Source organism: Pseudomonas sp. FG29 (assembly GCF_057809355.1).
In genome coordinates, this window is the sequence record NZ_JBMDJU010000032.1 from 1 (window position 1) to 41,777 (window position 41,777).

Consider the following 41,777-nt stretch of genomic DNA (forward strand, 5'->3'; position numbering starts at 1 on the left):
GGCCTATCCCAGGTTTATCTCACGGACTCCCCTGGGTTTATCTCGTTCCCTCTCACGATGGCAACGCAGGTAGTTTTTAGAAGTGGCCTTGTGCGGGGCGCGTTCTATGTGGCTGACAATAACAAGGAGAAGCCCATGTCCCTCAACGCACAATTGCAACCCGCCGCAGCAGCCAGCCTCGAACGCTGGCACCAGCTCATCGCCGCCAAGGATCTCAGCGCCTTGCCCGAGTTGCTGCATCCGCAGGCGGTGTTCCGCTCACCCATGGCATACAGCCCGTACCCGGGTGCGCAGGCGGTCAATCTGATCCTCAATACCGTGCTTCAGGTATTCGAGGATTTTGCCTATCACCGCGAGCTGGCCACGGCTGATGGCCTCAATGTGGTGCTGGAGTTCTCCGCCCGCGTGGGCGAGCGTGAGCTGAAGGGCATCGACATGATCCGTTTCGATGAGGCAGGGCGCATCGTCGAGTTCGAGGTGATGGTGCGGCCGATGAGTGGGCTGCAGGCCCTGGGCGCGGAGATGGCGCAACGCCTGGCGCCGTTTCTGAAGGCGGCCAAGGGTTGACGGACGTCCCTGGCCGCCACTCTGCATAGCGGATTCATCACAGTTTTGCGCCGCCGTCGGTCAATCTCCGCCAGCGCGCCGAGTTCGTGCTAACCGAGTCACATTGCCGCGGTTGCGTTTTCCCCTAGACTTGCCCCATCACTCAAGGACGACGTCTGCGCCAGAGCCCATGCTGCCCTGGCGCATGGCGCCGTGCGCGCATATTTCCCGGTTGGGTCAGAGGGGCATCGATGAGCATGCAGAACAAGCCGCAGATGGTGGAAGCCGTGATGTTCTTCAGCGATCGCGGCATCTGCAAGCAGATGCTCTACCCGGAGTTCGAGGCCTTGCTCGATGGCGTGGTGAACATGCCCGAGTTCGCCGACGAGCAGATGCGTGTGGTCTATGCGGTCATCAACCCGCGCCTGATGGTCAAGGCGGCGGTGTTCTTCTATCTCGACTTCGACGAGGACGGCCGTCCGGATCGCGGCTGGAACCTGCCACTGCAGCACTTGGCCGACCGCTCTGGGCGCGGACCTGACATGGGCGCCGGGCCGATTCGCCTGGCGTGCCGCAGTCAGTGCCCGGTGTCCTGGCATCAGATGCATCTGTGGGATCCCAGCCTGGCACCGGGGCAGAACGACCTGGTGCTGCTGCGCGATGCGGTCAAGCGCAATCAGCTTGGCCTGCTGGTCGAGGAGGATGCGCCCGCAGTGGCCCCCGAGCGTTTGCAGGTCGCCTCCGAAGACAAGTGGTACGCGGCCGATCCGGCCAAGGAAGTGGCCGAGCAACTGGCCAAGAAGATGGATCAGGAGCACCGCGCCAAGACCGCGCAACTGATCAAGCAGCAGCGCTTACGCATCGCCAGCCTGGCCCAGCAGCACGAAGAGGAACTGGCCAAGTTCAAGCTGGCCGCCGAGGAGCAGACCGCACGGCTGCGGGCGCAACTGCAGGGCATGCAGCAGGCACTGCGGCAGCAGGAGGAACTCAACGCCAGCCTCAAGGCGCAACTGGCGGCGCAGGCCGATAGCTATCAGCGCAGTCGGGAGGAACTGGCCCAGCAACTGCAGGCGGTGCAGCGCCATGGGCGTACCGAGAGCGATATCCTGCGGGCCCAGTTCGAGGCCGAGCTGCAGGCCAAGGTGGCGGCGGCGGTGGCCGATTACCGCGAGCAGGTGTCGGTGCGCGATGTCGAGCTGGCCTATTGCAGCGAACTCGAGGCGCAGTTGCAGGCGCAAATCACGCGCCTGCAAGCCGAGCGTGACAGCCTCGCCGGCCAGAGCGGGGATCAGGTGCTGGAGCGTTTGGCCCGGCTGGGCGTGGTGTTCGTGGTTTATCATCCGGGCGCAGGGCACCTGACCATCGCCCTGCAGGATGTCGCCCGCTACCAGGACAACCCCATGGCCTACGCTGCCGCCAAATGCTTCGTTTCCGAAGACCAATATCGTCGCTGGCTCGATCACTATCAGCAGCCCAGTTGCGATGCCGCGCTGGCCAGCGGTGAGCGCTGTGCGATCCCCATCGACCGGGTGGATACGCCCAGTCGCTTCGTGGTCGGCGAATCCAATTGCTGCTCCCGGCACAGGGCCAGCAGCCGACTGCGTACCGTCAGCTGATCTTGGTGCTCTCGCTACCTGACTGGCAGCCCCACGCGCCGCTGCAACGCATCCGTCTCGATTGGCTCGACGCCGCTGGCATCGAGTTGGCCTGTCTGCGCCTGGATCTGATCGATCCGCTGATCAGCGGCAACAAGTGGTTCAAGCTCGAACTGCAGTTGCGCGAGGCCAGCGCCGCTGGCGCGCTGGGCGTGATCAGCCTGGGTGGCGCGCATTCCAATCATTTGCATGCCCTGGCGGCGGCGGGCCGGCGTTTCGGTTTTGCCACAGTCGGTCTGCTGCGTGGTGATGCGCAGGCCACGCCGACCGTGCGCGACCTGCAGGCCTTCGGCATGCGCCTGCACTGGCTGAGCCACGGCGATTACCGCAAGCGCCATGACGCCGATTTCTGGGTGCCGTGGCTGGCGCGTTATCCGCGCTATCAGGCGATCAACGAGGGTGGGCTGGGGCTCGCCGGCGCCGAGGGGTGCCGGCAATTGGTGGCGATGGCCGAGGCCCAGCTCGCCGATCTCGGGTGGACGGATTTCCAGGGTTGGTGGCTGGCTGCCGGTACCGGTACCACGCTGGCCGGCTTGGTGCTGGCCGAGCAGGGGCGGCGACAGGTGCATGGCGCGCTGGCCGTGCCGGCCTCCTACGGCGTGCCCGAACAGGTTCGTACTCTGCTGCAGGCAGCCGGGCAGGATGACCTGGGCTACCGTTTACTGAAGGCGGCGCGTGGCGGCTTTGCGCGGGTGGACGAGGAGCTCGTGGCCTTTATCGTCGCGACCGAGCGCGCTGGCGGCCTGCCATTGGAGCCGCTCTATACCGGCAAGGCACTGCTGGCATTGCGGCAGCAGGTGCAGGCCGGTTACTTTGCTCGCGGCAGCCGCCTGATCTTCGTCCATACCGGTGGTTTGCAAGGGCGACGGGCATCGCTTGCCCCGCGCGCTGACTACACTGAAATCCAGAGCCTGGATGCCATCATATGACCGACCCGCTCACCCCTGAACAACTGCGCAGCCTGACGCCGCTCAACGTACTCTCCGAGCTGCAGTGGCGTGAATTGCGCGGCCAGCTCGTGCCGCAGCCCCTGCTGGCCGGGCAGTTGCTGTTTCGGCGGGGCGATCAGGCGCGCATGACTTATTACCTGCTGGCCGGCGAGCTGTCGCTGCAGGGCGATAGTCTGCCGCAGCATCTGGTGGCGGGCAGTGCCGCCAGTTGCCACCCCATTTCGCCCAGCCTGCCACGTCTGCATGAGGCCATGGCCATCACCGATGCCAGCGTGCTGGCGATCGACAGTGTCGTGCTCAACCGCATGCTGACCTGGCGCCTGAGCTATCAGGATCTGCTGCTGGCGCTGGAGCAGGGCGGTGAAGAGGTCGAATGGCTCGAACAACTGCTGGAAAATCCGCTGTTCGCCAAGGTGCCGCCGGCCAATATCCAGGCCATGCTGGCCCGCCTGCAGCGCCTGGAGCTACCCGCCGGCAGTCAGGTACTGGCCGAGGGTGAGGCGGGGGATTGCTGCTTTTTCCTGCGCAGTGGTCGTGCCGAGGTGATGCGTGGCGCCGGCAGCGATAGCCAGGTGCTGGCCGAGCTGGAAGTGGGTGCCTGCTTCGGTGAAGAAGCGCTGCTGTCGGACCGTCCGCGCAACGCAACGGTGACCATGATCGAAGAGGGCAGCGTGCTGCGCCTCGATCGCCAGGACTTCTTCGCCCTGCTCAAGGCGCCGGTGGTGGCCGAAGTGTCACTGGGTGAAGCCTCGCGGCTGCTCAGCCAGGGCGGGCAGTGGCTGGATGTGCGCCTGCAGGAAGAATACGAGCGGGCGCATGCCCTGGAGTCGTTGCACATGCCGTTGCAACTGCTGCGCCTGAAAGCCCGTTTGCTGGATCGCTCGCGTACCTACCTGTGCTACTGCGACAGCGGCAAACGCAGCGCCAGTGCGGTGTTCCTGCTGACGCAGCTCGGCTATAGCGTCTATGCCCTGCGTGACGGGCTCGATGCCCTGCCAGCGGTACAGCGCGATGCGCTGCTGTGCGAGAGTGGCGCGGGCTATCTGGCGCGTTCGGGTGGGCGTACCGAGCGCAGCCGCTGAACTGGCTCAGGCCTCTGGCCACTGGTCGCTGACCAGAAACACCCGCTCCACCTCCTGCCAGGCGCCTGCCTGATCCTCTTCCAGGCGCACCAGCAGGTGCGCGCCGGCCTGTGCCGCTAGCGTGTCCAGCCATGGCTGAAAAGTCTCGCCTGACCAGCGCTCGCTGGCGTTCACCCGTGCAGGCGCCAGCCAGGCCAGCCTGGGTAGCGGTTGCCAGCAGGCATCAGGATGAGGCGCCGTGAAGGTGGCCCAATCGCGCCGATGCAGCCACTGGCCGCGCAGGTGCGCGGGATTGGCGCCGTTCGGTGGTGTGCAGCCTTGCGGCCAGGGTTGGAACAGGTAGCCGCCCAGCCAGAAGGCCGCTGTCGTTGCGTTCATCTGCACATCGTGCAAAACGCTGCGCGCCTCGCGCCGTGAGGACAGCGGAAGCTGGTGCTGGGCCAGGTGAGTGAGCTTGAGATCGAGGCGGTCGTGGCTACCGGGGCCGAGCCAGCGCGCTGCATCGCCACCGTTGCCATCGCTGGGGCCGAGGTAGAACTTCACCGCCAGCTCCAGGTGGTGCTCGCCTTCGTCGTCGCGCAGCAGCAGATCCAGCTCGCCCAGCGTCTGCCCGTTCTGGCGAATCGGCAGGTTGTAGGCAACGACGTCCACGTCAGGCGCGGCGCGCAGGGCGAATTGCCAGAGCCGCTCGTAATACAGGCCGAGGCGATGGGCCGGCTTGTGCGCCAGCCAGGCCAGCAACTCGTCGGGCGCGCGATCCTGCTCATGCAGCCAGTCGAGCAGGCGTTCGGGCTCACGGTGCCAGCGGCTGGCCTGCAGCGGATGGCGTTGCGGTCTGGCAGTCTGGCTCAGCAAGGGCGGCGACAGCAGCGTCCAGACCAGATCGCGCACGGCAGGCGTGTGCAGCGCTTGCAACAAGGAGGTGGCTATCATGGGCCCGAGCATAGCGCGGTTTGCTGCGGCCCAGAGCTTTGGCCGATAATCCCTGTTCGTTTCTTATCTGTCTGGCGGGAGTCCCATGGAGCAATTTCGCAATGTCGGCATCATCGGGCGCCTGGGTAGCACGCGGGTGCTGGAAACCGTGCGGCGGCTCAAGCGCTTTCTGATCGACCGCCATCTGCATGTGATCCTCGAAGACACCATCGCCGACCTGCTGCCCGGCCACGGCCTGCAGACCTCGTCGCGCAAGATGCTCGGCGAGGTCTGCGACCTGGTCATCGTCGTCGGCGGCGATGGCAGCATGCTCGGCGCAGCGCGCGCCCTGGCGCGGCACAAGGTGCCGGTGCTGGGGATCAACCGTGGCAGCCTGGGCTTTCTCACCGACATCCGCCCTGACGAGCTTGAACTCAAGGTGGCGCAGGTGCTCGAAGGGCAATACCTGACCGAAAATCGCTTCCTGCTCGAGGCCGAAGTGCGCCGTCAGGGCGAGGCCATCGGCCAGGGCGACGCGCTCAATGATGTAGTCCTGCACCCCGGCAAGTCGACGCGGATGATCGAGTTCGAGCTGTACATCGATGGCCAGTTCGTCTGCAGCCAGAAGGCCGACGGCCTGATCGTCGCCACGCCCACCGGCTCGACCGCCTATGCGCTGTCCGCTGGCGGGCCGATCATGCACCCCAAGCTCGACGCCATCGTGGTGGTGCCGATGTACCCGCACACCCTGTCCAGCCGGCCCATCGTGGTCGACGGCAACAGCGAGCTGAAGGTGGTGGTGTCGGCGGACATGACCATTTACCCGCAGGTGTCCTGCGATGGTCAGAACCATTTCACCTGCGCGCCGGGCGACACTCTGCACGTGGCCAAGAAGGCGCAGAAGTTGCGCCTGATCCATCCGCTGGATCACAACTACTACGAGGTCTGCCGCACCAAGCTGGGTTGGGGCAGCCGCCTGGGAGGGCAGGACTGAATGTCCCTCGACCCCCATCGTGGCTATGACCTGATCGGTGATATCCACGGTTGTGCGCGCACCCTCGAACGCCTGCTCGAACGCCTGGGTTACAGCCGGCAGAGCGGTGTGTGGCGCCATCCGACGCGCATGGTGATCTTCCTCGGTGACCTGGTCGACCGCGGCCCCGGCATTCGCGAAGCCCTGCACCTAGTGCACGATATGGTCAGCGCCGGCCAGGCGCTGTGCATCATGGGCAACCACGAATTCAACGCCTTGGGTTGGAGCACGCCGGCGCCGCCGGGTAGTGGCCGCCAGTACGTGCGTGATCACAGCCCACGGCATCAGCGCCTGATGCGCGAGACATTGGCGCAGTTCGAGGCCCATCCGCAGGAATGGCGCGAATTCCTGCGCTGGTTCTACGAGATGCCGTTGTTCCTCGACGCCGGGCGCTTCCGCGTCGTACATGCCTGCTGGGATGCCGAACTGATCGCGCCATTGCAGGCGCAATTCCCCGATGGCTGCATCGACGAGCATTTCCTCCAGGCCTCCGCCGTGCCCGGCAGCTTTGCCAACATGGCGCTGGATCGCCTGCTGCGCGGCACCGACATGCGCCTGCCGCACGGCCTGACCCTGACCAGTGGTGACGGTTTCACCCGTTCCTATTTCCGCACCAAGTTCTGGGAAGAAGACCCGCAGACCTATGGCGATATCGTCTTCCAGCCCGATGCCCTGCCGGAACTTGCCGCGCAGACGCCGCTCACCGAACTGCAGAAGGACGAGTTGCTGCGCTATGGCGCGCACGAACCGCTGCTGTTCGTCGGCCACTACTGGCGACGTGGCAAACCCGCGCCGATTCGGCCCAACCTGGCCTGCCTGGATTACAGCGCAGTGGTGGGCGGCCGGCTGGTGGCTTACCGCCTGGATCAGGAAACGCGTCTGGATGCGGCTAAATTCGTCTGGGTCGACGTCGACCCGCAGGAGGCGCCGCGATGACGGCTATCGTTGTACTACGGGCACCGCTGGATACCGATCTGAGCGGATTCGTCGCGCTGCTGCAACGTTTGCGCGTGCCGCACCGGGTGGCGGAAGAGGGTGGTGAGCAGGTGTTGTGGGTACCTGGCGAAGAACTCGCCGTGCAGGTGCGCGAACTGTATGCCCGTCACCCGCAGGGCGATGCCGGCGCCGAGTTGCCGGCAAGCGTTGCGCCTGTGCGGGAGAGCTTCTTCAGCCAGCTGCGCCGCAGTCCGGTCACGGCGCTGGTGCTTTTGGCGACCTTTATCGTCTTCGCTGTGACCCTGGCAGGCGAGAATTTTTCCGCGATCCGCTGGCTGAGCTTCGTCGACTTTCGTATCGACGGTGAAAGCCTCTACCTCAATTACCTGGATGCGACCCTGAGCAGCGGCCAGTGGTGGCGGCTGATCACGCCGATGCTGATCCATTTCGGCTGGCTGCACCTGGCGATGAACAGCCTGTGGTACTGGGAGCTGGGGCGGCGTATCGAGTTTCGCCAGGGCGCCGTCGGTTTGCTCGGGCTGACCCTGCTGTTCGGCCTGGCGTCGAACTTCGCCCAATACTGGTGGGCCGGCCCGTCGTTGTTCGGTGGTTTGTCCGGCGTGCTTTACGGCCTGCTCGGGCATTGCTGGATCTACCAGCGTCTGGCGCCTAACGCTGCGTATCGTTTGCCGCCCGGCGTGCTGGTGATGATGCTGATCTGGCTGGTGGTCTGCATGACCGGCATCTTCGAAACGCTGGGTGTGGGTGCCATTGCCAACGGCGCGCATGTCGGTGGCCTGCTCACCGGCTGCCTGACCGGGCTGCTTGGCGGTATGCTGGCCCGACGTAGCGCTTGATCCGACTTTAGACCTGTAGGGCGGGTACAACCCGCCTCTTCAGTGTTTCGGCGGGTTTCACCCGCCCTACGATTTATCTGGAGACCTGTATGTCGTCCTTTCTCGATGCGATTGAAAACATCACCCCGGAAATCTACGAGAGCCTCAAGCTGGCCGTGGAAATCGGCAAATGGCCAGACGGCCGCAAGCTGACTCAGGAGCAGAAGGAGCTGAGCCTGCAGGCGATGATCGCCTGGGAAATGCAGAACCTGCCCGAGGAAGAGCGCACCGGCTACATGGGTGAGCAAGCGTGCAAGTCCAAGTCCGAGCCGGTACCGAACCTGCTGTTCAGCTCTTCGGATACCCTGCACTGATGGCTGAGTTGGGACGTGGCTCGCTGAGCAAGATGAAGGCGCATCTGGATGCGCCGGTGCAGTACGCCTTTCGCCTGGGCGATGAGGAGGTGCCGGTCAATCCGCTGGTGGGCAAGCACCTGCGCCTGGAATACCTCGGCGCCATCCATTGCAGCCATTGCGGGCGCAAGACCAAGACCAGTTTCAGCCAGGGCTACTGCTACCCCTGCATGCAGAAGCTGGCGCAGTGCGACGTCTGCATCATGAGTCCGGAGAAGTGTCACTACGACGCCGGCACCTGCCGCGAGCCGAGCTGGGGCGAGCAGTTCTGCATGACCGACCACATCGTCTACCTGGCCAACTCCAGTGGCGTGAAGGTTGGCATCACCCGCGCCACTCAGGTGCCGACGCGCTGGATCGACCAGGGCGCGACCCAGGCATTGCCCATTTTGCGCGTGGCCACCCGGCAGCAGTCCGGCTTCGTCGAAGATCTGTTGCGTAGCCAGGTGGCGGACAAGACCAACTGGCGCGCGCTGCTCAAGGGCGACGCCGCGCCGGTCGATCTGCTGGCGATTCGTGAGCAACTGTTCGACAGCTGTGGCGCGGGCATCAGCGAGCTGCAGCAGCGCTTCGGCCTGCAGGCCATTCAGCCGCTGTCCGCTGCCGAGGTGCTGGAAATTCGCTATCCCATCGAGGCCTACCCGGCCAAGATCAGCAGCTTCAACCTGGACAAGTTGCCCCTGGCCGAAGGTACCCTGCTCGGTATCAAGGGCCAGTACCTGATGTTCGACACCGGCGTGATCAATATCCGCAAGTACACCGCCTATCAGTTGGCCATCCACGAGATCGCCGCCTGACACCCGATTGCCACCGGCGCCCGAGGCGCCGCAGACGAGAGGCCAAGAGCCATGCGCACCGAACAATCCAAGACTATCTACCTGAAGGACTATCAGGTTCCCGATTACCTGATCGACGAGACCCACCTGACCTTCGAGCTGTTCGAGGATCACAGCCTGGTGCATGCGCAGCTCGTAATGCGGCGCAACCCGGAGGCGGGCGCCGGCTTGCCCAAGCTCGTACTGGATGGCCAGCAGCTTGAACTGTTGCACCTCAAGCTCGACGACCGTGAGCTGAGCGCGGGCGATTACACCCTGACCGACAGCCATCTGACCCTGCAGCCGACGCAAGACAGCTTTGTAGTCGACAGCACGGTACGCATCCACCCGGAAAGCAACACCGCACTGGAGGGGCTGTACAAGTCCAGCGGCATGTTCTGCACCCAGTGCGAGGCCGAGGGTTTCCGCAAGATCACTTTCTACCTCGACCGCCCGGACGTGATGAGCACGTTCACCACCACGGTCAGCGCCGAGCAGCATGCCTACCCGGTGCTCTTGTCCAACGGCAACCCGATTGCCAGCGGCAGCGAGGAGGGCGGTCGTCATTGGGCGACCTGGGAAGACCCGTTCAAGAAGCCGGCCTACCTGTTCGCCCTGGTCGCCGGTGATCTCTGGTGCGTGGAAGACAGCTTCACCACCATGAGCAACCGTGAAGTGGCGCTGCGCATCTATGTCGAGCCGGAAAACATCGACAAGGTGCAGCACGCCATGGACAGCCTCAAGCGCTCGATGAAGTGGGACGAGGAGGTTTACGGCCGCGAATACGACCTGGACATCTTCATGATCGTTGCGGTCAACGACTTCAACATGGGCGCCATGGAGAACAAGGGCCTCAACATCTTCAACTCCAGCTGCGTGCTGGCCAAGGCCGAGACCGCCACCGATGCCGCGCATCAGCGCGTTGAAGCGGTGGTGGCGCACGAGTACTTCCACAACTGGTCGGGCAACCGCGTGACCTGCCGCGACTGGTTCCAGCTGTCGCTCAAGGAAGGCTTCACCGTGTTCCGCGACAGCGAGTTCTCTGCCGACACCCACTCGCGCACGGTCAAACGCATCGAGGACGTGGCCTACCTGCGCACCCACCAGTTCGCCGAGGACGCCGGCCCCATGGCTCACCCGGTGCGCCCGGATGCGTACATGGAAATCTCCAACTTCTACACCCTGACCATCTACGAGAAGGGTGCCGAAGTGCTGCGCATGATTCACACCCTGCTCGGGCCGGAGCTGTTCCGCAAGGGCTCGGATCTGTACTTCGAGCGCCACGACGGCCAGGCCGTGACCTGCGATGACTTCGTCAAGGCCATGGAGGATGCCAGTGGCATCGACCTGACCCAGTTCAAGCGCTGGTACACCCAGGCCGGCACGCCGCGCCTGGCAGTCAGCGAAGACTATGATGCCGCCGCACAGACCTACAGCCTGACCTTCCGCCAGAGTTGCCCGGCGACGCCGGGGCAGAGCGAGAAGCTGCCGTTCGTGATTCCCGTGGCACTCGGCCTGCTCGATGCCAAGGGCAACGAGCTGCCGCTGCGCCTGCCGGGTGAAAGCGCCGCACAGGGCACCAGCCGCGTACTGTCGGTAACCGAAGCCGAGCAGACCTTCATCTTCGAAGGCATCGCCGAGCAACCGCTGCCGTCCCTGCTGCGCGGCTTCAGCGCGCCGGTCAAGCTGAGCTTCCCCTACAGCCGCGACCAACTGATGTTCCTTATGCAGCACGACAGCGACGGTTTCAACCGCTGGGAGGCCGGCCAGCAGTTGTCCGTGCAGGTATTGCAGGAACTGATCGGCCAGTACCAGCGTGGTGAGGAGATGATGCTCGATCAGCGCCTGGTCGCCGCGCTGCGCACCTTGCTGGAAGACGATTCGCTGGATCAGGCGATGGTCGCCGAGATGCTCTCGCTGCCGGGCGAAGCCTATCTCACCGAGATCAGCGAAGTGGCCGATGTCGAGGCCATCCACGCCGCGCGTGAGTTCGCCCGCCTGCAACTGGCGGATGCGCTCTATGCACCGCTGCTCGCGCGTTACCAGGCCAACCGCGAAATCTCCAAAACCACGCCATATGTGGCCGAGGCTGCGCACTTCGCCCGTCGCAGTTTGCAGAACATCGCACTGTCCTACCTGATGCTCAGCGAGAAGCCTGAAGTGCTGGCGGCCTGCGTCGAGCAGTTCGATAGCGCTGACAACATGACCGAACGCCTGACCGCGCTGGCGGTGCTGGTCAACTCACCGTTCGAGGTCGAGCGCAGCCAGGCGCTGGCGAGCTTCGCCGAGTTCTTCAAGGACAACGCGCTGGTCATGGATCAGTGGTTCAGCGTGCAGGCGTCCAGCACCCTGCCGGGCGGCCTGGCCCGCGTACAGGCGCTGATGCAGCATGAAGCCTTTACCCTGAAGAACCCGAACAAGGTGCGCGCGCTGATCGGCGCCTTCGCCAACCAGAACCTGATCAACTTCCATCAGGCCGATGGGTCGGGCTATCGCTTCCTGGCTGATCAGGTGATCACCCTCAACGCCCTCAACCCGCAGATTGCCTCGCGCCTGCTGGCGCCGCTGACCCGCTGGCGCAAGTACGCGCCAGCTCGCCAGGCACTGATGAAGGTCGAGCTGGAGCGCATTCTCGCCTCCGGTGAGCTGTCCAGCGATGTCTACGAAGTGGTGAGCAAGAGCCTCGCCTGATTCGTTAGCCGCTACCCCGCGCTGCAATTCGAGAAAGTGTTACCGGTCTCTGACTGGTAACACTTTTTTGTTACCTAATCGAATAAGCTTACGAGCGAAATACGTCCTGCTCGCTTAAGGTTGGGGGCTGGCGCTTGACCCGCGCAGTTTCTCGTGACTGCGAATCGCGCTAAAGCATGATGAGGAGGGGGAAGGCTGTCGGATCGTCGGACAATAATCGGCGTCTCGACAGAAAAAACTGGCTGATTGGTCAGTGAATGATCAGTCACACCTGTCATTGATACGGACAGGCTCTGGCATGCGTCCTGGCGCTAATACGAACGTTTGATTTGGCATCATGGTTGCAGCGTCAGCGACGCTTGGTTCGAGTGGCCTTCGAGGGCTGACGGACAAATAACAATGAATCGGATCGATCAAGCCGCCGCAGTGCGGTCCAAAGCGCCCACTGATCATGGGCCCACAAAAAGAACTACCCGCGGAGTAATGTCTCGATGGAAATCACCACCCGTAAACCCATTTTGCGTTTCGCGCCGGCCAAGGCCGGCTTCGCTTTCGCTGGTGTGCTGCCGCTGCTGGTGGCCGTTCAGGCGCAGGCTGTGGAATTCAGCTTCGCCGACAACGAAGTGACCGGCTCCATCGATACCACGGTTTCCTACGGCCAGCTGTGGCGCGTCCAGGGCCAGGACAAGACCAACGACGACATCAACACCAATGACGGTAACCGTAACTTCGATACCGGCCTGGTTTCCGAAGTGTTCAAGGTGACTTCCGATCTGGAAATGTCCTACCAGAACTACGGCATGTTCGTTCGTGGCACGGCGTTCTATGACACCCAGATCATGGACAAGCGCAACGACTATTACGACGCCAACTCCCCGGCCCAGCCGAGCCAGAGTTACCCGCGCGATAGCAGCTTCACCTATGAAACCCGCCACAAGGCAGGTCGTGACGCGCAGATTCTCGATGCCTATGTTTACGGCAACTGGGATGTCGCCGAGATGCCGGTCACCGGTCGCCTGGGTCGTCAGGTGTTCAACTGGGGTGAAGGCCTGTTCTATCGCGGCGGCATCAACACCACCAACCCGGTGGACGCTGCCAAGTTCCGCCTGCCGGGCTCGGAAGTGAAGGAAGTGCTGGTGCCGGTTGAGGCGCTGAGCTTCAACATCGGCCTGACCGACAACCTGTCGATGGAGACTTTCTATCAGTTCAACTGGAAAGAATCGGCTATCGATCCGGTGGGCACCTACTTCTCCGAGACCGATCTGTTTGCGGATGGCGGCAATACTGCCTATTCCACTCAGCCTCGACTGACCCCCTTGGCGGGCTTGTACTCCGGCCTTAGCAACGCTGGGGCAGGTGGACTACAGGGTGGGCGAACCGTTGATGCAAATGGCAACATCAAAGTTGCGAGTGTCGGCCCCGACATCAACGCAAAGAATGATGGCCAGTTTGGTGTCGCTTTCCGTTATATCGCGGAAGAGCTCAACTCCACTGAGTTCGGCTTCTACTTCGTCAATTATCACGCTAAAGAGCCGACCATCTACGCGGATTTGGGCGCTTATGAGGGGCTGGATCTTGCGGCTATCGGCGCTGCTGCAGGCGCTCAGTTGGATCCTTTAGTTCGTCAGGGTGTAGTTGCTGGCGTACAGCAGAATATAAACCCGGCATTTACTGCTGGGATGCTGGACAGCATCATCAGTGCAGGTGCGGATGGTACTACGCTGGGTAGCATACCAACCGAGCAGGCGATTCTTGGGCAGTATCAGACTCAGTTGGGTAGCGCTGCGACCAATGCTGCAGGCGGCCTCGCAACCATCGACGTAGCCAACCAAGTCAACGCTCGCCGCGAGTACGCCGAAGACGTCCGTATGTATGGTATGAGCTTCAACACCACCGTGGGCAATGCCTCGGTATTCGGTGAGCTGGCCTATCGCCCCAATCTGCCGATCGGCATCGCAGCTACCAACGACCTGCTGGGTGATCTGTTGACCCAGGCTCCGCAGCTGGCAAACGGCCAGGTCGTCAATATCGGTGGTCAGCAGGTGCAGCTGGGCGACCAGATCCATAACTACAAGCGTGTAGAGGCCTTCAATACCTCGCTGGGTACCATCTACAACTTTGGCCCGACCATGAGCTTCGACTCGTTGTTCGGTATTGCCGAACTGGCCTCCGAGCACCTGCGCGGCGACAGCCTGCAGTACAGCTCGCCGACCGGTAACCGCTACTTCGCTGGTCGTGGTAATGGCTCCTACATCTCTGGCTACGATCGCGACGATCAGGTCAACAAGAACGCCTACGGCTACACCCTGATGATGTCGGGTACCTGGAATGACGTTTACGCAGGGGTCAACCTGTCGCCGTTCGCCGTGTTCAAGCACGACTTCGAAGGTAACTCGCATCAGACCGGCAACTTCGTCGAAGGCCGCAAGGCCTACACCCTGGGTCTGCGTGCCAGCTACCTGAGCAGCCTGGAAGCCGAGATTCAGTACACCGAGTTCTATGGCGCCGGCCAGAACAACGCGATGCGTGACCGCGACAACATCGGCGTCAACGTCAAGTACTCCTTCTAAGCCTTATAAACAGAAAAGGGCCGGGCGCCAGGTGCGCCCGGCTGCAATCCCTCACGGAGAAATACCATGCTGATCAAGCGCAGGCTCATGGCTGTAGCCGTTGCCCTGGCATTTTCTGCCGGTAGCGCAATGGCTGCCGTTTCCTCTCAGGATGCGGCCAAGCTCGGCACTACCCTGACTCCTTTCGGTGCCGAAAAAGCCGGCAATGCCGCTGGCACCATCCCGGAATGGACTGGCGGTATCACCCAGGCCCCGGCTGGCTATCAAGGTTCGGGTCATCACCACGTCGACCCGTTCCCGCAAGACAAGCCGCTGTTCACCATCACCGCGGCCAACCTGAGCCAGTACGAGGCCAATCTGACTCCGGGCCAGATCGCCCTGTTCAAGGCCTATCCGGACACCTACCAGATGCCGGTCTACCAGACCCGTCGCTCCGGTTCCGCGCCGCAGTGGGTCTATGACAACACCATCAAGAACGCGACCACGGCCAAGCTGGTCGATGGTGGCAACGGCTTCACCGATGCCTATGGCGGCATCCCGTTCCCGATCCCGCAGAGCGGTGTCGAGGCGCTCTGGAACCACATCGCCCGCTACCGGGGTACCTACGTGGTGCGTCGTGCTTCGGAAGTCGCGGTACAGCGCAATGGTGCCTACACCCTGGTGACCTCGCAGCAGGAAGCGCTGTTCAAGTACTACGTGCAGAACGGCTCGTTCGCTGGCCTGAACAACATCATGTTCTACTACCTGTCCTTCACCACCAGCCCGGCACGTCTGGCCGGTGGTGCGGTGCTGGTGCACGAGACCCTGGATCAGGTCAAGGAGCCGCGTCAGGCCTGGGGTTACAACGCCGGTCAGCGCCGCGTACGTCGCGCCCCGAACCTGGCCTATGACACCCCGATCGCTGCCGCCGACGGCCTGCGTACCGCCGACGACACCGACATGTTCAACGGCGCGCCGGATCGTTATGACTGGAAGCTGGTGGGCAAGAAGGAAATCTACATCCCGTACAACAACTACAAGGTCACCAGCCCCGAGGTTAAGTACAAGGATCTGCTGCAGGTTGGCCATATCAACCCGGCATACACCCGCAACGAACTGCACCGCGTCTGGGTCGTCGAGGGCACGCTGAAATCCGGCGCCCGCCACATCTACTCCAAGCGCACCCTGTTCCTCGACGAGGACAGCTGGCAAGCCGCTGTGGTCGATCAGTACGACGGCCGTGGCGAGCTGTGGCGCGTATCCATCGCCTACCTGAAGAACTACTACGACCTGCCGACCACCTGGACGGCGCTCGACGTGTTCCACGATCTGCAGGCGCGTCGTTACCACGTGCAGAACCTCGACAACGAGGAGAACAGCACCATCGACTTCAGCCAGCCGATTCCGGACGACGGTTACTTCAAACCGGCCGCCCTGCGTCGCCGTGGTACACGCTGATTGCGATGTAGTTGAAGGAAAAGGCCGCTACAGTAGTAGCGGCCTTTTCGTATCAGCCTGACGAATAGCGCTCAATCACGCGGGTTTGCCTTAACAAAACATAACGTCGCACCGATTGTCAGGGCTTTCCGAAGCTCGCTAGGATGGGCTGTCTGTCAACTGACAGTACCGCCTATAACAAAAAGGGGGAAATCTATGAGTGAGCCCGTCATGCGGCGCACCCCATGCAGCCGTGCGTCCAATCAGGAACGCCAGCTGACGCTCCGTTTTCATTCGCCGCTGACCCGAGCGCTCTCGCTGTGCGGTGTGATGTCCTTGCTGGCCCTTGGTGCCATGCCGTTGCACGCAGAAACCTCCGCTGCACCTTCCGTATTCGCCATCGAGTCGCCCAAGGCGCTGCACAGCCTGCTGCTCGATGTGGTCAACACCGGCAAACGGCTCGTCGCTGTTGGCGACCGTGGCCATATCCTCTATTCGGATGATCTGGGGCAGAACTGGGTTCAGGCCAAGGTGCCGACCCGGCAGATGCTCACCGCCCTGTACTTCGTCGATGATCAGCACGGCTGGGCCGTCGGTCACGATGCGCAGATTCTTGCGACCACCGATGGTGGTCAAACCTGGACCAAGCAATTCGAGGATCTGGAGCGCGAAGCGCCATTACTCGACGTCTGGTTCAAGGATCTGCAGACCGGCTTCGCGGTCGGCGCCTATGGTGCGCTTTTGCAAACCCTCGATGGCGGCAAGAGCTGGGAAGACATCAGTGATCGCCTGGACAACGAGGACGCTTACCATCTCAACGCCATCGCGGCGGTCAAGGATAGTGGGTTGTTCGTGGTCGGCGAGATGGGCGTGATGTTCCGCTCGGCTGACTGGGGCGAGACCTGGGAGCGTATCGAGGAGCCACCCTACGAGGGATCGCTGTTCGGTGTCATGGGCACTGATCAGCCGGCTACCTTGCTCGCTTACGGCCTGCGTGGTCACCTGTTCCGCTCCACCGATTTCGGTGATAGCTGGCAGCAGATTCCCCTGCAAAGAGCCGGTAACGGCCCGCTGGAGTTCGGCCTGTCCGGCGGTGCGCGCCTGGCCGATGGCTCGCTGGTGATCGTCGGCAATGGCGGCAGCGTGCTGCGCAGCGACGATGGTGGACGCAGCTTCAGTCTGTTCAATCGTCCGGATCGTCAGTCCCTGGCCGCCGTGGCAGCCGGTGACAAGGGTCAGTTGGTGCTGGTGGGGCAGGGCGGTGTACGCCTGGCTACCGCAGCGGGTGCCGATCTGGCCGCACAATAACAAGGGGTAGCGTTCGATGTCCGACCATCAAATGAACAAGGCGACCTTTCTGGAGCGCCTGATCTTCAACAATCGGCCGGCGGTTATCCTGCTCTGCTTGTTGACCACCATCTTCCTGTTCTACCAGGCAATGCAGATCCGTCCCTCGACCAGTTTCGAGAAGATGATTCCGCTGTCGCACCCCTTCATCCAGAACATGATGGAGCACCGTAACGACCTGGCAAACCTGGGCAACACCGTGCGTATTTCGGTGGAGGCCAAGAACGGCGACATCTTCTCCAAGGAATACATGGAGACGCTGCGCCAGATCCACGACGAGGTCTTCTACATCAATGGTGTGGATCGCTCCAACCTGAAGTCGCTGTGGAGCCCCAGCGTGCGCTGGACCGAAGTGACCGAGGAAGGCTTCGCCGGTGGCGAGGTGATCCCGCAGACCTATGACGGCAGTGCCGAGAGCCTGGACGAGCTGCGCAGCAATGTGCTCAAGTCCGGCCAGATCGGTCGCCTGGTCGCCAACAACTTCAAGTCCAGCATCGTCGACGTGCCCCTGCTGGAGTCCTATCCGGATCCGAACGACCAGGGCAAGCTGATCAAGCTCGACTACCAGCAATTTTCCCATGAGCTGGAAGAGAAGATCCGCGACAAGTACCAGACGCTCAACCCGAACGTGCAGGTGCATATCGTCGGTTTCGCCAAGAAGGTCGGTGATCTGATCGATGGCCTGATCATGGTCGTGGGCTTCTTCGGCATCGTCCTGCTGATCACGCTCGCTCTGCTGTACTGGTTCAGCTGGTGCATCCGCAGCACCATCGGCGTTCTGGTGACCACCCTGATCGCCGTGGTCTGGCAACTGGGGCTAATTCACCTGATCGGCTTCGGTATCGACCCGTATTCCATGCTGGTGCCGTTCCTGATCTTCGCCATCGGCGTGTCCCATGGCGTGCAGAAGATCAACGGGATCGCCTTGCAGTCCAGTGGCGCGGAAAATTCGCTGATGGCTGCACGGCTGACGTTCCGGCAACTGTTCCTGCCGGGCATGATCGCCATCCTGGCCGATGCGGTGGGCTTCATCGCACTGCTGGTCATCGATATCGGCGTGATCCACGAGCTGGCCATTGGCGCCTCCATCGGTGTTCTGGTCATCGTCTTCACCAACCTGATCCTGCTGCCGGTGGCGATTTCCTACCTCGGTATCAGCAAGAGGGCCGTCGCCCGCAGCAAGCGTGAAGAAACACTGGAAAAACCCATGTGGCGCCTGCTGTCGAATGCCGCTCATCCAACCGTGGCGCCGTTCATGGTGGTCATCGCGCTGGTGGCGGGGGTCGGTTGCTTCCTTTACCAGAAGGCGAATCTGCAGGTTGGCGACCTTGATCAGGGGGCGCCGGAGTTGCGGCCGGATTCGCGCTACAACCTGGACAACGACTTCATCATCCAGAACTACTCGACCAGTTCCGACGTGCTGGTGGTGATGGTCAAGACCAACCGCGAAGGCTGCTCGCGTTACGATTCGCTGTCGGCGATGGATGAGCTGATGTGGAAGATGGAGAACACGCCCGGCGTGCAATCCGCCATTTCCATGGTCACGGTGTCCAAACAGCTGATCAAGGGCATGAACGAGGGCAACCTGAAGTGGGAAACCCTGTCGCGTAACCAGGACGTGCTGAACAACTCCATCGCCCGTGCCGATGGTCTGTACAACGCCGATTGCTCGCTGGCACCGGTGCTGCTGTTCCTCGAAGACCACAAGGCGCAGACCCTCAAGCGCGCAGTGGCGGCAGTACAGGCGTTCGCCGATGAGCACAATCGCGATGGCCTGGAGTTCCTCCTGGCGGCGGGCAACGCCGGTATCGAGGCAGCGACCAACGAGGTGATCTCCACCTCCGAGTTGCTGATGCTGTCGCTGGTCTATCTGTGGGTGGCTGTGATGTGCCTGATCACGTTCCGCTCGATCCCGGCGATGATCTGCATCGTGCTGCCGCTGATCCTCACCTCGATCCTCGGCAACGCCCTGATGGCCTGGCTCGGCATCGGCATGAAGGTCGCGACCCTGCCGGTGATCGCACTCGGCGTGGGTATCGGTGTGGACTACGGCATCTACATCTACAGCCGCCTGGAGAGCTTCCTGCGTGCCGGGCTGCCGTTGCAGGAGGCCTACTACCAGACGCTGAAATCGACCGGCAAGGCGGTGCTGTTCACCGGTCTGTGCCTGGCCATCGGCGTGGCGACCTGGATGTTCTCGGCGATCAAGTTCCAGGCCGATATGGGTCTGATGCTGACCTTCATGTTCATCGTCAACATGTTCGGCGCCATGCTCCTGCTGCCGGCGCTGGCGCGCTTCCTGATCAAGCCCGAGAAACTGGCGGGCAAGAAGGGCGGTTCGCTGCTGGCTCACTGATCATCCCGCGCCACTGGCGCGGATGGCTCAGCAAAACGCCGTGCCTATGGGCACGGCGTTTTTCATTGCGGCCTTTGAGATTCAGACGGCTACGGCTTTGCCGGACGCGCTTGGGATGCCCTGGCGCAAACGAAAAGGGCGCAGCATGCCGCTGCGCCCTCGCCGTGAACGGCTAGCGCGAATCAGCGCAGCATCTGATCGACCATGCGCTTCTCGTCTTCCAGTTCGCGCTGGCGAGCATCGATGCGCGACGCGAGCTGGAAGTTGTTGACGGCGCGACGCTTGGCGAAGTCCAGTTGCTCCAGCGCCTGCTTGTAGTCACCCACCAATGCGAAGTACTCAGCGCGTGCCTGGTGCAGGCCGATGGTGTTGCCGCTCAGGCCACGTACCTCGGCGACCTGGTACCAAACGTCCGGATCCTTGTCGCGGGACTTCAGCAGCTCATCCAGGGCGCGCTCGGCATCCTGGATGCGACGTTGCTTGAGTAGTAGGTCGATGCGCGATTGCTGCAGCGAATAACTGCCGGGGTAGAGGGGCAGCAGATGACCCAGGCGGCGCTGGGCGTCGTCCAGATGGTTCTGCGCCATGTCCAGCTCGAGCTGCGCCAGGTTGTAGGTCAGGTCGTCGGGCGTGCCTTTGAGCAGCGGCTGCAGGCTTTGCTGGGCCTCGCTCAACTGACCATTCTTCATTTGTGCGAGTGCCAGCCCGTAGCGTGCCGCATCAAGCTTGGGGTTCTCGTCGAGCATCGCGCGAAAGCGCTTGGCCGCCACGCCGGGTGTTTCCTCGTAGGTGAGTTGCACGCGCGCGCGCATCAACTGATAGCGCAGGCTGTCTTCCACGCCTTTGGCCGGATACTGCTCGGCGCGGTTGCGGGTGTCGGCGATACGCGATTCGGACACCGGGTGGGTGAGCAGGAACTCCGGCGGCTTGGCGTCGTAGCGGTATTGGCGCATCAGGCGTTCGAACATGCTCGGCATGGCGCGCGGGTCGTAGCCGGCTCGCTCCAGGTTGACCAGGCCGATGCGATCCGCCTCCTGCTCGTTCTGGCGGGAGAAGCGCCGCTGCTCCTGAATGGCTGCCGCCTGGGCGGAGAAGATCGTGGCCATGCCGGCATCGCCAGCGCCGGCCGCAGCGGCGACGATGCCGGCGAGCATCGCGGCCATCAGCGGTAGCTGCATGCGCTGCTGGGCTTCGACCCCACGCGCGAAGTGGCGCTGCGACAAGTGCGCCAGTTCGTGCGCCAGAACCGAGGCGTATTCGGCTTCGGTCTGGGCATAGAGGAACAGGCCGCCGTTGACGCCGATGATCCCGCCAGGGGCGGCGAATGCGTTGAGCTGGTTGCTGTTGAGCAGAATGAATTCCAGGCGCCGATCCTGCACCTGGCTGGTTTCGGCCAGGCGATAGACGCTGTTTTCGACGAATTCCTTGAGTTGTGGGTCATCGAGCTGGGGAACCTGGCCGCGCAGCAGGGCCAGCCAGGCACGGCCGAGCAGGTGTTCCTGCTGCGGCGAAACGATGGATGAGCTGGCGTCGCCGAGCGAGGGCAGGTCATCGGCACCGGCGTGGGCGGCGAACAGGCAGGCGAGCGTCAACAGGGTAGGGCGCAGAAAAGTCATGCAACTGAGGCTCTTGTCTGACGAAAGGGCTTACTGTAGCTGGCCGGGTGCCGTGCTGGCCAGGGATCGGAAGCGTTCGGTATCCTAGGGTCTGTCGCCGTTTCGACGCGAGCCGCGTTGCTGCGCCAAATTGCGCCAGGCGAGGCGCGGGATGCAGGTAATGGTCGTTCCCTTGCCAAATCCCGCAACGACGCATGGCGCAATTTGCCGCGCAACCCGAAGGGACGGGCCCGTTTTTGCGTGGTGCGTCGTTACTCGACGGCTCATTTGGGCTACCAAACTTCGCGTCTCGCGCCTAGCTCCACGCAAAAACGGGCTCCGTCGCGGCCGTGCGCGAAACGGCAACAGACCCTAGCCCCTTTATTGGAGTAGACGATGACAGACACAACGGCGTTCGATGCCGAACTCGATGCCTCTGGGCTCAATTGCCCCTTGCCCCTGCTCAAGGCCAAGCTTGAACTCAATCGTCTGGCCAGTGGCGCCGTGCTCAAGGTCATCGCCACCGATGCGGGTTCACAGCGCGACTTTCGCGCCTTCGCGACGCTGGCCGGGCATGAGCTGCTGCATGAGGAGACACAAGAAGGTGTCTATCGTTACTGGTTGCGCAAGGCCTGACGGCCAAGGTTCGCGCCGAAGCGCGAGCGATTTTTAAAGGATTTCTGATGGTCAAGGTTCTGCAGGATTGGGTTTACCGCTATTTTTCCGATGAGCAGGCGGTGGTGCTGGCGGTGCTGCTGGTACTGGGCTTCGCTGTGGTGCTGACGTTTGGCGGCATGCTGGCGCCGGTGTTGACGGGCTTGGTGCTGGCGTTTTTGCTGCAGGGGCTGGTCAATGCGCTGGAGCGCCTGAAAATGCCCCAAACGCTGGCCGTCTGGCTGGTGTTTACCTTGTTCATGAGCGGCCTGCTGGTCTTCATGCTGGTGTTGATGCCGCTGCTGTGGAAACAGCTCAGTACCCTTTTCAACGAGTTGCCGCGTATGGCGACCGAGTGGCAGGCCGTGTTCATGCTGTTGCCGGAGCGCTACCCGAACCTGATCACCGATGCCCAGGTGGTGCAGCTGATCGACAGCATGCGCGGCGAAGTCGGCAAGTTCGGCCAGTGGGCCCTGTCGTTTTCCCTCTCCAGCCTGCCGATACTGGTCAGCCTGATGATCTACCTGGTGCTGGTGCCGATCCTGGTGTTCTTCTTCCTCAAGGATCGTGAGCTGATCGGTCGCTGGTTCCGCGGTTATCTGCCACGCGAGCGCACCTTGATCAGCCAGGTTGCGCAGGAGATGAACCAGCAGATCGCCAACTACATTCGTGGCAAGTTCATCGAAATCATCATCTGTGGTGTGGTCACCTACATCGCCTTCGCCTACATGGGGCTCAACTATGCCGCGCTGCTGGCGCTGCTGGTGGGCCTGTCGGTGGTGGTGCCCTACATCGGCGCGGTGGTCGTCACGGTGCCGGTCGCGTTGATCGGCCTGTTCCAGTGGGGCTGGAGCGACCAGTTCATTTATCTGATGGTGATCTACGGCATCATCCAGGCGCTCGACGGCAACGTGCTGGTGCCGTTGCTGTTCTCCGAGGCGGTCAACCTGCACCCGGTGGCGATCATCTGCGCGGTGCTGCTGTTCGGCGGCTTGTGGGGCTTTTGGGGCGTATTCTTCGCCATTCCTCTGGCGACCCTGTTCAAGGCCGTGATCAACGCCTGGCCAAGGAGTGAGCCGGTCTCTGGCCAGTGAAGGTCGGGGTGGCAGGAGCAGCTTCAGCCGCGAAAATGCGATAGCCGCGTAAATACCCCAGAAACAAAAACGCCGCGATCCTCACGGGTATCGCGGCGTTTTTCATTTGCTGGGGCTCAGGCCTGATTCAGCGCCTCGGCAGCCGCGAGCACCTTGTCGACGTGCCCGGCGACCTTGACGTTGCGCCACTCTTCGCGCAGCACGCCGTCCTTGTCGATGAGGAAGGTGCTGCGCACGATGCCCATGTATTCCTTGCCGTAGTTCTTCTTCAGCTGATACACGCCGAACAGGTCGCACAGCTGGTGCTCTTCGTCACTGATCAGTTCGAAGGGGAAGGCCTGCTTGCACTTGAAGCTCTCGTGCTTTTTCAGGCTGTCCATGGATACGCCGAAGATCAGCGTATTGGCGGCTTTGAACTGTTCGAAGCGGGCGCTGAAGTCCATGCCCTCGGTGGTGCAGCCTGGGGTTGCGTCCTTGGGATAGAAGTACAGCACCACTTGCCGGCCTTTCAGTTCGGACAGCTTGATCTGCTGGCCACTGGTGGCGGCGGCCTGGAAATCGGCAACGGCTTTGTCGAGCGCTACGGACATAAAAACTCCTTCACTTAGAGGTTTTCGACGATCTCGCGAGCTAGAGCCGTGCAAGGCAGAAACAGGTGAGGCCGCGGAGTTTACGAGCTGTAAATGAGCAGGCCGAGCCTGTTTCTAACGCAGCAGGGCCGACGCGCAGCAGATCGTCACGGATTCTGGGGGCGCCAGGGTTCGATCAGTGCATCCAGATTGAGAGCATCGGCGAAATCGAGGAACTGATCACGCAGCCAACTTATCTGCGTGCCGGCTGGCAGCGTCACGGTCAGTGTGGCGTTGAGCATGGTGCCGCCGGTCTGCGGTGCCTGGTAGGTGTCGCAGGTCAGGCTTTCCAGCTCGACGCGATGGTCGAGGAAGAACTGACACAGCTCGTTGAGGATGTCCGGGCGATAGACCGCGCTGACATAAGCCACGTAAGGCAGCGCCTGCGGACGCGTTTCCGCCGCGCCACTGCGAATCATATTCACCGAGAAATCGTGCTTCTTGGCCAGTGCCGGCATGCCGGACTCCAGACGGGCCAGGGCATCCCAGCTACCGGATACCTGCAGCACCAGTGCGCTGTATTCGCCATGGCGGCTGAGGCGGGTACTGATGACCGCGCAGCGATTCTCGTGGGCGGTGCGGCTGAGCAGGTTGGTCAGGCCCATGGCGTCGGAGCCAAGTGCGCTGATGAGCAGGAACTGTTCGCGAACGGGGGGGGTGGACATGCAGCCTTCCTAAAGCGATGAAGGGCCCGGGCACCAAGGCGACGAACCAAAGGCAGAAGGGTAGCGAAAAGCGCCGCCTAGGGGAATGCCGAGTGCGCCGAGCGGGCTCGGCAAACGGACAGGCCGAGGCCGTGTTACTTGCTTGTGCCGGACAAGAGGCGCCAGTACCATTACGGCTCAATTTTTCCGGCAGGAGCGGTTGCATGATTGCGGGCAGTATGGTGGCACTGGTCACGCCCATGGATGCGCAGGGGGATCTGGACTGGGACGCCCTGAGCAAACTGGTGGATTTCCACCTGCAGGAGGGCACCAATGCCATCGTCGCGGTCGGCACCACGGGTGAGTCCGCCACGCTGGACGTGGGTGAACACATCGACGTGATCAAACGCGTGGTCAAACAGGTTGCCGGGCGCATTCCGGTGATCGCCGGCACCGGTGGCAATTCCACCCGTGAATCGGTCGAGCTGACCCGCGCAGCCCAGGAAGTCGGCGCCGATGCCTGCCTGCTGGTGACGCCGTACTACAACAAGCCAACCCAGGAAGGCCTGTACCAGCACTTCCGCCACATCGCCGAAGCCGTGGCCATTCCGCAGATCCTCTACAACGTGCCGGGCCGCACCGTGTGCGACATGCTGCCGGAGACCGTCGAGCGTCTGGCCAAGATCGATAACATCATCGGCATCAAGGAAGCCACCGGCGACCTGCAGCGTGCCCAGGACGTACTCGATCGCGTAGGCAAGGACTTCCTCGTCTACTCCGGTGATGACGCCACTGCAGTCGAGCTGATGCTGCTCGGCGGCAAGGGCAATATCTCGGTGACCGCCAACGTCGCCCCGCGCGCCATGAGCGACCTCTGCGCCGCCGCCATGCGTGGCGAAGCCGCCATCGCACGTGCCATCAATGATCGTCTGATGCCGCTGCACAAAGCCCTGTTCCTCGAATCCAACCCGATTCCGGTCAAATGGGCGCTGCACGAAATGGGCATGATGGGCGATGGCATCCGCCTGCCGCTGACCTGGCTCAGCCCGCGTTGTCACGAACCGCTGCGCCAGGCCATGCGCCAGTGCGGTGTACTGGCTTAACCTAAGGATTCTACGCATGAAGCGACTGGCCGGATTCTCCGCCCTTGCTCTGATCATCTCCAGCACCAGCGGTTGTGGCTGGCTCTGGGGTGAAAATGGCTATTTCCGTGATCGTGGCAGCGACTACCTGGAGGCGCGCCAAACCGCGCCCATGAAGCTGCCTGCCGACGTCAATGCCAAGCGCCTTGACCCGCTGCTGCCGGTTCCGGCGCAGGTGCCTAGCGACACTCAGACCTCTGGCGAGTTCGAGGTGCCGCGCCCAATGGCCCTGCAGGTGCGCGCCGATGAGCGCGAGTTCAGCCTGCAGCGCAGTGGTGATTCGCGCTGGGTCGTGGCTCAGCGTGTACCGGCCGAAGTCTGGCCGCTGGTGCGTCAGTTCTTTGAGGACAACGGCTTCCGTATCGCCGAAGAGCGCCCGCAGGTCGGCGAGTTCACCACCACTTGGCAGCGCTTCGACGATCTTTCCGCAAACATGGCACGTCGCCTGAGCAGTCGCGTGACCGGCGTCGATGCAGATGCCGAGACCCGTGTGCGCGTCCGTATCGAGCCGGGTGTGCAGCGCAACACCAGTGAAGTGTTCGTCAGCAGCGTGCAGCGTCCTGCAGGCAGCAGCGCCGACATCGCCTTCACTGCTGGCGGCAATGCCAGCCTCGAAGGGGCTCTGCTCGACGAAATGCTCGTCAGCATGGCGCGCAGCGTGGAGCAGGGCGGTTCGGTTTCCCTGCTTGCTGCTCGCGACTACGATGCGCCGAGCCGTGTCAGCCTGAGCGCAGACGGCAACGGCAACCCGGTACTCAACCTGGGCGCCGATTTCGACCGCGCCTGGTCGGGCGTCGGGCGAGCGCTGGAGCTGGCCGACATTCGTGTCGACGACCTCAACCGTAGCCTGGGTGTGTACTACATCAACCTGGCCGAGCGTGCCCAGAAGCGTGACGAGAAGCCTGGCTTCTTCGGCCGCCTGTTTGGCAGCGAGCCGAGCAAGGAAGAGATCGAGTCCCGTGCCGAGCGTTATCAGGTACGCCTGACCACCGTCGGCGACAGCGTTCAGGTGACCGTGGACAAAGACCTCAACACCGTGGCGCCGTCCGACACTGCGCGCCGCATCCTGAGCCTGCTTCAGGACAACCTCGGCTAACAGGCCCAGCCCAGCCGATCACCGATAGGCGAAACCCGCACAGGGTTTCGCCTGTTTTGTTTCTCAGAAACGGAAATGCCGACATGAGCACACCTACCACCCTGAGCCTGAAGAAGATCTACTCGGGCAAGGTTCGCGACCTCTACGAAATCGACGACAAGCGCATGCTGATGGTGGCGACCGATCGTCTGTCGGCATTCGACGTGATCCTCGAGCAGCCGATCCCGGAGAAGGGCAAGATCCTCACCGCCATCTCCAACTTCTGGTTCGACAAGCTGGCCGGCGTGGTGCCCAATCATTTCACCGGCGACAAGGTCGAAGATGTGGTTTCGGCAGCCGAGCTGCCGCTGGTCGAAGGCCGTGCAGTCGTTGCCAAGCGCCTCAAGCCGGTCGCCGTAGAAGCCATCGTGCGAGGCTACATCGTTGGCTCCGGCTGGAAGGAATACCAAAAGAGCGGCACCGTCTGCGGCATCGCCCTGCCGGCAGGCCTGAAGGAAGCGGCCAAGCTGCCGCAACCGATCTTCACCCCCTCGACCAAGGCCGCCGTCGGCGACCACGACGAGAACATCAGCTTCGAGCAGTGCGAAGCCATCATCGGCGCCGAACTGGCCGCCAAGGTGCGTGACACCGCCATCGCCCTGTACAGCGCAGCGGTTGAATACGCAGCCACGCGCGGCATCATCATCGCCGACACCAAGTTCGAATTCGGCCTGGACGAAGACGGCACCCTGACCCTGATGGACGAAGTGCTGACTCCGGACTCCAGCCGCTTCTGGCCGGCCGACAGCTACGCCGAAGGCAGCAACCCACCGAGCTTCGACAAGCAGTTCGTGCGCGACTGGCTGGAATCCACCGGCTGGAACAAACAGCCGCCGGCCCCGGCCGTACCGGCAGATGTCGCGCAGAAAACCGCCGACAAATACCGCGAAGCCCTGACGCGCCTCACCGCCTGAAAGCGCTGAAGCGAGCCAAGGAAAGGTCGAACAATCCTCGGCCTTTCACAAGCGACTGATAGAACAAGAATTTTTTTCAAAATAAGCTTCGCCAAAGCGCATTGAGCTGTTATCATGCGCGCCGCTTGGGAAGATGCCGGAGTGGTCGAACGGGACGGATTCGAAATCCGTTGTGTCAGCAATGGCACCTAGGGTTCAAATCCCTATCTTCCCGCCATACAGAAAAGCCCCGAATCGTATTCGATCCGGGGCTTTTGTTTTTGGGGTTTATGAAAGCACTCATTTCCCCTGGCTTAAGCTCAGCCCCGCCAGCCGTTACACAATCCGGAAAATTTAGGCTTGGCACATGGACATACGATGAAATACTCTCCGGTTACCGGGCTAACGAAGTGGCCAACAGGCAGGATGCCGACCCCATGCACTTCGTTAGCTCGGTACTAATTTCCCTGGTCCGCCTGCCGGTATGCCAGATATGCAAAAGCCCTCTTCGCGAGGGCTTTTGTGTGTCTGGCGGATGGCTTTGGTTCAGCGGGCGACGCTGACGCCTTCGAGGCTGGCGAAGGAGGTGTCCTTGGCGGTGAGCAGGAAGTCGCGCATGAAAGGCGCGTCGAGCATGTCGGTGCGAATAGCGGCATAGAGCGTGGCGTACAGGCCCTTTTCCCCGAGCCGCTTGGCGCTGACATAACCACGCGAGCTGTATTCGTGCAGCGCCCAGTTGGGTAGGCCACATACGCCGCGGCCGCTGGCCACCAGTTGCATCATCATCACCGTGAGTTCCGAGGTGCGTACCTGGGCGGGCTCGATGTCGGCGGGCTCCAGAAAGCGGGTGAAGATGTCCAGGCGGTCGCGTTCGACGGGGTAGGTGATCAGCGTTTCGGTGGCCAGATCTTGCGGCTGGATAAAGGCCTTGTGCGCCAGGCGGTGCTGGTTGGCCACGGCAAGCATGGCTTCGTAGGTAAACAGTGGCACGTAGGTGATGCCGGCCAGTTCGATGGGGTCGGAGGTCACCACCAGGTCGAGGTCGCCGCGTGCCAGGGCGGGCAGCGGGGCGAAGGAGAAGCCGGAGGCCAGATCCAGCTCGACTTCCGGCCAGGCGTCGCGGAACTGGTCGATGGTCGGCATCAGCCACTGGAAGCAGCTATGGCACTCGATGGCCATGTGCAGTCGGCCGGCAGTACCGCCGGCCAGGCGCGCGAGGTCGCGTTCGGTGCCGCGCAGCAACGGCAGCACGGCGTCGGCCAGTTGTAGCAGGCGCAGGCCGGCGCTGGTGAAGCGTACCGGCTTGGTCTTGCGCACGAAGAGCTGCAGGCCCAGGCGCTCTTCCAGTTCCTTGAACTGGTGGGAGAGGGCGGACTGGGTGAGATGCAGGCGGTCGGCGGCTTCGACCAGGCTGTCGGTTTCGCGCAGGGCGTGCAGGGTCTTCAGGTGGCGTAGCTCAAGCATGTCGGTCTCGTTCAGGTTTGATTCATCCGCTTTGCTTGTTTGGATGAAAGCTGTTCATACAGCCTACATGAGTAAATTTGTATATCAAGACGAAAATCTTGAGTTTGTCTCAATCAAAAGCCCTGCGGAGAATGGCGCCATCTCGATTCATTTTGGAGCGCCAAGCCATGTCCCTGTCCCATTCCCTCGGTTTTCCCCGTATCGGTCGCGACCGCGAACTGAAGAAAGCCCTTGAGGCCCATTGGCAAGGCGAACTGGATGAAGCCGGGCTGCGCGCTGTTGGTGAGCGCCTGCGTGCCGAGCATTGGCAGATGCAGAAAGAGGCCGGTATCGACCTGCTGCCGGTCGGCGATTTTGCCTGGTATGACCAGGTGTTGACTCATTCACTGACCTTTGGCGTGCTCCCCGAGCGTTTTCGCCCGGCCTCGGGCAAGCCGACCCTGGAGACGCTGTTCGCCATGGCGCGTGGCGCCGGCAGAAGTACGAATGCCTGCTGTGGCGGGGCGCATGATCAGCCCCAGGTCGCGCAGGAGCTGACCAAGTGGTTCGATACCAACTATCACTATCTGGTGCCGGAGTTCTCGGCTGATCAGCAGTTCGCCCTGAGCTGGGAGCAACTGTTCGAGGAGGTGGAGCAGGCGCACGCCCTGGGCCACCGGGTGAAACCGGTGCTGATCGGCCCGCTGACTTATCTGTGGCTGGGCAAGGCCAAGGGCAGCGACTTCGACAAGCTGGAGCTGCTCGAGCGCCTGTTGCCGGTGTATGGCGAGATATTCCGGCGCCTGGCGGAGCAAGGCGTGGAGTGGGTGCAGATCGACGAGCCGATTCTGGTGCTGGACTTGCCGCAGGACTGGAAGAACGCCTTCGAGCGTGCCTACAACCTGATCCAGCGTGAGCCGTGCAAGAAGCTGATCGCCACCTATTTTGGCGGGCTGCAGGACAACCTCGGCCTGGCCGCTAACCTGCCGGTCGATGGTCTGCATATCGATCTGGTGCGCGCGCCCGAGCAGTACCCGACCATCCTCGACCGTCTGCCTGCCTATAAAGTGTTGTCGTTGGGTGTGGTCAACGGCCGCAACGTCTGGCGCTGCGATCTGGAGAAGGTGCTCGGCGTGCTGCGGCATGCTCATGAGCGCCTGGGCGAGCGGCTGTGGGTGGCGCCGTCCTGCTCGCTGCTGCATAGCCCGGTTGATGTAGCCGGCGAGGATCAGCTCGATGTCGAGTTGAAGAGTTGGCTGGCCTTCGCCGTGCAGAAGTGCGAGGAGGTGGCGCTGCTGACGCGCGCGCTGGCAGCGCCCGAATCGGCCGAAGTGCAGGCCGTACTGGCGCAGAGCCGTGCGATCCAGGCTGCGCAGACTGCGTCGTCACGCATTCACAAGCCCGAGGTGCAGGCGCGCGTTGCGGCGATTCGTCCGCAGCACGCGCAGCGCCAGTCGCCGTTCGCTACACGTATCGAGTTGCAGCACGAGCGTTTGAGCTTGCCGTTGCTGCCGACCACCACCATCGGTTCCTTCCCGCAGACCTCGGCGATCCGCCAGGCGCGGCAGGCTTTCAGGCAGGGCAGGCTGAGCGCTGCCGATTACAACGAGGCCATGAAAGGCGAGATCCGCCATGCCGTGGAGATTCAAGAGCGCCTCGGGCTGGATGTACTGGTGCATGGCGAGGCCGAGCGTAACGACATGGTCGAGTACTTTGCCGAGCAGCTCGACGGCTATGCCTTCACGCGTTTCGGCTGGGTGCAGAGTTACGGTTCACGCTGCGTCAAACCGGCGGTGATCGTCGGCGATCTGAGTCGCCCGCAGGCGATGACCGTGGAGTGGATCCGCTACGCCCAGAGCCTGACTGACAAGTTGGTCAAGGGTATGCTGACCGGCCCGGTGACCATGCTGATGTGGTCGTTTCCGCGCGAGGACGTGCCCCGCGAGGTGCAGGCGCGCCAGTTGGCTCTGGCGATTCGCGATGAAGTGGTGGATCTCGAAGCCGCTGGTATCCGGATCATCCAGATCGACGAGGCGGCGTTCCGTGAAGGTCTGCCCCTGCGCCAGAGCGCCTGGCAGGGCTATCTGGACTGGGCCACCGAGGCTTTTCGCCTGGCCGCCAGCGGCGTGCGCGACGAAACGCAGATTCACACCCACATGTGCTACAGCGAGTTCAACGACGTGATCGAGTCGATCGCGGCGATGGACGCCGATGTCATCACCATCGAGACCTCGCGTTCGGACATGGCGCTGTTGCAGGCGTTCGAACGCTTCGCCTATCCCAACGAGATCGGCCCTGGCGTGTACGACATCCACTCGCCGCGCGTGCCCGACACGGCGGAGATGGCAGCCTTGCTGCGCGAGGCGGCGCGGCGCATTCCCGTGCAGCGCCTGTGGGTCAACCCCGATTGCGGGCTGAAGACCCGTGCCTGGCCGGAGACCGAGGCCGCGCTGGTGAACATGGTGGCTGCCGCCCGGCAGTTGCGTGCCGAACTGGCCTGATCTTCAACTATCGAGAGGCGGCGCAGACGCTCTGTCGCCGACCTCTTGTCACCGCGAGGACGACCGCTCGTCCTCCTTCATCAAACTGTCACGCTTGTGTGGCAGCGCCGTCGAACGACTTTCACCAGAATCGCGTTTCAGTGGGGTTCTGCGTTTCTGGTGTTTTCCATGCGTGCATTCATTTTCATCGCCGCGCTGCTATGCGGCCTGCCGTCCTTTGCGGCCAATCGTTGCGACCTGTCCGAGCCGACCCGTTACGCGGATGTCGGTGACGTGCGCCTGGCTTACCAGAGCGTCGGTAGTGCGGGGGATCCCGCGCTGCTGCTGATCATGGGCCTGGGCGGTCAGTTGATCCACTGGCCGGATGAAGTGGTCGAGCGCCTGTGTCAGCAGGGCTTTCGCGTCATTCGCTTCGACAATCGCGACGTGGGCCTGAGCAGTTGGCGCAAGCCGGTGCCGAGCATCAATCTGGGCTACGAAGTGGTGCGTTATCGCCTGGGCTTGTCGCTGGGCGCGCCTTATCACCTGCGTGATATGGCCGGCGATGCGCTGGGTCTGATGGACGCGTTGGGCATCGGCGACTTTCACGTACTGGGCGCGAGCATGGGCGGCATGATCGCCCAGCACCTGGCCGATATGGCGCCGCAGCGTGTGCTCAGCCTGACGCTGGTGATGACCAGCTCCGGCGCGCAGGGGTTGCCAGCCCCGAGCGATGCCTTGTTGCAACTGCTGGCGCGGCGCGAGGCCAGTAGCCGCGAGCAGGCGCTGGAGCAGCAGGCAGATCTGCTGGCGGCGCTGGGTAGCCCGGAGGTGCGGGATGATCGCCAGGCACTGCTGGCGCAGGCGCAGGTGGCCTATGACCGGGCGTTCAATCCGGAAGGTGTGCAGCGCCAGTTATTGGCGATTCTTGCCGAGCCGAGCCGGGTGGATCTGCTCAACCGCCTGCAGGTGCCGACCCTGGTCGTGCACGGTACGGCCGATCCTTTGCTGCCGGTGATGCACGGTGTGCACGTGGCCGCTCATATCCGGGGCTCGCAGTTGAAGTTGATTCCGGGGCTGGCGCATCGATTCCAGGACGCCTTCAAGGAGCCGCTGCTCGAAGCGGTGCTGCCTTACCTGGCGGTACATCGGGGTGACGACGCGCCGCTGGCGCATCTGTGAGACGAGAGCCTCAGTCGCTTAGCTCCGGTTTGCTCCGAGCGCTCCGGTACAGGCTGTCGATGTGCTCGTTGCTGTGCTTGAGCAGCCGCTCGGACATGCAGACGCGCTCGATGTAGTTGGCGATGCTGCGCTCCGCCTCGTAGCGGGAGCGGTAGGGGCCTTCCAGCGTGCCTTCGCGGGTCGAGAAGAAATACTGACCGTTGACCGAGCTGACGCGAGAGCTGCGGTAGTAGGTTCCGGGCTGCGGGTCGACACTGCGTTGGCCGATCATGATCAATTCCCCACTGTCGCAAAGGTGTTTTGTCTTGAGTCTACTGGGCGGCGCGGAGGCTGTCAGGCGAGACGACGGACGGTTGAAAATGGCCCTCAAACGCCTGTTTTTACTGGGTTTTTCGGAAAAGTGGCGCCGGTAAAATGGCAGCTCTAGCGGTGCGGGCGGTACAGTTCGGGTGAAGGGCCAGTGGCAACTGTTACTGTGTCGGCCAGCGGGCGTGCACTAGAATGGTGCTTTGCGGCTGCGGCATCAGGCTCGGCCGTCCGTTCGAGGTCTCCATGCACATCTCCTCTGGCCGTTGGTTGTACGGCCTGTCGCTTGCCCTGACCACCTCGCTGCTGTGGGGCATCCTGCCGATCAAGTTGAAAGAAGTCCTGCAGGTGATGGATCCGGTCACCGTCACCTGGTATCGCCTGGCCGTCGCGGGCTCGCTGCTGCTGGCCTATCTCGCCGCTTCCCGTCGCGTGCCGCGTTTCAGTCAGCTCGGTCGCAAGGGACGTTGGTTGCTGGCCTTGGCCATCGGCGGACTGACCGCCAATTACGTGCTCTACCTGATGGGGCTCAACCTGCTCAGCCCGGGTACCACGCAGTTGGTCATCCAGGTCGCGCCCATCCTGTTGTTGATCAGCAGCGTGTGGGTGTTCCGCGAGCGCTTCAGCGTCGGCCAGGGGCTGGGTTTGGCCGTGATGCTGGTGGGGTTCGCCTTGTTCTTCAATCAGCGTCTGGATGAATTGCTCACCTCACTGACCGCCTATACGGCCGGGGTGCTGACCGTGCTGGCGGCGGCCTTCGTCTGGACGTTCTACGGGCTGGCGCAGAAGCAACTGCTGACTGTCTGGAATTCGGTGCAGGTGATGATGGTGATCTACCTCGCCTGTGCGCTGTTGCTGACACCCTGGGCGCAGCCGTTGCAGGCGTTGCAACTGAGCCCGATACAGGGCTGGCTGCTGCTGGCCTGCTGCCTCAACACCCTGGTGGCCTATGGCGCCTTTGCCGAGGCGCTGGCGCACTGGGAGGCGTCGCGGGTCAGTGCGACCCTGGCCTTAACGCCGCTGGTGACCTTCGTCTCGGTGGCCCTGGCGGCGAGTTGGTGGCCGGATCACGTGCAGCCCGAGCAGGTCAACTGGGTCGCCTACGGTGGCGCGCTGTTGGTGGTGCTGGGGTCGGCGCTGACGGCGCTGGGCCCTTCGCTGCTGGCGAGCCTGAGAGCTCGCCGGGCCAGGCGTGTGCTATGCGAGTCGACGTGAGTTAAACGCTGCTGCCCAGTTTCTCTGCCTTGCGCAGCCAGGCTTGTCGCTGCTCCTCACTGGAGGGGCGCACGGGGGCGAATTCGCTCAGGCGGCGTGTGCGAATCCCGCAGAAACCGAGGATGGTGCGCACCATCTGCCGATGGGCCGGCGCGCCATAGATCCAGCGGAAGTACCAGGGCGGGGTGTCCAGGGTCACCAGCAGATCGGCGCTACGGCCGCTGAGCAGCTTGTCCCAGAGTTGCGAGCGCCCGCGGTACTTGAAGGCGAAGCCCGGCAGGAAGACGCGGTCGAAGAAGCCCTTGAGCAGCGCCGGTACGCCGCCCCACCAGACCGGATAGACGAACACCAGATGCTCGGCCCAGTGGATCAGGCGCTGTGCTTCGAGCAAATCCGGTTCCAGGTTCTGGCTCTGGTCGTAGCCATCGCGCAGCACCGGGTCGAATTGCAGTTCACCCAGCTTCAGTTGGCGCACTACATGGCCCTTGTTGCGGGCTCCATGGCTGTAGGCGTCGGCCAGGGCGTGGCAGAGGCTGTCCTGCTTCGGCGTGCCGAGCACCAGCAGGATGCGTTTGCCGTCGCCTTCCAGCGGCGTGGCGCCGCTCTTGCCCTCAGTCATGCCGCCCGGTTCCGAGCATGTCTTGCGGTCGTACCCATTGGTCGAATTCCTCTTCGGTCAGGTAGCCAAGCTGCAGCGCAGCCTGGCGCAGAGTGCTGCCTTCGGCATAGGCCTTCTTGGCGATTTCGGCCGCCTTGTCGTAGCCGATGTGCGGGTTGAGTGCGGTAACCAGCATCAGGCCGTTCTCCAAGTGTGCGGCCATTTGCCTGGCATCCGGCTGCAGATCGGCGACGCAGTGCTGCTGGAAGTTGCGGCAGCCGTCCCCCAGCAGGCGGATCGATTGCAGCAGGTTGTGGATGATTACCGGCTTGAACACGTTGAGCTGCAAGTGACCCTGGCTGGCGGCGAAGCTGATGGTCGCGTCGTTGCCGAGCACCTGGCAGGCGAGCATCGACAGCGCTTCGCACTGGGTCGGGTTGACCTTGCCGGGCATGATCGAGCTGCCCGGCTCGTTGGCCGGCAGGCGCACTTCGGCGAAGCCGGCGCGTGGGCCGGAGCCGAGCAGGCGCAGGTCGTTGGCCAGCTTCATCAGCGCCACGGCCAGGGTCTTCAGCGCGCCAGAAAGCTGCACCAGCGGCTCATGGCCAGACAGTGCGGCGAACTTGTTCGGCGCGCTGGTCAAGGGCAGTCCGGTGAGGGCGGCCAGCTCGGCGGCGATGGCTTCGGCAAAGCCGGCTGGGGCATTGAGCCCGGTGCCGACGGCCGTACCGCCCTGGGCCAGCTCGCAGACGGCGGGCAGGGCGGCGCGAATCGCCGCCTCGGCATGGCCGAGTTGGGCTACGAAGGCGGACAGCTCCTGGCCGAAGGTGATGGGCGTGGCATCCATCATATGGGTGCGGCCGGTCTTGACCAGATTGGCATGGCGTTGCGCCTGCTCCTGCAGGCCATCGCGCAGCTCGGCCAGGGCTGGCAGCAGGCAGTGCTTGACGGCCTGCGCGGCGGCGATGTGCATGGCGGTGGGGAAGCAGTCGTTGGAGCTTTGCGCGCGGTTGACGTGGTCGTTGGGGTGCACCGGGCTCTTGCCGCCACGCTGGCCGCCAGCCAGTTCGTTGGCGCGGCCGGCGATCACCTCGTTGACGTTCATGTTGCTCTGCGTGCCGCTGCCGGTCTGCCAGACCACCAGGGGGAACTGGCTGTCATGCTGGCCATCGAGCACCTCGTCGGCGGCCTGTTCTATCAGGCGGGCGACGTCCGCCGGCAGCTCGCCGCTGCGGCTGTTGACCCGCGCAGCAGCCTTCTTGATCAGCGCCAGGGCATGCAGCACCGCCAGCGGCATGCGCTCGGTACCGATGGCGAAGTTGATCAGCGAGCGCTGGGTCTGCGCGCCCCAGTAGGCGTCATTGGGGACTTCGATGGGGCCGATGCTGTCGGTCTCGGTGCGGCTCATGGCGTTCTCCAGGCAATGGCAGGATGGCTGGCAGTTTAGGTCGCGCCACGCTGGACTGGTTCCGCAACTTCTCTATCGCGGCGATTACCAGCGCGCGTGCGTCTCACCTAGCCAGCCCAGCGCACCGTCCACCGGCACGCGTTCGCCTTCGGGGCCTTTGAGCACGCCCGAGTAGTGACCGAACCACTGCCGGGTATCGGCATGGAAGGGGCCGAACTTGGGATGCGCACGATGCAACTGGCGCGGCGTGAAGGTGAGCGCCACTCGTTCATCCTCGCTGTGCAGGTGCCAGGGGGCGAGGCCGGTGAGTGCCGATTGTTCGATATGCAGCGGGCTGGCCAGCGGCGACAGGCTGCCGCCAAACCACAGGGTGTTTTCCGACAGGCCGCTGTATTCCAGCCAGCCGGAACCAAAATTGCCGGCGATACCGCCAGGCGCGGCGAACACCGCGCGCTGCCAGTGGCTGTTGAAGGGCCAGACGCCACGGCCGAAGTCCAGGGCGGCGAAGCTCTGCCCCGGTGTGCAGTCGTAGCGGCGCTGCCCCAGTTGCACGCTGCCGACGGCCGGCAAGCCAACCTGCCGGCTGCAGGCGTGGAAGCCGCCATGGGCGAGTGGTGCTACCAGGTTGAGCGAGTCCAGATGGGCCGGGCGCTGAATGTCCAGCGCCACCTGCAAGGGCTGGCCGCCGATATCCGGTGCGGCAGCGGTCAGGCGCAGACGGCCAGGGTGTTCGTCGATGCGCAGTTGCAGGCGCGGATGCAGGAACGCATGGCTGTCGAGTGGGCTGTCCGGCAGGCTGCAACCCATCCCGAACGGGCGAACCTGCGTGTGCGCCATCGCCTCGCCGCTTTCCAGATCGAGGAAGTAGGCGGCGCCATAACCGACGTAGTCGAGGTCGGCGAGGGTCAGCGAGAGCATCCAATGCGGGCTGGTGATGCACCAGTGGTTCCAGCGTTTGCGCCGCCCGGCATGACCATGCAGGGCGCAGTCGATCTGCGGCCGAGGTGACAGACCAATGGCTTCGAGCAGCAGTCGACCCTTGCTGTCGCACAGCGGCTGCGGCGTGAAGGCGAGGGGAGAGGCGAAACTGTTCATCGAGCACGTCCATGTGTGTGCCGGTCGGCGAGTCGCTCCGGTATCGGAGTCTGTTGCGAGTTCGCGGCGCAATGTCGCACAGCATGCCGATGGCTGCTCAGCATGGGCAAGTGCTGGCAGTTTGGCAACCGATCAATGGAGTGCGCCAGTAGGCGCAGAACCTGTGCGCTGGCGCACATCGCTTGAGAGAAAGCCGCATTGGGCACAAAATGCCGCCACCGCAGTCTACCCAGACTCATTCATCACAGTCGGAATCCTCCATGCCCCGTTTCCACCAGTTGTGCGCCGCGATCCTGCTCGGTACGTCCGCTTCCTTCGCCATGGCCGATGCAGCCAGCCATGCCGCTGACGCTGAGCGCTTCCTCAAGCTGGCGCATGCCGACAAGCTGACCGTACCGGTGTACGGCCAGGTGCAGCAGATGTTCGCCCAGCGTTTTGCCCAGGCGCCGAATGGCAAGCAGGCGGTGCTCGAGAGCTACCAGGCCAAGGCCAACGCCGCGCTGGACAAGGCCGTCGGCTGGGACAAGCTGAAGCCGGACATGGTCAAGCTATACACCAGCAACTTCAGTGAGCAGGAGCTCAAGGATCTGATCGCCTTCTACCAGTCGCCGCTGGGTCAGAAAGTGCTGCAGAAGATGCCGATGCTCACGGCGCAGTCCGCGCAGATCACCCAGGGCAAGCTGGAAACGGCGGTGCCCGAGGTCAACAAGCTGCTGGCGGACATGAGCAAAGAACTCGGTATCAAGCAATCCGCGGAGTGACGGATGTCCAAGCAAGCCCTGATCGAACAGTCCCTGAGCGCCCTGCAACCTGAACACCTGCAGGTGTTGGACGAGAGCCACATGCACAGCCGTGGCCTGGAGACTCACTACAAGGCGGTGATCGTCAGCCCGGTGTTCGCCGGCCTGAATGCGGTCAAGCGGCACCAGAAGGTCTATGCCACCGTGGGTGAGCTGATGGGGCAGATCCATGCCCTGGCGCTGCACACCTACACGCCGGAGGAGTGGGCGGCGCAGGGTGTGGCACCCGACTCGCCGACCTGTCGCGGCGGCCATTGATGTAGCGCGTATGCAATCCGGAGCGATTGGATGCCCAGCTCCGGAATGCATTCAAGCGACGCGACAGGCTGTCGCGCCTTGTCGCCAACTCACCCCCGGCGATTGGCCGCTTTGCTACAATCGCCCCGCGCCGGCCTGCTGAGCCGGCGTTTTTCATGCCCCCAACAGTCCGCCCTTTACGTGGGCGACCACTGAGAGAATCTTCATGACTGACAAGATCGTCGTCGCGGCGCTGTACAAGTTCGTCTCCCTGCCGGACTACCAGGCGCTGCGTGAGCCCCTGCTGCAAGCCCTCATCAATAACGGCATCAAAGGCACCCTGCTGCTCGCCGAAGAAGGCATCAATGGCACCGTGTCCGGCACCCGCGCCGGCATCGATGCGCTGCTCGCCTGGTTCCGTCAGGACGTGCGCCTGGCCGATATCGACCACAAGGAATCCTACTGCGACGAGCAGCCGTTCTATCGCACCAAGGTCAAGCTGAAGAAGGAAATCGTCACCCTCGGCGTGCCGGGCGTCGATCCCAACCAGCGCGTCGGCACCTATGTCGAGCCGCAGGACTGGAACGCGCTGATCAGCGATCCCGAAGTGCTGCTGATCGATACGCGCAACGACTACGAAGTGGCCATCGGCACCTTCGAGGGCGCCATCGATCCCAAGACCAAGTCGTTCCGCGAGTTCCCCGAGTACATCAAGGCCCACTTCGACCCGAGCAAGCACAAGAAGGTGGCGATGTTCTGCACCGGCGGTATCCGCTGCGAGAAGGCATCGAGCTACATGCTGGGCGAGGGTTTCGAGGAGGTCTATCACCTCAAGGGCGGCATCCTCAAATACCTCGAGGAAGTGCCGCAGGAACAGACCAAGTGGCAGGGCGACTGTTTCGTCTTCGACAACCGCGTGACCGTGCGCCATGACCTCTCCGAAGGCGACTACGATCAGTGTCATGCCTGCCGTAACCCGATTTCCGTGGAAGATCGTCAGTCCGAGTTCTACAGCCCCGGCGTGAGCTGCCCGCATTGCTGGGACTCGCTGCCGGAGAAGACCCGCGAAGGTGCCCGTGAGCGGCAGAAGCAGATCGAGCTGGCGCGCGCGCGCAACCAGCCGCATCCCATCGGCCGTAACCCGCGCCAACTCAACGAGGTGTGAGCATGGCCAGCCGCCTGCTTTATGTAATGGATCCGATGTGCTCCTGGTGCTGGGGGTTCGCTCCGGTAGTGGAGGCGCTGGCCGAGCAGGCGGCTGCCCACGGCGTACCGATGCACCTGGTGGCTGGCGGTCTGCGCCGCGACCAGGTGGCCATCGATGCCGCCGCGCGGGTGCGCTATCTGGGCTATTGGCAGGCGGTCAATGCCAGCACCGGGCAATTCTTCGATTTCGAGCGCGGCCTGCCGGAAGGGATGGTCTACGACACCGAACCGGCCTGCCGGGCGCTGGTCACCGCTCGCCAACTGGATGCCGAGAGCGCCTGGCCGCTGGCCCGGCGTATTCAGCAGGCGTTCTATACCGAAGGAGCGGACGTCACTCAGGGCGCGCAACTGGCGCAGTTGGCGCAGGATGCCGGCATCCCGCGTATCGAATTCGCCGAGGCGTTCGACAGCCTGGCCATGCGTGAGGCCACGGCTGCCGATTTCACCTGGGTGCAGGATCTCGGCATCGCCGGTTTCCCCACCTTGCTGGCCGAGCGCGATGGTCAACTGGCCCTGCTGACCAACGGCTATCAGCCGCTGGAGGTATTGGCGCCGCTGCTGGCGCGCTGGCTGGAGCGGGGGGCGCATGCCTGATCGGTTGAGCTGGGCGGAAATCCGTCGCCTGGCCCTGCGTCATCGCAAGGCACTGATTCTGGCCAATCTGGTCGCCGTACTGGCCACCTTGTGCAGTGTGCCGATCCCCTTGTTGTTGCCGCTGCTGGTGGACGAGGTGCTGCTGCGCGATGGCGACTCGGCGCTCAAGGTCATGGATCACTTCCTGCCCGACGCCTGGCAGTCGGCCGCCGGTTATATCGGCCTGATGCTGCTGCTGACTTTGTTGCTGCGTGGCTCGGCGCTGATCTTCAACGTCCTGCAGGCACGGCTGTTTGCGCGGCTGTCGAAGGACATCGTCTACCGTATCCGCATTCGCCTGATCGAGCGGCTCAAGCGTATCGCCCTGGGCGAGTACGAAAGCCTCGGCGGTGGCACCGTGACCACTCACCTGGTCACCGATCTGGACACCCTGGACAAATTCATCGGCGACACCCTGAGCCGCTTCCTGGTGGCCATGCTGACGCTGCTGGGCACCTCGGCCATCCTTCTCTGGATGCACTGGAAGCTGGCGCTGCTGATCCTCCTGTTCAATCCGCTGGTGATCTACGCCACGGTGCAGCTGGGCAAGCGCGTCAAGCACCTGAAGAAGCTGGAGAACGATAGCACCGGGCGCTTCACCCAGGCGCTGACCGAGACCCTCGACGCCATTCAGGAAGTGCGTGCCGGTAACCGCCAGGGCTATTTCCTCGGGCGCCTCGGCGCGCGTGCGCAGGAGGTGCGCGACTACGCCGTGGCCTCGCAGTGGAAGAGCGATGCGTCGAACCGCGCCAGCGGCCTGCTGTTCCAGTTCGGCATCGACGTGTTCCGCGCCGCCGCCATGCTCACCGTACTGTTCTCCGATCTGTCCATCGGCCAGATGCTCGCGGTGTTCAGTTACCTGTGGTTCATGATCGGCCCGGTGGAGCAGTTGCTCAATCTGCAGTACGCCTTCTACGCTGCCGGTGGCGCGCTGACGCGCATCAACGAGTTGCTGGCGCGGCGCGACGAGCCGCAGTACGACGGCCGTGTCGATCCGTTCAAGGGGCGCGATACGGTTGGCATCGAGATCCAGGGGCTGACCTTCGCCTATGGCGACGAGCCGGTGCTCGACCGCCTCGACCTGTCCATTGCGCCGGGCGAGAAGGTGGCCATCGTCGGTGCCTCCGGCGGCGGCAAGAGCACCCTGGTGCAGTTGCTGTTGGGGCTGTATACGGCGCAGGCCGGCACCATCCGCTTCGGTGGCAGCAGCCTGGAGGAAATCGGCCTGGATGGCGTGCGCGACAACGTCGCGGTGGTGTTGCAGCATCCGGCACTGTTCAACGACACGGTGCGCGCCAACCTGACCATGGGCCGCGAGCGCAGCGATGAAGCCTGCTGGCAGGCGCTGCGTATCGCCCAGCTGTACGACACCATCGCTTCGCTGCCGCACGGGCTGGACAGTGTGGTCGGGCGCAGCGGCGTGCGCCTGTCTGGCGGCCAGCGTCAGCGCCTGGCCATCGCCCGCATGGTGCTGGCCGAGCCCAAGGTGGTGATCCTCGACGAAGCGACGTCGGCGCTGGATGCGGCTACCGAATACGCCCTGCATCAGGCGCTGGCGCAGTTCCTCGAAGGGCGCACCACGCTGATCATCGCCCACCGCCTGAGCGCGGTGAAACAGGCCGACCGTGTGCTGGTGTTCGATGGCGGCAGCGTGGCCGAGGATGGCGACCACCAGCAACTGATCGCCGAGGGCGGCCTGTACGCCAAGCTGTATGGGCATTTGCAGCAGGTGTGACGTGCCTATTCATCGCGGCTGAAGCGGACTGCCGCGCAGTGTTTTAGGGCGGGTGCAACCCCCCAGGACGCGGGTTGCTGTTGGCTGCATTGTCT

The 41,777-nt window shown here is 63.1% G+C and carries 35 protein-coding genes, 1 tRNA gene and 1 pseudogene; 28 read left to right on the plus strand and 9 right to left on the minus strand.

The features are described 5' to 3' along the window. The first annotated feature begins 135 nt into the window (after window positions 1-135). The 4 genes from ACODS1_RS21855 to ACODS1_RS21870 all read left to right on the plus strand — a co-directional run bounded on the left by ACODS1_RS21855 (window position 136) and on the right by ACODS1_RS21870 (window position 4,233). Window positions 136-567, plus strand: coding sequence for a nuclear transport factor 2 family protein (locus ACODS1_RS21855; RefSeq protein ID WP_489087306.1), 432 nt, complete (start codon window positions 136-138; stop codon window positions 565-567). A 230-nt stretch (window positions 568-797) separates the two neighbouring features. After that, a complete protein-coding gene (locus tag ACODS1_RS21860; protein WP_489087307.1) occupies window positions 798-2,162 on the plus strand; it encodes a chromosome partitioning protein ParA in 1,365 nt (454 codons plus the stop codon). A 2-nt stretch (window positions 2,163-2,164) separates the two neighbouring features. Then, window positions 2,165-3,130: a 1-aminocyclopropane-1-carboxylate deaminase/D-cysteine desulfhydrase gene (locus ACODS1_RS21865; RefSeq protein WP_489087308.1), complete on the plus strand. Its 966-nt coding sequence runs from the start codon at window positions 2,165-2,167 to the stop codon at window positions 3,128-3,130. Then, window positions 3,127-4,233 carry a cyclic nucleotide-binding domain-containing protein gene (locus ACODS1_RS21870; protein ID WP_489087309.1) on the plus strand — a complete coding sequence of 369 codons (1,107 nt, stop codon included), beginning with the start codon at window positions 3,127-3,129 and terminating at the stop codon, window positions 4,231-4,233. The genes ACODS1_RS21865 and ACODS1_RS21870 overlap by 4 nt, the downstream gene beginning before the upstream one ends. A gap of 6 nt (window positions 4,234-4,239) precedes the next feature. Here the strand turns inward: ACODS1_RS21870 and ACODS1_RS21875 are convergent, their stop codons facing one another. Beyond that, window positions 4,240-5,166 (minus strand): DUF1853 family protein, encoded by a 927-nt coding sequence (locus ACODS1_RS21875; RefSeq protein WP_489087310.1) that lies wholly within the window; start codon window positions 5,164-5,166, stop codon window positions 4,240-4,242. A gap of 85 nt (window positions 5,167-5,251) precedes the next feature. Between ACODS1_RS21875 and ACODS1_RS21880 the strand changes: the two genes are divergently transcribed. From ACODS1_RS21880 to ACODS1_RS21925, 10 genes are all read left to right on the plus strand, one after another. Beyond that, window positions 5,252-6,139 (plus strand): NAD(+) kinase, encoded by an 888-nt coding sequence (locus ACODS1_RS21880; RefSeq protein WP_106735531.1) that lies wholly within the window; start codon window positions 5,252-5,254, stop codon window positions 6,137-6,139. After that, complete coding sequence (locus tag ACODS1_RS21885) at window positions 6,140-7,114, plus strand: metallophosphoesterase (protein ID WP_489087311.1); 975 nt, start codon at window positions 6,140-6,142, stop codon at window positions 7,112-7,114. Further along, window positions 7,111-7,971: a rhomboid family intramembrane serine protease gene (locus ACODS1_RS21890; RefSeq protein ID WP_489087312.1), complete on the plus strand. Its 861-nt coding sequence runs from the start codon at window positions 7,111-7,113 to the stop codon at window positions 7,969-7,971. Before ACODS1_RS21885 ends, ACODS1_RS21890 begins: the two co-directional genes overlap by 4 nt. A gap of 89 nt (window positions 7,972-8,060) precedes the next feature. Then, window positions 8,061-8,324, plus strand: coding sequence for a YeaC family protein (locus ACODS1_RS21895; protein ID WP_125880259.1), 264 nt, complete (start codon window positions 8,061-8,063; stop codon window positions 8,322-8,324). Then, entirely contained in the window at window positions 8,324-9,160 is an 837-nt protein-coding gene (locus ACODS1_RS21900) for a DUF2797 domain-containing protein (protein ID WP_489087313.1), read from the plus strand. Before ACODS1_RS21895 ends, ACODS1_RS21900 begins: the two co-directional genes overlap by 1 nt. Window positions 9,161-9,211: 51 nt before the next feature. Next, window positions 9,212-11,869 carry an aminopeptidase N gene (gene pepN, locus ACODS1_RS21905; RefSeq protein ID WP_489087314.1) on the plus strand — a complete coding sequence of 886 codons (2,658 nt, stop codon included), beginning with the start codon at window positions 9,212-9,214 and terminating at the stop codon, window positions 11,867-11,869. A 491-nt stretch (window positions 11,870-12,360) separates the two neighbouring features. Beyond that, entirely contained in the window at window positions 12,361-14,439 is a 2,079-nt protein-coding gene (locus ACODS1_RS21910; protein ID WP_489087315.1) for a DUF1302 domain-containing protein, read from the plus strand. A 66-nt stretch (window positions 14,440-14,505) separates the two neighbouring features. Then, window positions 14,506-15,876, plus strand: coding sequence for a DUF1329 domain-containing protein (locus tag ACODS1_RS21915; protein ID WP_322979233.1), 1,371 nt, complete (start codon window positions 14,506-14,508; stop codon window positions 15,874-15,876). A 195-nt stretch (window positions 15,877-16,071) separates the two neighbouring features. Further along, a complete protein-coding gene (locus ACODS1_RS21920; protein WP_322979232.1) occupies window positions 16,072-17,163 on the plus strand; it encodes a WD40/YVTN/BNR-like repeat-containing protein in 1,092 nt (363 codons plus the stop codon). 16 nt (window positions 17,164-17,179) lie between these two features. After that, complete coding sequence (locus ACODS1_RS21925; protein ID WP_489087316.1) at window positions 17,180-19,558, plus strand: efflux RND transporter permease subunit; 2,379 nt, start codon at window positions 17,180-17,182, stop codon at window positions 19,556-19,558. Window positions 19,559-19,740: 182 nt separating this feature from the next. On the opposite strand, the gene ACODS1_RS21930 is transcribed toward ACODS1_RS21925, so the two are convergent. Then, window positions 19,741-21,174, minus strand: a complete 1,434-nt coding sequence (locus ACODS1_RS21930; protein WP_489087317.1) for a M48 family metalloprotease — start codon at window positions 21,172-21,174, stop codon at window positions 19,741-19,743. A 375-nt stretch (window positions 21,175-21,549) separates the two neighbouring features. Here ACODS1_RS21930 and ACODS1_RS21935 point away from each other — a divergent pair, with 375 nt between their 5' ends. Beyond that, complete coding sequence (locus ACODS1_RS21935; protein ID WP_322979229.1) at window positions 21,550-21,789, plus strand: sulfurtransferase TusA family protein; 240 nt, start codon at window positions 21,550-21,552, stop codon at window positions 21,787-21,789. A gap of 47 nt (window positions 21,790-21,836) precedes the next feature. Further along, window positions 21,837-22,901 carry an AI-2E family transporter gene (locus ACODS1_RS21940; RefSeq protein WP_489087318.1) on the plus strand — a complete coding sequence of 355 codons (1,065 nt, stop codon included), beginning with the start codon at window positions 21,837-21,839 and terminating at the stop codon, window positions 22,899-22,901. A 116-nt stretch (window positions 22,902-23,017) separates the two neighbouring features. On the opposite strand, the gene ACODS1_RS21945 is transcribed toward ACODS1_RS21940, so the two are convergent. Both ACODS1_RS21945 and ACODS1_RS21950 read right to left on the minus strand, forming a co-directional pair. Continuing rightward, window positions 23,018-23,491 carry a peroxiredoxin gene (locus ACODS1_RS21945; protein ID WP_489087319.1) on the minus strand — a complete coding sequence of 158 codons (474 nt, stop codon included), beginning with the start codon at window positions 23,489-23,491 and terminating at the stop codon, window positions 23,018-23,020. A gap of 146 nt (window positions 23,492-23,637) precedes the next feature. Continuing rightward, the gene (locus ACODS1_RS21950) at window positions 23,638-24,195 is read right to left on the minus strand and encodes a glycine cleavage system transcriptional repressor (RefSeq protein ID WP_489087320.1); all 558 of its coding nucleotides are present in this window, start codon (window positions 24,193-24,195) and stop codon (window positions 23,638-23,640) included. Between the two features lie 203 nt (window positions 24,196-24,398). On the opposite strand from ACODS1_RS21950, the gene dapA reads away from it, so the two are divergent. The 4 genes from dapA (at window position 24,399) to ACODS1_RS21970 (ending at window position 27,582) form a co-directional block, all read left to right on the plus strand. Beyond that, window positions 24,399-25,277, plus strand: coding sequence for a 4-hydroxy-tetrahydrodipicolinate synthase (dapA, locus tag ACODS1_RS21955; protein ID WP_489087321.1), 879 nt, complete (start codon window positions 24,399-24,401; stop codon window positions 25,275-25,277). Window positions 25,278-25,293: 16 nt separating this feature from the next. Continuing rightward, entirely contained in the window at window positions 25,294-26,412 is a 1,119-nt protein-coding gene (gene bamC, locus ACODS1_RS21960) for an NlpB/DapX family lipoprotein (RefSeq protein WP_489087322.1), read from the plus strand. A gap of 83 nt (window positions 26,413-26,495) precedes the next feature. Continuing rightward, complete coding sequence (locus ACODS1_RS21965) at window positions 26,496-27,365, plus strand: phosphoribosylaminoimidazolesuccinocarboxamide synthase (RefSeq protein WP_489087323.1); 870 nt, start codon at window positions 26,496-26,498, stop codon at window positions 27,363-27,365. 127 nt (window positions 27,366-27,492) lie between these two features. Then, window positions 27,493-27,582: transfer RNA gene (locus ACODS1_RS21970), tRNA-Ser, on the plus strand. A gap of 308 nt (window positions 27,583-27,890) precedes the next feature. Here the strand turns inward: ACODS1_RS21970 and metR are convergent. Continuing rightward, window positions 27,891-28,808, minus strand: a complete 918-nt coding sequence (metR, locus tag ACODS1_RS21975) for a transcriptional regulator MetR (protein ID WP_489087324.1) — start codon at window positions 28,806-28,808, stop codon at window positions 27,891-27,893. Between the two features lie 167 nt (window positions 28,809-28,975). On the opposite strand from metR, the gene metE reads away from it, so the two are divergent. Together metE and ACODS1_RS21985 are read left to right on the plus strand one after the other, a co-directional pair. Beyond that, window positions 28,976-31,288: a 5-methyltetrahydropteroyltriglutamate--homocysteine S-methyltransferase gene (gene metE / locus ACODS1_RS21980; RefSeq protein WP_489087325.1), complete on the plus strand. Its 2,313-nt coding sequence runs from the start codon at window positions 28,976-28,978 to the stop codon at window positions 31,286-31,288. A 168-nt stretch (window positions 31,289-31,456) separates the two neighbouring features. After that, window positions 31,457-32,449, plus strand: a complete 993-nt coding sequence (locus ACODS1_RS21985; RefSeq protein WP_489087326.1) for an alpha/beta fold hydrolase — start codon at window positions 31,457-31,459, stop codon at window positions 32,447-32,449. A gap of 82 nt (window positions 32,450-32,531) precedes the next feature. Here ACODS1_RS21985 and ACODS1_RS21990 read toward each other — a convergent pair. Beyond that, window positions 32,532-32,720 (minus strand): annotated as a pseudogene (locus ACODS1_RS21990) (DUF6316 family protein); the annotation flags it as partial. Window positions 32,721-33,001: 281 nt separating this feature from the next. Between ACODS1_RS21990 and ACODS1_RS21995 the strand changes: the two are divergent. Next, entirely contained in the window at window positions 33,002-33,970 is a 969-nt protein-coding gene (locus tag ACODS1_RS21995) for a DMT family transporter (protein ID WP_489087327.1), read from the plus strand. A 1-nt stretch (window position 33,971) separates the two neighbouring features. On the opposite strand, the gene ACODS1_RS22000 is transcribed toward ACODS1_RS21995, so the two are convergent. The 3 genes from ACODS1_RS22000 to ACODS1_RS22010 all read right to left on the minus strand — a co-directional run bounded on the left by ACODS1_RS22000 (window position 33,972) and on the right by ACODS1_RS22010 (window position 37,071). Continuing rightward, entirely contained in the window at window positions 33,972-34,589 is a 618-nt protein-coding gene (locus ACODS1_RS22000; protein WP_489087328.1) for an NAD(P)H-dependent oxidoreductase, read from the minus strand. Beyond that, entirely contained in the window at window positions 34,582-35,976 is a 1,395-nt protein-coding gene (locus tag ACODS1_RS22005; RefSeq protein WP_489087329.1) for a class II fumarate hydratase, read from the minus strand. The genes ACODS1_RS22000 and ACODS1_RS22005 overlap by 8 nt, the downstream gene beginning before the upstream one ends. An 84-nt stretch (window positions 35,977-36,060) precedes the next feature. Next, window positions 36,061-37,071, minus strand: coding sequence for a DUF2804 domain-containing protein (locus tag ACODS1_RS22010; RefSeq protein WP_489087330.1), 1,011 nt, complete (start codon window positions 37,069-37,071; stop codon window positions 36,061-36,063). Window positions 37,072-37,391: 320 nt separating this feature from the next. Between ACODS1_RS22010 and ACODS1_RS22015 the strand changes: the two genes are divergently transcribed. The 5 genes from ACODS1_RS22015 to ACODS1_RS22035 all read left to right on the plus strand — a co-directional run bounded on the left by ACODS1_RS22015 (window position 37,392) and on the right by ACODS1_RS22035 (window position 41,682). Beyond that, entirely contained in the window at window positions 37,392-37,832 is a 441-nt protein-coding gene (locus tag ACODS1_RS22015; RefSeq protein ID WP_416340129.1) for a DUF2059 domain-containing protein, read from the plus strand. Window positions 37,833-37,835: 3 nt separating this feature from the next. Then, window positions 37,836-38,129 carry a BolA family protein gene (locus ACODS1_RS22020; RefSeq protein ID WP_322979211.1) on the plus strand — a complete coding sequence of 98 codons (294 nt, stop codon included), beginning with the start codon at window positions 37,836-37,838 and terminating at the stop codon, window positions 38,127-38,129. A gap of 205 nt (window positions 38,130-38,334) precedes the next feature. After that, window positions 38,335-39,273: an oxygen-dependent tRNA uridine(34) hydroxylase TrhO gene (trhO, locus tag ACODS1_RS22025; RefSeq protein WP_322979210.1), complete on the plus strand. Its 939-nt coding sequence runs from the start codon at window positions 38,335-38,337 to the stop codon at window positions 39,271-39,273. 2 nt (window positions 39,274-39,275) lie between these two features. Continuing rightward, window positions 39,276-39,908: a DsbA family protein gene (locus tag ACODS1_RS22030; protein ID WP_322979209.1), complete on the plus strand. Its 633-nt coding sequence runs from the start codon at window positions 39,276-39,278 to the stop codon at window positions 39,906-39,908. Continuing rightward, the gene (locus ACODS1_RS22035; protein WP_489087331.1) at window positions 39,901-41,682 is read left to right on the plus strand and encodes an ABC transporter ATP-binding protein; all 1,782 of its coding nucleotides are present in this window, start codon (window positions 39,901-39,903) and stop codon (window positions 41,680-41,682) included. The genes ACODS1_RS22030 and ACODS1_RS22035 overlap by 8 nt, the downstream gene beginning before the upstream one ends. The last annotated feature ends 95 nt before the right edge of the window (window positions 41,683-41,777 follow it).

Excerpts from the sequence above, each read along its gene's own strand:
- ACODS1_RS21855 (WP_489087306.1), top strand. The coding sequence starts at position 136 with ATGTCCCTCAACGCACAATTGCAACCCGCCGCAGCAGCCAGCCTCGAA.
- ACODS1_RS21860 (WP_489087307.1), top strand. The coding sequence starts at position 798 with ATGAGCATGCAGAACAAGCCGCAGATGGTGGAAGCCGTGATGTTCTTC.
- ACODS1_RS21870 (WP_489087309.1), top strand. The coding sequence starts at position 3,127 with ATGACCGACCCGCTCACCCCTGAACAACTGCGCAGCCTGACGCCGCTC.
- ACODS1_RS21875 (WP_489087310.1), bottom strand. The coding sequence starts at position 5,166 with ATGATAGCCACCTCCTTGTTGCAAGCGCTGCACACGCCTGCCGTGCGC.
- ACODS1_RS21880 (WP_106735531.1), top strand. The coding sequence starts at position 5,252 with ATGGAGCAATTTCGCAATGTCGGCATCATCGGGCGCCTGGGTAGCACG.
- ACODS1_RS21885 (WP_489087311.1), top strand. The coding sequence starts at position 6,140 with ATGTCCCTCGACCCCCATCGTGGCTATGACCTGATCGGTGATATCCAC.
- ACODS1_RS21890 (WP_489087312.1), top strand. The coding sequence starts at position 7,111 with ATGACGGCTATCGTTGTACTACGGGCACCGCTGGATACCGATCTGAGC.
- ACODS1_RS21895 (WP_125880259.1), top strand. The coding sequence starts at position 8,061 with ATGTCGTCCTTTCTCGATGCGATTGAAAACATCACCCCGGAAATCTAC.
- ACODS1_RS21900 (WP_489087313.1), top strand. The coding sequence starts at position 8,324 with ATGGCTGAGTTGGGACGTGGCTCGCTGAGCAAGATGAAGGCGCATCTG.
- pepN (WP_489087314.1), top strand. The coding sequence starts at position 9,212 with ATGCGCACCGAACAATCCAAGACTATCTACCTGAAGGACTATCAGGTT.
- ACODS1_RS21910 (WP_489087315.1), top strand. The coding sequence starts at position 12,361 with ATGGAAATCACCACCCGTAAACCCATTTTGCGTTTCGCGCCGGCCAAG.
- ACODS1_RS21915 (WP_322979233.1), top strand. The coding sequence starts at position 14,506 with ATGCTGATCAAGCGCAGGCTCATGGCTGTAGCCGTTGCCCTGGCATTT.
- ACODS1_RS21920 (WP_322979232.1), top strand. The coding sequence starts at position 16,072 with ATGAGTGAGCCCGTCATGCGGCGCACCCCATGCAGCCGTGCGTCCAAT.
- ACODS1_RS21925 (WP_489087316.1), top strand. The coding sequence starts at position 17,180 with ATGTCCGACCATCAAATGAACAAGGCGACCTTTCTGGAGCGCCTGATC.
- ACODS1_RS21930 (WP_489087317.1), bottom strand. The coding sequence starts at position 21,174 with ATGACTTTTCTGCGCCCTACCCTGTTGACGCTCGCCTGCCTGTTCGCC.
- ACODS1_RS21935 (WP_322979229.1), top strand. The coding sequence starts at position 21,550 with ATGACAGACACAACGGCGTTCGATGCCGAACTCGATGCCTCTGGGCTC.
- ACODS1_RS21940 (WP_489087318.1), top strand. The coding sequence starts at position 21,837 with ATGGTCAAGGTTCTGCAGGATTGGGTTTACCGCTATTTTTCCGATGAG.
- ACODS1_RS21945 (WP_489087319.1), bottom strand. The coding sequence starts at position 23,491 with ATGTCCGTAGCGCTCGACAAAGCCGTTGCCGATTTCCAGGCCGCCGCC.
- ACODS1_RS21950 (WP_489087320.1), bottom strand. The coding sequence starts at position 24,195 with ATGTCCACCCCCCCCGTTCGCGAACAGTTCCTGCTCATCAGCGCACTT.
- dapA (WP_489087321.1), top strand. The coding sequence starts at position 24,399 with ATGATTGCGGGCAGTATGGTGGCACTGGTCACGCCCATGGATGCGCAG.
- bamC (WP_489087322.1), top strand. The coding sequence starts at position 25,294 with ATGAAGCGACTGGCCGGATTCTCCGCCCTTGCTCTGATCATCTCCAGC.
- ACODS1_RS21965 (WP_489087323.1), top strand. The coding sequence starts at position 26,496 with ATGAGCACACCTACCACCCTGAGCCTGAAGAAGATCTACTCGGGCAAG.
- metR (WP_489087324.1), bottom strand. The coding sequence starts at position 28,808 with ATGCTTGAGCTACGCCACCTGAAGACCCTGCACGCCCTGCGCGAAACC.
- metE (WP_489087325.1), top strand. The coding sequence starts at position 28,976 with ATGTCCCTGTCCCATTCCCTCGGTTTTCCCCGTATCGGTCGCGACCGC.
- ACODS1_RS21985 (WP_489087326.1), top strand. The coding sequence starts at position 31,457 with ATGCGTGCATTCATTTTCATCGCCGCGCTGCTATGCGGCCTGCCGTCC.
- ACODS1_RS21995 (WP_489087327.1), top strand. The coding sequence starts at position 33,002 with ATGCACATCTCCTCTGGCCGTTGGTTGTACGGCCTGTCGCTTGCCCTG.
- ACODS1_RS22000 (WP_489087328.1), bottom strand. The coding sequence starts at position 34,589 with ATGACTGAGGGCAAGAGCGGCGCCACGCCGCTGGAAGGCGACGGCAAA.
- ACODS1_RS22005 (WP_489087329.1), bottom strand. The coding sequence starts at position 35,976 with ATGAGCCGCACCGAGACCGACAGCATCGGCCCCATCGAAGTCCCCAAT.
- ACODS1_RS22010 (WP_489087330.1), bottom strand. The coding sequence starts at position 37,071 with ATGAACAGTTTCGCCTCTCCCCTCGCCTTCACGCCGCAGCCGCTGTGC.
- ACODS1_RS22015 (WP_416340129.1), top strand. The coding sequence starts at position 37,392 with ATGGCCGATGCAGCCAGCCATGCCGCTGACGCTGAGCGCTTCCTCAAG.
- ACODS1_RS22020 (WP_322979211.1), top strand. The coding sequence starts at position 37,836 with ATGTCCAAGCAAGCCCTGATCGAACAGTCCCTGAGCGCCCTGCAACCT.
- trhO (WP_322979210.1), top strand. The coding sequence starts at position 38,335 with ATGACTGACAAGATCGTCGTCGCGGCGCTGTACAAGTTCGTCTCCCTG.
- ACODS1_RS22030 (WP_322979209.1), top strand. The coding sequence starts at position 39,276 with ATGGCCAGCCGCCTGCTTTATGTAATGGATCCGATGTGCTCCTGGTGC.
- ACODS1_RS22035 (WP_489087331.1), top strand. The coding sequence starts at position 39,901 with ATGCCTGATCGGTTGAGCTGGGCGGAAATCCGTCGCCTGGCCCTGCGT.